This is a genomic window from Rahnella sp. CFA14(1/10) (assembly GCF_004195095.1).
GTDB classification, from domain to species: Bacteria; Pseudomonadota; Gammaproteobacteria; order Enterobacterales; family Enterobacteriaceae; genus Rahnella; species Rahnella perminowiae.
On sequence record NZ_SEWS01000002.1, the window covers coordinates 634,386 to 687,854 of the forward strand.

52 protein-coding genes and 2 pseudogenes (1 of these 54 cut by a window edge) are annotated in these 53,469 nt (G+C 50.2%); 30 read left to right on the forward strand and 24 right to left on the reverse strand.

Annotated features, from left to right (window positions below):
- The 3 genes in view from EVX52_RS06445 to EVX52_RS06455 are tightly spaced (at most 12 nt apart) and all read left to right on the forward strand, a layout consistent with a single transcriptional unit that may run on beyond the window.
- On the forward strand, positions 1-293 hold the final stretch of the coding sequence (locus EVX52_RS06445; RefSeq protein ID WP_129990877.1) for an amino acid ABC transporter permease. The gene continues 403 nt to the left of window position 1, outside the view; 293 of the gene's 696 nt are visible here — the last part of the coding sequence; the start codon falls outside the window, past its left edge; it ends in the stop codon at positions 291-293.
- Between the two features lie 4 nt (positions 294-297).
- Positions 298-1,047, forward strand: coding sequence for an amino acid ABC transporter permease (locus EVX52_RS06450; protein ID WP_129951002.1), 750 nt, complete (start codon positions 298-300; stop codon positions 1,045-1,047).
- A gap of 12 nt (positions 1,048-1,059) precedes the next feature.
- Positions 1,060-1,797: an amino acid ABC transporter ATP-binding protein gene (locus EVX52_RS06455; protein ID WP_013576021.1), complete on the forward strand. Its 738-nt coding sequence runs from the start codon at positions 1,060-1,062 to the stop codon at positions 1,795-1,797.
- 238 nt (positions 1,798-2,035) lie between these two features.
- Here EVX52_RS06455 and EVX52_RS06460 read toward each other — a convergent pair whose 3' ends face one another.
- Positions 2,036-2,791, reverse strand: coding sequence for an SDR family oxidoreductase (locus EVX52_RS06460; protein WP_129990878.1), 756 nt, complete (start codon positions 2,789-2,791; stop codon positions 2,036-2,038).
- Between the two features lie 116 nt (positions 2,792-2,907).
- Here EVX52_RS06460 and EVX52_RS06465 point away from each other — a divergent pair, with 116 nt between their 5' ends.
- Positions 2,908-3,504 (forward strand): TetR/AcrR family transcriptional regulator, encoded by a 597-nt coding sequence (locus tag EVX52_RS06465; protein ID WP_129951000.1) that lies wholly within the window; start codon positions 2,908-2,910, stop codon positions 3,502-3,504.
- A 181-nt stretch (positions 3,505-3,685) separates the two neighbouring features.
- Entirely contained in the window at positions 3,686-3,979 is a 294-nt protein-coding gene (locus EVX52_RS06470) for a hypothetical protein (RefSeq protein WP_129990879.1), read from the forward strand.
- Here the strand turns inward: EVX52_RS06470 and EVX52_RS06475 are convergent.
- The 4 genes from EVX52_RS06475 to EVX52_RS06490 are packed head-to-tail and all read right to left on the reverse strand — an operon-like array spanning position 3,954 to position 9,947.
- Entirely contained in the window at positions 3,954-5,915 is a 1,962-nt protein-coding gene (locus EVX52_RS06475; protein WP_129950999.1) for a biotin carboxylase N-terminal domain-containing protein, read from the reverse strand. The genes EVX52_RS06470 and EVX52_RS06475 overlap by 26 nt on opposite strands.
- A 3-nt stretch (positions 5,916-5,918) precedes the next feature.
- Positions 5,919-7,523 carry a carboxyl transferase domain-containing protein gene (locus EVX52_RS06480; protein WP_129950998.1) on the reverse strand — a complete coding sequence of 535 codons (1,605 nt, stop codon included), beginning with the start codon at positions 7,521-7,523 and terminating at the stop codon, positions 5,919-5,921.
- Between the two features lie 17 nt (positions 7,524-7,540).
- Entirely contained in the window at positions 7,541-8,686 is a 1,146-nt protein-coding gene (locus tag EVX52_RS06485) for an MFS transporter (protein ID WP_129990916.1), read from the reverse strand.
- A gap of 49 nt (positions 8,687-8,735) precedes the next feature.
- Positions 8,736-9,947 (reverse strand): aminotransferase class I/II-fold pyridoxal phosphate-dependent enzyme, encoded by a 1,212-nt coding sequence (locus EVX52_RS06490; protein WP_129950997.1) that lies wholly within the window; start codon positions 9,945-9,947, stop codon positions 8,736-8,738.
- A 272-nt stretch (positions 9,948-10,219) separates the two neighbouring features.
- Here EVX52_RS06490 and EVX52_RS06495 point away from each other — a divergent pair, with 272 nt between their 5' ends.
- From EVX52_RS06495 to EVX52_RS06520, 6 genes are all read left to right on the forward strand, one after another.
- Positions 10,220-12,406: a 3-hydroxyacyl-CoA dehydrogenase NAD-binding domain-containing protein gene (locus EVX52_RS06495; RefSeq protein WP_129990880.1), complete on the forward strand. Its 2,187-nt coding sequence runs from the start codon at positions 10,220-10,222 to the stop codon at positions 12,404-12,406.
- A gap of 10 nt (positions 12,407-12,416) precedes the next feature.
- Positions 12,417-13,580, forward strand: a complete 1,164-nt coding sequence (gene fadA, locus EVX52_RS06500; RefSeq protein WP_129990881.1) for an acetyl-CoA C-acyltransferase FadA — start codon at positions 12,417-12,419, stop codon at positions 13,578-13,580.
- Between the two features lie 151 nt (positions 13,581-13,731).
- Positions 13,732-15,255 carry an ABC transporter substrate-binding protein gene (locus EVX52_RS06505; RefSeq protein ID WP_129950994.1) on the forward strand — a complete coding sequence of 508 codons (1,524 nt, stop codon included), beginning with the start codon at positions 13,732-13,734 and terminating at the stop codon, positions 15,253-15,255.
- A 1-nt stretch (position 15,256) separates the two neighbouring features.
- Positions 15,257-16,186 carry an ABC transporter permease gene (locus EVX52_RS06510; RefSeq protein WP_129950993.1) on the forward strand — a complete coding sequence of 310 codons (930 nt, stop codon included), beginning with the start codon at positions 15,257-15,259 and terminating at the stop codon, positions 16,184-16,186.
- Between the two features lies 1 nt (position 16,187).
- Positions 16,188-17,051 (forward strand): ABC transporter permease, encoded by an 864-nt coding sequence (locus EVX52_RS06515; RefSeq protein ID WP_129990882.1) that lies wholly within the window; start codon positions 16,188-16,190, stop codon positions 17,049-17,051.
- Positions 17,052-17,056: 5 nt separating this feature from the next.
- Entirely contained in the window at positions 17,057-18,694 is a 1,638-nt protein-coding gene (locus tag EVX52_RS06520) for an ABC transporter ATP-binding protein (RefSeq protein ID WP_129950991.1), read from the forward strand.
- A gap of 179 nt (positions 18,695-18,873) precedes the next feature.
- Here the strand turns inward: EVX52_RS06520 and EVX52_RS06525 are convergent, their stop codons facing one another.
- Entirely contained in the window at positions 18,874-19,881 is a 1,008-nt protein-coding gene (locus tag EVX52_RS06525) for a hypothetical protein (protein WP_129990883.1), read from the reverse strand.
- A 239-nt stretch (positions 19,882-20,120) separates the two neighbouring features.
- A complete protein-coding gene (locus tag EVX52_RS06530) occupies positions 20,121-20,996 on the reverse strand; it encodes a LysR family transcriptional regulator (protein ID WP_205952625.1) in 876 nt (291 codons plus the stop codon).
- A gap of 130 nt (positions 20,997-21,126) precedes the next feature.
- On the opposite strand from EVX52_RS06530, the gene gstA reads away from it, so the two are divergent.
- Positions 21,127-21,738, forward strand: a complete 612-nt coding sequence (gstA, locus tag EVX52_RS06535) for a glutathione transferase GstA (RefSeq protein ID WP_129950989.1) — start codon at positions 21,127-21,129, stop codon at positions 21,736-21,738.
- Between the two features lie 7 nt (positions 21,739-21,745).
- Here the strand turns inward: gstA and EVX52_RS25270 are convergent, their stop codons facing one another.
- On the reverse strand, positions 21,746-21,895 hold the full coding sequence (locus tag EVX52_RS25270; protein ID WP_165385162.1) for a hypothetical protein: 150 nt from the start codon (positions 21,893-21,895) through the stop codon (positions 21,746-21,748).
- A 123-nt stretch (positions 21,896-22,018) separates the two neighbouring features.
- Positions 22,019-22,792 (reverse strand): helix-turn-helix domain-containing protein, encoded by a 774-nt coding sequence (locus tag EVX52_RS06540; protein WP_129990884.1) that lies wholly within the window; start codon positions 22,790-22,792, stop codon positions 22,019-22,021.
- 117 nt (positions 22,793-22,909) lie between these two features.
- Here EVX52_RS06540 and EVX52_RS06545 point away from each other — a divergent pair, with 117 nt between their 5' ends.
- Together EVX52_RS06545 and EVX52_RS06550 are read left to right on the forward strand one after the other, a co-directional pair.
- Positions 22,910-23,635 (forward strand): type 1 glutamine amidotransferase, encoded by a 726-nt coding sequence (locus tag EVX52_RS06545; protein ID WP_129990885.1) that lies wholly within the window; start codon positions 22,910-22,912, stop codon positions 23,633-23,635.
- Between the two features lie 415 nt (positions 23,636-24,050).
- Positions 24,051-24,593, forward strand: coding sequence for a DUF3916 domain-containing protein (locus EVX52_RS06550; RefSeq protein ID WP_112198288.1), 543 nt, complete (start codon positions 24,051-24,053; stop codon positions 24,591-24,593).
- A gap of 435 nt (positions 24,594-25,028) precedes the next feature.
- Here the strand turns inward: EVX52_RS06550 and EVX52_RS06555 are convergent, their stop codons facing one another.
- A complete protein-coding gene (locus tag EVX52_RS06555; RefSeq protein WP_129990886.1) occupies positions 25,029-25,379 on the reverse strand; it encodes a hypothetical protein in 351 nt (116 codons plus the stop codon).
- 755 nt (positions 25,380-26,134) lie between these two features.
- On the opposite strand from EVX52_RS06555, the gene EVX52_RS06560 reads away from it, so the two are divergent.
- The 3 genes from EVX52_RS06560 (at position 26,135) to EVX52_RS06570 (ending at position 30,507) form a co-directional block, all read left to right on the forward strand.
- Positions 26,135-27,409, forward strand: coding sequence for an HlyD family secretion protein (locus EVX52_RS06560; RefSeq protein WP_129952601.1), 1,275 nt, complete (start codon positions 26,135-26,137; stop codon positions 27,407-27,409).
- Complete coding sequence (locus EVX52_RS06565) at positions 27,402-29,501, forward strand: peptidase domain-containing ABC transporter (protein ID WP_129990887.1); 2,100 nt, start codon at positions 27,402-27,404, stop codon at positions 29,499-29,501. Before EVX52_RS06560 ends, EVX52_RS06565 begins: the two co-directional genes overlap by 8 nt.
- A gap of 337 nt (positions 29,502-29,838) precedes the next feature.
- Positions 29,839-30,507 (forward strand): ATP-dependent Clp protease proteolytic subunit, encoded by a 669-nt coding sequence (locus tag EVX52_RS06570; protein WP_129952600.1) that lies wholly within the window; start codon positions 29,839-29,841, stop codon positions 30,505-30,507.
- 75 nt (positions 30,508-30,582) lie between these two features.
- Here the strand turns inward: EVX52_RS06570 and EVX52_RS06575 are convergent.
- Positions 30,583-31,751: pseudogene (locus EVX52_RS06575) on the reverse strand (IS3 family transposase).
- Positions 31,752-31,890: 139 nt separating this feature from the next.
- Positions 31,891-32,292, reverse strand: coding sequence for a helix-turn-helix domain-containing protein (locus EVX52_RS06580; RefSeq protein WP_129952599.1), 402 nt, complete (start codon positions 32,290-32,292; stop codon positions 31,891-31,893).
- Between the two features lie 85 nt (positions 32,293-32,377).
- On the opposite strand from EVX52_RS06580, the gene EVX52_RS06585 reads away from it, so the two are divergent.
- Complete coding sequence (locus tag EVX52_RS06585; RefSeq protein WP_129952598.1) at positions 32,378-33,313, forward strand: aromatic alcohol reductase; 936 nt, start codon at positions 32,378-32,380, stop codon at positions 33,311-33,313.
- A 319-nt stretch (positions 33,314-33,632) separates the two neighbouring features.
- Here the strand turns inward: EVX52_RS06585 and EVX52_RS06590 are convergent, their stop codons facing one another.
- Both EVX52_RS06590 and EVX52_RS06595 read right to left on the reverse strand, forming a co-directional pair.
- Positions 33,633-34,142: a GrpB family protein gene (locus EVX52_RS06590; protein ID WP_129990888.1), complete on the reverse strand. Its 510-nt coding sequence runs from the start codon at positions 34,140-34,142 to the stop codon at positions 33,633-33,635.
- 150 nt (positions 34,143-34,292) lie between these two features.
- Positions 34,293-34,745, reverse strand: coding sequence for a hypothetical protein (locus EVX52_RS06595; RefSeq protein ID WP_129990889.1), 453 nt, complete (start codon positions 34,743-34,745; stop codon positions 34,293-34,295).
- 332 nt (positions 34,746-35,077) lie between these two features.
- On the opposite strand from EVX52_RS06595, the gene EVX52_RS06600 reads away from it, so the two are divergent.
- Positions 35,078-35,488 carry an ASCH domain-containing protein gene (locus tag EVX52_RS06600; protein ID WP_129990890.1) on the forward strand — a complete coding sequence of 137 codons (411 nt, stop codon included), beginning with the start codon at positions 35,078-35,080 and terminating at the stop codon, positions 35,486-35,488.
- A 506-nt stretch (positions 35,489-35,994) separates the two neighbouring features.
- Here the strand turns inward: EVX52_RS06600 and EVX52_RS06605 are convergent.
- Complete coding sequence (locus EVX52_RS06605; protein WP_129950985.1) at positions 35,995-36,444, reverse strand: helix-turn-helix domain-containing protein; 450 nt, start codon at positions 36,442-36,444, stop codon at positions 35,995-35,997.
- Between the two features lie 185 nt (positions 36,445-36,629).
- Here EVX52_RS06605 and EVX52_RS06610 point away from each other — a divergent pair, with 185 nt between their 5' ends.
- The 3 genes from EVX52_RS06610 (at position 36,630) to EVX52_RS06620 (ending at position 39,097) form a co-directional block, all read left to right on the forward strand.
- The gene (locus tag EVX52_RS06610) at positions 36,630-37,265 is read left to right on the forward strand and encodes an NADPH-dependent F420 reductase (protein WP_129990891.1); all 636 of its coding nucleotides are present in this window, start codon (positions 36,630-36,632) and stop codon (positions 37,263-37,265) included.
- 44 nt (positions 37,266-37,309) lie between these two features.
- Positions 37,310-38,275, forward strand: coding sequence for an SDR family oxidoreductase (locus EVX52_RS06615; protein ID WP_129990892.1), 966 nt, complete (start codon positions 37,310-37,312; stop codon positions 38,273-38,275).
- A gap of 201 nt (positions 38,276-38,476) precedes the next feature.
- Positions 38,477-39,097, forward strand: a complete 621-nt coding sequence (locus tag EVX52_RS06620; RefSeq protein WP_129990893.1) for an NADPH-dependent F420 reductase — start codon at positions 38,477-38,479, stop codon at positions 39,095-39,097.
- Positions 39,098-39,355: 258 nt separating this feature from the next.
- Here the strand turns inward: EVX52_RS06620 and EVX52_RS06625 are convergent, their stop codons facing one another.
- The 3 genes and pseudogenes from EVX52_RS06625 to EVX52_RS06635 form a co-directional block, all read right to left on the reverse strand.
- Positions 39,356-40,024, reverse strand: coding sequence for an epimerase (locus EVX52_RS06625; protein ID WP_129990894.1), 669 nt, complete (start codon positions 40,022-40,024; stop codon positions 39,356-39,358).
- 105 nt (positions 40,025-40,129) lie between these two features.
- Positions 40,130-41,514: pseudogene (locus EVX52_RS06630) on the reverse strand (aldehyde dehydrogenase family protein).
- 68 nt (positions 41,515-41,582) lie between these two features.
- Positions 41,583-42,146 carry a TetR/AcrR family transcriptional regulator gene (locus EVX52_RS06635; RefSeq protein WP_129955559.1) on the reverse strand — a complete coding sequence of 188 codons (564 nt, stop codon included), beginning with the start codon at positions 42,144-42,146 and terminating at the stop codon, positions 41,583-41,585.
- A gap of 304 nt (positions 42,147-42,450) precedes the next feature.
- Between EVX52_RS06635 and EVX52_RS06640 the strand changes: the two genes are divergently transcribed.
- Positions 42,451-43,473 (forward strand): IS110 family transposase, encoded by a 1,023-nt coding sequence (locus EVX52_RS06640; protein WP_129955546.1) that lies wholly within the window; start codon positions 42,451-42,453, stop codon positions 43,471-43,473.
- Between the two features lie 698 nt (positions 43,474-44,171).
- On the opposite strand, the gene EVX52_RS06645 is transcribed toward EVX52_RS06640, so the two are convergent.
- Entirely contained in the window at positions 44,172-44,447 is a 276-nt protein-coding gene (locus tag EVX52_RS06645) for a hypothetical protein (protein WP_129990895.1), read from the reverse strand.
- A 68-nt stretch (positions 44,448-44,515) separates the two neighbouring features.
- Here EVX52_RS06645 and EVX52_RS25675 point away from each other — a divergent pair, with 68 nt between their 5' ends.
- The 5 genes from EVX52_RS25675 (at position 44,516) to EVX52_RS06665 (ending at position 48,022) form a co-directional block, all read left to right on the forward strand.
- Positions 44,516-44,647 carry a hypothetical protein gene (locus EVX52_RS25675; RefSeq protein WP_255466693.1) on the forward strand — a complete coding sequence of 44 codons (132 nt, stop codon included), beginning with the start codon at positions 44,516-44,518 and terminating at the stop codon, positions 44,645-44,647.
- Between the two features lie 699 nt (positions 44,648-45,346).
- Complete coding sequence (locus tag EVX52_RS06650) at positions 45,347-45,799, forward strand: GNAT family N-acetyltransferase (protein ID WP_112152623.1); 453 nt, start codon at positions 45,347-45,349, stop codon at positions 45,797-45,799.
- A 273-nt stretch (positions 45,800-46,072) separates the two neighbouring features.
- A complete protein-coding gene (locus tag EVX52_RS06655) occupies positions 46,073-46,336 on the forward strand; it encodes a hypothetical protein (RefSeq protein WP_129990896.1) in 264 nt (87 codons plus the stop codon).
- A gap of 2 nt (positions 46,337-46,338) precedes the next feature.
- A complete protein-coding gene (locus EVX52_RS06660) occupies positions 46,339-46,959 on the forward strand; it encodes a bifunctional 2-polyprenyl-6-hydroxyphenol methylase/3-demethylubiquinol 3-O-methyltransferase UbiG (RefSeq protein ID WP_129990897.1) in 621 nt (206 codons plus the stop codon).
- 529 nt (positions 46,960-47,488) lie between these two features.
- Complete coding sequence (locus EVX52_RS06665; RefSeq protein WP_129990898.1) at positions 47,489-48,022, forward strand: cysteine hydrolase family protein; 534 nt, start codon at positions 47,489-47,491, stop codon at positions 48,020-48,022.
- A 124-nt stretch (positions 48,023-48,146) separates the two neighbouring features.
- Here EVX52_RS06665 and EVX52_RS06670 read toward each other — a convergent pair whose 3' ends face one another.
- The gene (locus EVX52_RS06670) at positions 48,147-48,527 is read right to left on the reverse strand and encodes a helix-turn-helix transcriptional regulator (RefSeq protein ID WP_129990899.1); all 381 of its coding nucleotides are present in this window, start codon (positions 48,525-48,527) and stop codon (positions 48,147-48,149) included.
- A gap of 129 nt (positions 48,528-48,656) precedes the next feature.
- On the opposite strand from EVX52_RS06670, the gene EVX52_RS06675 reads away from it, so the two are divergent.
- Positions 48,657-50,090, forward strand: coding sequence for an MFS transporter (locus EVX52_RS06675; RefSeq protein WP_129990900.1), 1,434 nt, complete (start codon positions 48,657-48,659; stop codon positions 50,088-50,090).
- 485 nt (positions 50,091-50,575) lie between these two features.
- Here the strand turns inward: EVX52_RS06675 and EVX52_RS06680 are convergent, their stop codons facing one another.
- Together EVX52_RS06680 and EVX52_RS06685 are read right to left on the reverse strand one after the other, a co-directional pair.
- Entirely contained in the window at positions 50,576-51,325 is a 750-nt protein-coding gene (locus tag EVX52_RS06680; protein WP_129990901.1) for an alpha/beta fold hydrolase, read from the reverse strand.
- Positions 51,326-51,385: 60 nt separating this feature from the next.
- Complete coding sequence (locus EVX52_RS06685) at positions 51,386-51,946, reverse strand: alpha/beta hydrolase (protein WP_129990902.1); 561 nt, start codon at positions 51,944-51,946, stop codon at positions 51,386-51,388.
- Between the two features lie 124 nt (positions 51,947-52,070).
- Between EVX52_RS06685 and EVX52_RS06690 the strand changes: the two genes are divergently transcribed.
- Positions 52,071-52,514, forward strand: a complete 444-nt coding sequence (locus EVX52_RS06690) for an Lrp/AsnC family transcriptional regulator (RefSeq protein WP_129990903.1) — start codon at positions 52,071-52,073, stop codon at positions 52,512-52,514.
- 184 nt (positions 52,515-52,698) lie between these two features.
- Here the strand turns inward: EVX52_RS06690 and EVX52_RS06695 are convergent, their stop codons facing one another.
- Positions 52,699-53,076: an ASCH domain-containing protein gene (locus EVX52_RS06695; RefSeq protein ID WP_039275448.1), complete on the reverse strand. Its 378-nt coding sequence runs from the start codon at positions 53,074-53,076 to the stop codon at positions 52,699-52,701.
- Between the two features lie 118 nt (positions 53,077-53,194).
- Positions 53,195-53,469 (reverse strand): hypothetical protein (locus EVX52_RS25365; protein ID WP_205952626.1); only part of this gene is annotated, 275 nt, incomplete at its 5' end.

The window sequence follows — 53,469 nt, forward strand, 5'->3', positions numbered from 1 at the left end:
CGCTGGGCATGAGTTACACCCGATCGCTGCGTTCGGTTATTTTACCGCAGGGCATCCGCAACGCGCTGCCCTCGCTGCTCAACCACACCGTTTTACTGTTCAAAAACACCAGTCTGGCTATGGTCATTGGCGTAGCTGAACTGACTTACGTGACCCGTGATATTGAAAACCAGACGTTCCGGACTTTCGAATCGTATCTGGTGGCCTCTGCCGGTTATCTGTTCTTCTCTCTGCTGCTGATGAGTGCTGGCGCATTGCTGGCCCGCCGGTTCCAGCGGGCCTACGCGAGGTAATCACATGCTCGAGATGTTCACGATTTTGCACGACAACGGGATGCTGTTCCTGATGGGGCAATACCCGCAGGGGCCACTGGGCGGGATACTTTGTACATTACTGATTTCCCTGCTGGCCGTTTTGTTTGCACTGCCGGTGGGTATTCTGCTCGGGCTGGCGCGTTTATCGCCTTTCCGCTGGCTGAGCTGGCCCGCTGCCTGCTGGGTCTACGGCTTACGCGGCATTCCGCTGCTGATGGTGGTGTTCTGGACGTATTTCTGCGTTCCACTGTTAATCGGTCACAACATCAGCGGCTTCAGCACTATGCTGTGTACGCTGGTGATTTATGAAAGTGCGTATATCGCCGAGATCGTGCGCGGCGGCATTCAGGCGCTGCCGGGCGGCCAGTACGAAGCGGCGCGCGCTTTAGGGATGAGTTATTTCAAAACGCTGCGTCTGATTATTCTGCCGCAGGCGTTATACAACACGCTGCCAAGTCTGGTCAGCCAGTTGGTTTCTATCATTAAAGACAGCACGCTGGGTTACGTCATTAACGTGCCGGAGCTGACCTTTGCCGCTAATCAGGTGAATAACCAACTGCTGACCAAACCTTTTCAAGTCTTCGCGATTGTCGCGATTGGCTATTACATCATCTGTTTCAGCCTGACGTGGCTGGCCAATAAGCTTGAAGCCCGTATCACGCGCAAACGACAGAACCGGATGCCGGAAGCGGAGAAAATGACGAAGGCTCCACTGCTGAAGACTCAACCATAATAAGGAACGACGATGCGACCGATGATCTTATTTAATCAGGTTAATAAATGGTATGGCGAATATCAGGCGCTGACCGACCTGAGTGCTGAAATTAGAAGTGGTGAAGTCGTAGTGGTTTGCGGACCGTCCGGCTCGGGCAAATCAACGCTGATCCGCACCGTGAACCGGCTGGAACCTATTGAAGAGGGCCAGATCCTGTTCGATGGCATGGATATTCATGGCACCAGCACCCGACTGAACCAGTTGCGCACGCGTATCGGTTTTGTCTTTCAGAACTTTAATCTTTTCCCGCACGTTTCGGTGCTGGACAACATCATGATGTCGCCGGTAAAGGTGCTCGGCGTGAAACGTCAGGAAGCACGCAAGCACGCGGGTGAACTGCTGGAACGTGTCGGATTATCACACAAAGCCAATGCCTATCCGGCACAGCTTTCCGGCGGGCAGCAGCAACGTGTTGCCATCGCCCGGGCATTAGCCATGAAACCGCCAGTGATGCTGTTTGATGAACCGACGTCGGCGCTTGATCCGGAAATGGTCGGTGAAGTCCTGAATGTGATGCGCAGTCTTGCACGTGAAGGTATGACCATGATGTGCGTCACACACGAAATGAATTTTGCCCGCGACGTGGCGGACACAATCTGGTTTATGGATCAGGGGAAAATTCTGGAAAAATCCAAACCGGAAAACTTCTTCAATCATCCGCAACACCCACGTGCCAGGAAGTTTTTAAGTGACTTATTGCACCATTAATTATTTAGAGAAGCCCGCTTAAGGAAACTTAAGCGGGCTTTTTGTTTTTCATAAAACTGAACGAACCTTTGTATCATTTAAATTCAACGAGCTAGCGTGAAAAGTCTTCCCGATGCATTTTCAGTTTTCCCTCCGCATCGGGAGAATTTGGTCGTCAGATTTGGGGTCATTTCAGTTCGATTATGGAGTGACTAATCTGCTGCGTCGGGGTTGCCCATACTCTTTGCCACGAACGCTCTTAGTCTGCAGCCTTCCATTCAGAAAGCATTTTAAGGGCGCTGTCGTAGTGACCCGTAGCCCCGGCTGTACGTAAAAATTGTGCGCGCTCAACGATGATTTCATCAGGCGCCGGGTCTGCATGCAAAAGGTCGAGCGTCTCAGTCAGGAAGTCTTCCAGCGGCATGGCATGCTCGTCACTTTCCTGACCAAACAATGTGGTTTGCACGCCTGGTGGCGCTAACTCAATTACGCGTACGGAAGTGTCGGCGAGCTGAACACGCAAGCTTTCAGTGAATGAATGAATCGCAGCTTTTGTGGCGCTATAGGTCATGGCAATAGGGAACGGAACAAACGCCAGTGCGGAACTGACATTAATGATGACACTGTCATTCTTTTTAACCAGCTGCGGTAAGAACGCATAAGTCATACGAATGGTCCCCAGAAGGTTGATCTCAACAGTCTGTTGCGCAATCTTCACTGCATTCTGATCCAAAACATTTTCGCTCAACATAATACCGGCGTTGTTGATGACAACATTCAGGTCGGGGTAGCGTGCTGCTGCGAGTTCGCTTGCCCGGGTAATGGAACCGGCATCGGCAATATCGAGTTCAATGGCCTCGATGCCGGGGTAATCGTTTGTGATTTGATCAAGTAAAGCCTTGCGACGGCCAGCTACAATGACCTTATTGCCTGCTTCATGAAAACGTACCGCAAGGCCCAGCCCTATCCCCGACGTGGAACCCGTGATGAGGATCGTATTACCTGAAGTTTTCATATGTTTCTCCGGATTGATGAAAAAGGTAGAATGCCAAACGGACAGTTGTCCGACAGGAAAAAATTAACGGACAATTGTCCGTTAAGCAAGTTTTAATATTGTGGACAGGAGGACTGGTGACACAGCAACAAAAAACGGGTCGCCCGGCACGGGCTGACGCGCAGCAAAACCGCGAGCGTATTCTGTCGGTTGCACTTCAGGAACTGACCGTTTCCGCAGACGTGCCCCTAAGCACGATCGCGAAGAAGGCAGGCGTCGGGCAGGCCACTTTTTATCGTAACTTCCCGACACGGGAGGTATTAGTGATGGAGGTTTATCGCTATGAGATGTTGCAGGTCACAAAGTTTGCAGAACATTTGCTCCGGACCTGCGCACCCGAACAGGCGTTGCGTGACTGGATGAATCGCCTTGCCGAATACGCAATGACCAAAGCAGGCCTGGCCAATGCCATTCGCGAGGTATCGCTCTCGCGGGACTGTCCGGAAAAGGCAGGCTATGCCCCTGTCATTGCTGCCGCTCAGTTGTTACTTGATGCCAATAAGAAAGCGGGAACTATCCACCCGGGGGTTACCACTGACGACTTTTTCCTGGCAATTGCAGGGATATGGCAGCTCGATTTTAATGATGAGTGGCAGCCCCGGCTAACCTGGCTCATCGACATGGTGATGGCGGGACTGCGCGCGGGGGCACCGCTACGCTCTGTTTCTCAGTAGACGACAACCACAGCGTACATGCAGGAGAGTGGCGAAACAGCCGAAGTCTCCCGGGGGTCTGAACAATAATTGCCTCGCCTTTTCATTATTTTTTAAGCCTGGCATTGATTGATATTTGCAATACGTGGATCGGGTTAAAAACATCAGACGCAAAGGCGTTCTTATTTGCCGGGATTACGACATGCTCCATCCAGACAACGTCTTAATTGGTGGCGCATCTCTGGAAGAAGACCGCCGTCGTATTCCGGTGGGTTCGGTCCCTGGCTGGTTATATGTGATGAGGTTCCGGATCCGCAAAAGTTTGCGGTTCGATAATGACGTGACCACCAAAGGTGTCTTAACGACACCAAAATCCGCCGTCTCAAGCCTTCTGAAAAACCTTTCCAGGTTTACGATTCTGTTCCCCGGCATCCGTAACCCCTATAAACCAATGTGTGAAAATGCGGTTATTAACCCGGCCTCTCCTCAAGGGTAAAAAGTTGCTGCCCGCTACTGACGATCTCACCCGTTGCGCACAGCACCTCAGCAATCACACCCCCGGTGACTGCCACCACCCGGTTTTCCATTTTCATCGCCTCGACGATGGCAAGCGTATCGCCTTCCTTAACGAATGCGCCCGGTTCTACCGCGATAAATACGATGGTTCCCGGCATGGGGGCTGTTACGCCATTGCCAGTCGAACGGTTATTCTCTTCCAGATGCAGCTGGCTATCGACCCGGTATCGCTTGCCCGCCAGTATCACTTCCACGATCCCTTTTCTCTCTCTTCCCTGCCAGCTCACATCACCACACTGCCCGCCCCAGCCATGATTCACCGGCGCGATAGTGATGGTAAATGTCTCCGGACCAATAGCCGTCAGTACCCGGGTATTACCGAGCGTCAGCAGATTGACAGCAATTTCATTCCCCTGATAGCGGATATATATTTTTCCTGCGGGTGCCGCCGGGTCTAATGCCTGCCGGTCACTGTTTCCCTGTAGCCCGTACCAGGGGGAAGAGGTACGCCCTGCACTTTCCTGCTTTGCCAGCAGTGCAGCTGCGCTGGCAACGGCAGCCAGTGGCCCGACTGAGACGTCACGCTCCGTAAGAAGTTGGTCAATTAACCCGGTATGCAGGTTACCGGCCATCACCCGGGGATGGTTTAATAATTCCAGAAGAAAGCCACTGTTGGTCGTCACCCCAAACACCCACGTCTGAGTCAGTGCCTGCACCATTTTAAGCCGGGACTGCTCGCGATCTGCGGCATGGACAATAAGTTTAGCAATCAGCGGATCGTAAAACGCAGGTACCTCGCCATGGTGGTCGAAAGCACTGTCGGTCCGGGCTGTCTCCGGCCATGTTACTGTGGCCGGTCCTGGCGAGGGAGTAAAGTCATCGTCCGGATCCTCAGCATATATACGGCTCTCAAAAGCATGCCCCTTACTGACTATCTGCGACTGAGACAAGGGCAGTTGTTCGCCCGCCGCAATTTTGATCTGCCACTCAACAAGATCCAGTCCTGTGATCATTTCCGTCACCGGATGCTCTACCTGCAGGCGGGTGTTGACCTCAAGGAAATAAAACCGGTTGTCAGGCGCAACGATAAACTCAAATGTTCCCGCATTAAAATAGCCTATTTGCCGTGCCCCGTTGACGGCCGCGTTTAACATTGCTTCGCGAACCTCCGCAGAAATGGACGTCGCCGGGGCTTCTTCGATAATTTTCTGATGCCGCCGTTGCAGTGAACATTCTCTTTCATACAGGTGCACCACCTGCCCGTGCTTATCACCCATGATCTGCACTTCGATATGACGCGGCGAATGGATATAGCGTTCGATCATCAGACGGCCATCGTTAAAGTTAGCCCTGGCGATACGCACGGCCGCGGCAACGGCCGCCTGCATTTCAGCAGCCTGCTCCACCACCTGCATTCCTTTACCCCCGCCACCCGCGACAGGCTTGAGGATCACCGGATATCCTATTTCTTCAGCCAGCGCATTCAGCACACTGAAGGATTCAGAAGCTTCCTGCGATCCGGGGAGTACTGGCACTCCCGCTTTTTCCATCTGTTGCCGGGCCAGAATTTTATTGCCCATATCGCGGATGATATTCGCCGACGGTCCGATAAACGTCAGCCCAGCCAGGGAAACCGCCTCGGCAAACTCCGGGTTTTCAGATAAAAATCCGTAGCCGGGATGAACCGCATCACAGCCCGAATGACGTGCGGCACTCACAAGCGCATCAATGTTCAGATAGCTGTCGGCGGCAAGCGGGCCACCAATATTGACGGTCCGTATTGCACCTGACAGATGATCGGCTTCGGTATCGGCATCAGAATAAACCGCTACGTACTCAATACCCATTTCTCTGGCGGTGCGGGCAATACGTCGGGCAATCTCGCCACGGTTAGCAATAAGAATTCGATTCAACATGGTTCACATCCTGAAAACGCCAAAATGGGTCGTCTGCTGGGGTGCCTGGTGGGCAAGCGCAAGTCCCAACGCCAGCCAGTCGCGGGTATGTTCGGGAAGAATAACGGCATCCACCCACAAACGTGCAGCGACATACAATGCCTGTCCCTGCCGGTCATAAGCATCGCGGACCGGTTGTTTGACCCGTTCAGCCTCTTCAGCGGTGAAAGGTTGGCCTTTTTTTTCTAAATGCTCCTCACGCATCAGTGCCATCACCGTTGCCGCCTGCTCACTGCCGACGACAGACATTTTCGCGTTCGGCCACATTGCCATGAGCTGCGGGCCAAGCGCGCGACCACACATCGCCAGATTGCCCGCCCCAAAGCTGCCGCCAATCAGGACAGAGAATTTAGGCACACGGGCGCAGGCGACCGCATTCATCATTTTGGCTCCGTGTTTGGCAATGCCCCCGGCTTCATACTCCGGCCCCACCATGAAGCCGTTGATGTTATGCAGGAACAACAAGGGGATATTGCGCTGTACACACAGCTCGATAAAGTTCGCCGCCTTCTGCGCGCTTTCTGAATACAGCACCCCGTCATTAATCAACACCCCGACCGGAAAACCGCCGATATGGCCCGTTCCGCAAATGAGCGTGCGCCCATAGCGGGCTTTGTATTCCGTCAGCTCGCTGCCGTCCAGCAGGCGGGCAAGAATCTCCCGAACGGGGATAGGTTCACGCGGATTTGCGCTGATAATGCCAGGGATCTGGCGCGGATCGAACAGCGGCTCAACCGCCGCCATCGGCGGTGACGCAAGCTTACCGGCATCGCTGCGGGCAATAATGTCACGGACAATGTGCAACGCATGACGGTCATGTTCTGCATAGTGGTCGGCCACACCGCTATCCAGCGTATGGACATCGGCACCGCCAAGGGTCTGGGCATCAACAATTACCCCCGTTGCAGCACGCACCAGCTGCGGGCCGCCGAGGAAAATAGTGCCGTTGTCTTTGACAATCACCGTTTCGTCGCACATTGCGGGTATATATGCTCCTCCTGCGGTACAGGAACCCAACACCGCCGCGATCTGGGGTAAACCCGCCGCGGACATTTCAGCAATATTGCGAAAAATGCGCCCGATATGATGTTCATCAGGAAAAATCTCTTCCTGAAGCGGCAAATAAACGCCCCCCGAGTCCATCAGATAGACGCTGGGAAGTGCCATTTCACGGGCAATCTGCTGCATGCGCAGATGCTTCTTCAATGTCAGCGGATAATATGCGCCGCCTTTTACCGAAGCATCATTGGCGTAAATCGCCACTGCGCGATTTTTAACAATACCGATACCGGTCACGATCCCGGCCGACGGCACCGAATGTTCATATACCTGATGAGCAGCCAACTGCCCAATTTCAACAAAGGCGCTGCCTACGTCAATCAGCAGGGCGATACGTTCACGGGCTGAAAGTTTGCCACGCGCCGCCTGTTTCTGACGAGCCGCCTCCCCTCCTCCCTGGAGCGCCGCTTGCCGCGCTTCATCTATTGGCTGCTGCATCCGGGCAAATGCCTGCTGGTTTTCACGAAACGTCGGATTATCGGTGTAATGACGTGCTGCAATTGTCGCCATGGTGCCTCTCTTAGAAATTAAGCGTGGACTTTGAACCGGGCGATCAGAAAACTCGCCAGTCCGGTCAGCAAGATGGCCAGCGTCCATGTGCCGTGATGCTCCAGCAGCACGGCAAATGAGGAGGCAATTCCCGCCATCCCCTGCTGCAGAAACCCGCACAGCGCCATCGCGTAAGCACCGAAATCCTTACCATCGTTCACCGCCGCCGACATGCTGCTTGGGAACATCACCGCCTGGCCGAAAATAATCAGACAATACAGCACGATAAAAATAACCAGTCCCGATGTGTGGCTAAGTAGCCCAGTCCACCACAGAACAAGCAGCGCCAGCGCGGAGATCGCGACCATCAACGAGCCACGACGCATTAAGGTGACCACTCCCGTAGCGTGCACGATGCGATTTACCGTCAATGCGCCGGCCAGATAGGAGATGCCGATAAGCAGGCCAAAGAGACCAAAGCTGGTCACCTCCAGACCAAAACTCTGCTGCATGACAAACGGACTGACTTCCTGCAATGTCACGGTCGTGGCAAAGCCCAGCCCTCCCACGCACGCTGGCCAGAAAAAACCTGGGCGCCGCAGAATGGTTAAGTAGGCGTGCGCCATACCCTTGCTGATCCTGGCAGGTTCGGCATACGCCATCGGCACCGTCAGTGAGAAAAGCAGCGCAACAAAGCCGGTGGCGGCCAGCACCAGAAAGGCAACCTGCCAGTGCAGGTAATAGCTGATAAGTCCGCCGATAAACTGTCCGCCGCCCAGCGCGGTAATAAACGCTACCGACAATACGGAAAGTCGTTTTGCCAGTTCCGCACCACTCCAGTTATCTTTAACCAGAATGCGCCCGATAATCGCGGCTCCCCCCGCGCCGATCCCCTGCAAGGCACGTAAAACCAGAAGCAGGTTAGCGTCCCTGCACCACGCCAGCAGCAGGCTGGTGCCGATAAATAACACCAGCGATAATGTCAGTGAGATGCGCCGTCCATAGCGGTCTGCCGCCGCTCCCCAGAAAATAACGGGCACCGCCGCGCCGACGACGAAAATCGAGATCGACAACTCTGTCGCGCTCTGGGTCATCCCAAGCTCCCGCATCACGACCGGAAGTGAAGGAAGGTAGATGGTGGTCGCCATCTGCGTCATGAACACGACCAGACAGGCCAGCGACATGATCCTCAACGAAAGCGTGTCCACGGCCGGAACACGGTAACTTTCAGATTCATTCATAGTTCGCTCGCAACTGGTTGACGTGTCCGGCAAACTCCGCAATCTCACTGCGGCTGATGTTTGAACGTAGCATAATGCGCAAACCTGCTTTACCGCGCGCAATGACCGGGAAGAAAATCGGAGAGGTATAAAAACCACGTTCAAATAGCGTTTTGGCGATTGAGATGGTCGCTTCCTCGGAACCTATCTGAATAAAACGTATTGGCAGCCCGTCATTGTGATTGTCATTTGCAATCAGCGAATCAAAATATTCGATATTTTGCTGCAGTTGATTCTGTAATTGCGTCAGCTCTTGAGTGTGATGAAGGGCGACCGACGCCAGGATCCCACCGAGCCCGGCAGTATTGATACGTTGTGACCAGAGGAATGGACCGGCAAAGCGAGAAATGAGCGTACGCTGTTCGTTATAAGGTCGCCGGCCAATAAACACCGCCCCTCCCGAAGCACCAAACCCCTTATTGAGAGAAGTAATAATGACCGTCCGGTCATTAATTTCTCCGAGCGTATCCAGTACAAGTCCCCTGCCAAGTTTACCCACAGTAGACAGGCCATGAGCCTCATCAAATAACAGGAACAGGCCATATTTTTCCTGTAAATGCAGAAGTTCTTTTACCGGAGCCTGGCCACCGGTGCTGTAAACCCCATCTGCCACATAGGCCACGCGCGGATATTTTTTGCAGATCGCTTCCAGTTGTTCCAGATCATTATGAGCAATGGTAATGACTTCGGTTTCATCAGCGCATACCGGTTTCATGATGTTAAGACAGAAATGAGCATTTTTATCGAAGACCAGCACCGGCGGTTGATTCTCCGTCAGCGCCCCGGATGCAACCAGCGGCAAAATACCCTGAGCAGCAGCGGCACAGGAGGCGACAGTAATCACGTCAGCACCAATAAGATCGGCCAGCGCCTGCTCAGCTTGCCCCAGTAGCTCAAACTGGATGCGTATGCGCGAGGTGGAGGTATTGAGCGAACCATTACTTTGCAAGGCGGCAATGGCCTGCCGGAGAATTTCAGGGTGTGAATCAAGCCCCAGATAAGAATATGAGGACATATTCACAAAGCGGTGATCACTGTTGACTTGCTGATGATGACCATTGCCAAGATTGGTGATTGCCAGGTTCGATAAACCTGAGTCCTGTGTTACCTGCCAGAAGCTGTTACTGATCTGAACGGCTTTCTTAATATTACTCCAGGTATTCATGCAGTTTGTCCCGTTTTAGTTAAGTTGGAATAAACTTGCATCAGAATGTAAAGAAAGTTAAATGCCAATTCTTAATATAATAACCCGGAAAAACATAATAAAATTTTTAATTAACACTCTACATTTTTGTATATTAAACATCAAAATCGGCATTTAAACCCTTCATCTATTTTGTGCTAATCATTATTAAGCCGAATAAAGGCTCAGCAAATACTGTGACGATTAAATCCTTGTCGCTGGCTTTCTTTCACCCGAATAAATGAGGTGTAAAAATGCTTTTTCATGGCCGTGAAATGACCGTTAACTGGCTGGATAATGGGTTAGCAGAGCTGGTTCTGAATAGCACCGCAGCCAAAGTTAATACCATGAATTCCGTTTTCTTTGAGGAACTCTATGCAGCATTAACTATAGCTCGCAATCATAATGAAATTAAGGGGCTATTAATTCGCTCGGCTAAAAATAACTTTAATCTCGGTGCCGATTTGTATGAATTACATAGTTTGCAATATCGGCAGGATAATAGCCTCGACGTCTGGATCAACAACGCTAATAAATCGTTAGACTTACTTAATTATTTGCCCTTCCCTACGCTTGCGGCGATTGACGGCGCGGCACTGGGCGGGGGCTGTGAACTGGCGCTGGCCTGCGATTTTCGCATCGCCACACCGGCTTCAAGTCTGGGCCTGCCGGAAGTGAGCTTGGGTCTCATTCCGGGCTTTGGCGGCACAGTGCGACTTCCCCGTCTGGTGGGGGTCGATCATGCCCTGGAGCTTATCACCACCGGCCAGTCTTCTGATGCCGACCGCGCCCTGAAACTGGGCCTGATCGATGCCAGGATCGCTCAGTCGCAACTCCTGAGTGCGGCGACACATATGCTGACCGGTGCTTCGCAGGGTGAATTGGACTGGCGGGTCGCACGGCGTGAAAAACAGGCCCCGCTGCGCCTGAGCACAACAGAGTCTGTTATGACATTCTTCCATGCGTCTGCAGGGGTAAAAAATTCGGTACAGAAGTATAAGGCGGCCGCGGTTGCTGCTATCAGTACTGTCGAGTTTTCAGCCTCCCATGCCCACCGCGAAGCCTCAGACGCCGAACGCCAGCAGTTTCTCAGGCTGGCGCGCACGGACGAAGCAAAGTCCTCTATCGGGGCGTTCCTCAGCAAAAGACAGGTCATCAGACGGGCAGAAACGCTGGCGGCATATGGTCAGCCTGTTGAACAGGTCGCGGTACTGGGCTCCGGGATTATGGGTAAGGGAATCGCTTATCTTTCTGCTTTGCATGGCGTACCCGCGTTGATACACGCTAACAGACCGCAATCCCAGCTCGCTGCGCTGGATGCTCCTAAAAAATGGCTTAACCAGCTTCTGGCGAAAAATCAGATTGACGGAAATCACATGGCCCGCGTGCTGTCAGACATACGCGTAACAGCAGGCTATAAAGGGCTTGATCTGGCCGGGATAGTGATTGAATCCGTGGTAGAGGATAAAGCGGTAAAAGCCCTCGTGCTGGCCACGGCAGAGCAAAACATTGCCCGGGACACCGTGCTGGTCACCAATACCTCAACGTTTGGGGTTGGTGAACTGGCACGCGGACTGACACGACCGACGCAATTTTGCGGCCTGCATTTCTTTAATCCGGCGCAGCGCATGCCGCTGGTGGAAATTATTCGCAGTGAAAACACCTCGGATGCCACGCTGGCAACCGTGGTGGCCTATGCCAGGAGGCTGGGAAAGACCCCCGTGATCGTCAAAGACAGGCCGGGATTCTTTATCAACCGGGTGCTCTTCGCTTACCTGAGCGGTTTGCTGATGCTGGTGCGTGATGGCATCAGCTTCCGCCATATTGACCGGGTAATGGAAGATGCCTTTGGCTGGCCAATGGGCCCGGCATGGTTGCTGGATGTTATCGGGATCGATACCGCACACGCCATTTTTAAACAGCTTTCTGCCGCCTGGCCCGAGCGTTTTAACGCCGATACCACGGCAATTATTGATTTTCTTCACGCACATCAGCGTCTGGGAGAAAAAACAGGACAGGGATTTTATCGCTATCAGCAGGAGAAGAAGGGCCGCAGCCAGCGTGTGGCAGATAAAGATTTTGAGACGAAGCTGGCCGCACTGCAGTCTCCCCCTTTGCCGCTGAGCGAAGATGACATTATCGATCGCATGATGATCCCGATGGTGAATGAAGTTATCCGCTGCCTTGAAGAAGGCGTGATCGGCTCCGCTGCTGAAGCAGATACCGCATTGATTCAGGGACTGGGGTTCCCGGTTTATCGCGGCGGTGCATGCCGTTATGTCGATACCCGGGGTACGGCAAACTTTAACCGCGCGGCCCGGCACTTTAGCGCGCTGGGTGGCCTCTATCAGTTACCTGCATTGCTGCTTTCCCCTGCTCACCAGAGTGCACCGTTTTATCCTCATCCCACCGCCGATGCTCAACGCAGCGTACTGGCATAAGGAATATTCAATGGAAAATGTCGTTATTGTAGATGCGATCAGAACGCCGATGGGCCGCGCCCGTGAAGGTGCATTTCGCCATGTCCGCGCAGAAGCCCTTTCAGCACATGTGATGCGCGAGCTGCTGGCCAGACAACCCGGCCTGTCGTCAACAAACATTGACGATATTTACTGGGGATGCGTACAGCAAACGCTGGAGCAAGGATTTAATATCGCCCGTAATGCGGCACTGCTGGCGGAAATACCTCACACGGTGCCTGCGACGACGGTGAACAGGCTTTGCGGTTCATCCATGCAGGCGTTACATGATGCCGCGCGGGCCATTATGGTTGGTGACGCCACTCTTTGTATCGCCGGGGGGGTTGAACATATGGGCCATGTTCCGATGACCCATGGCATTGATTTTCATCCCGCCCTGAGTAAAACCGTTGCCCGTGCGGCAGGCAACATGGGGCTCACGGCGGAGCTACTGGCAAAAATGCATAATATCAGTCGGGAAATGCAGGATGAATTTGCGCTGCGTTCCCATCAGCGGGCCGCACATGCAAGTCTTAAGGGGCTTTTTGATGCAGAGATCGTGCCTACCCACGGTCATGATGCTCATGGCGCACTGGTTCGCCATCAAAAAGATGAGGTCATCCGCCCGGAAACCAACCTGGACAGTCTCAATAATCTGCGACCCGTTTTTGATCCTCATACGGGAACGGTCACTGCAGGGACGTCGTCGTCACTGGCAGACGGCGCATCAGCAGTCTTACTGGCCAGCGAGTCGTATGCACGTGCCCATGGCCTGCCTGTACGCGCCCGTATACGTGCCATGGCAGTGGTGGGCAGTCAGCCTTCAACCATGGGTTACGGCCCCGTTCCGGCCAGCGAATTAGCACTGAAACGCGCCCGGCTATCCATCGAAGATATCGACCTGTTTGAGCTTAATGAAGCCTTCGCCGCGCAGGTGTTGTCCTGCATTAAAGGGCTGGGTCTGCTTGACCAGATGGACGACAAGATTAATCAACATGGCGGCGCCATCGCACTCGGCCATCCTTTGGGATGCACCGGGACCCGCATTACCACCACATTAATCAACCTGCTGGAACAGCGTGACAGGCAATTTGGCCTCGCCACGATGTGTATCGGGCTGGGCCAGGGGATCGCCACCGTTTTTGAGCGCGCCTGAATCAGGGTATGCGGGAAGCGCAGATCCGTATGCATCCTTCCATATTCTCAAATTAGATATAAATAGCATTTTTTATTACTTTTATGAGCATCTTCAACTTTGTAGGGTGAGGTCATACCCTCAGAGCCTGAATACCCCGGAGCAAGGAATAATGAAAAAAAAAGCGGCAGTAGGATTATTATTAGCGGCACTGGTCGCAACGGCCCACGCAGCAGAATCGCCTGTATCGGGCGGGACATTAAATGTCGCCTTAGGTAGCGACACCCCTATCATCGATCCTTCCATTACCGGTTACTCAGTCACGGCCTTGATTACCCGTAATGTCGTGGACTCGCTGGTAGGGCAAGCCGGGGATAACCGTTTTACCCCGTGGCTTGCCTTGCGCTGGGAGATTAACGACAATCACACGCAATATACCTTCCACCTGCGCAAGGACGTGACCTTCAGCGACAAAACCCGGCTGGACGCGCAGGCGGTTAAATATAATTTGGATCGCATCCTGGATCCCAAAACTACCTCAAGCTATGCGAAATCGCTGCTTGGCCCGATCGACAGCATCACCACACCGGATGATTTTACCGTGGTGATCCACTATAAGACGCCGTTTGCGCCACTGTTGCAGGGTCTGAGTCTGCCTTATCTCGGTATACAATCACCGACCTATCTGAAGAACACCCCAAATACCAGCAACACCGTCGTGGGATCGGGGCCTTTTATCCTTAAATCCTTCGTCAAGGGCAACGGCAGCCAGCTGACACGCCGTGATGATTATCAATGGGGGCCGGGCTATGCGCACCATCAGGGTCCTGCATGGCTCTCCGCCATTAACTTTAAATATCTGCCGGAATCCTCTGTCCGATTGGGCGCGTTAACCAGCGGGCAGGTGCAGGCCATTGATGCCGTTCCTCCCGCCAATGTCCGTGCACTTCAGCGTAATCCACAAGTCAGTATTCTGACCAAAGAAAATCCGGGCATTCCACGGGTGTTGTACCTCAATACGTCTAAAGGTCCGTTCAGCGACGTTAACGTCCGGCAGGCGTTTCTGCATGCGGTCGATCCCGCTTCTGCGGTAAAAGTCGCTTTCTTTGGTACGCTGAAACCTGCGGATAGCGTGCTGGGGCCACAAACACTTTATTACGACGCTAACGCCCGCGTTTCCGCAGCCCAGCCTGCAAAACAACTCAGCCCGGGGCAGCCGTTGACCGTGCATTTTCTCTATGACCCGGCATCGACCGAAAGCGCGGATGTCACCCTGTTCCAGGCCATCCAGTTCCAGGTGAAGAAGGCCGGTTTTAACCTTCAGTTTGATCCGGTTGACAGTGGTATCTTCAGCGCGCGTACCGCCAGCAACGACTACGATATCGTCTCGAATTTCTACGTACGCGCCGAACCGGATATTCTGCGTACCGTTTTCCACTCAGCCTACATCCCACCTAAAGGTGCCAACTACAGTCACGTTAATGCACTGGACGATAAACTAACGCTGGCAATTGGTGCTCCTGATGCACAACGGAAACAGATATACAGTGATATCCAGCGCCAGGTGATTGATCAGGCCTATGTCGTTCCGCTGTACATACCGGCGTATCAGTTGGGGATCAGCAAAAAAGTCCAGGGTATCAGTTGGGCTACCAACGCTAAACCTAACTTTTATGATGCCTGGCTGAGCAACTGATATGGCAAAAATTGTCCTGCACCGCCTGCTCTCCATTATTGCCGTCCTGTGGGGAGCGGCCACGCTGACGTTTATAGCTATCAAACTGATACCTGGCGATCCGATACTTATCATGAGCGGCGGCGAGAACGTCGTTGATGATGCCTGGCGCGCAACGATGACGGCGAAACTTGGGCTGGACCAGCCTCTCTGGGCGCAGTATTTGCATTATTGCGGCCAGGCGCTGCTGGGCCATTTCGGTGAGAGTTTCCAGTTCCGGGCACCGGTAACCACAGTCATTACTGCCGCGCTGATACAGACCCAGACACTGGCAGGTTGCGCGCTTCTGCTGGCGGTATTACTGGCTACGCTCAACGCTCTGGCGACCTCCGGGCGCTGGTGGCCACTGCGCGCACTGTTCTCCGGTTTGGAACTTTGTCTGCTGAGTACACCGGTCTACTGGATTGGTATTATTCTGCTGAGCATTTTCAGTTTCCGCCTGAACTGGTTTCCGGTAACGGGTAACGACGGCTGGGTTTCGCTGGTGCTTCCGATTATCGCACTGAGCCTGCCACTGACAGCCATCCTCAGTCAGGTGCTGCGTGACGGTCTGGAAGAGGCCCTGCAACAGCCGTTTGCCATGACGGTTCGTACCCGTGGCGCGGGCGAGACGCTGCTACGCCTGCGCCACGGACTGCGTCATGCATCGCTTGCCGCTTCTACACTGACCGGTACCATGCTGGCGAATCTGCTCAGCGGATCCATCCTGACCGAAACTGTTTTCGGCCGCGCCGGGTTGGGTAAAATCACGCTTCAGGCCATTGCCAGCCGCGATATGCCGCTTATCCTTGGTCTGGTAATGCTTTCAGCATTGTTATTTATCGTCATAAACTTGCTGATGGACGTGATTTATCTGTTCATCGATCCTCGTCTTCGTAACAGGTCATTCTGATATGAGTAGCGATCCGGCCCTTATCCTTAACCGTCAGCGTGACAGATCGCGCCCGGCGCACCCGTTACTCACGTTAAAAAGCCTGCTCCCGGCAATAGCCATTGTATTGCTGGTGCTGATTGCCATTGCACCGTACTGGTTTACCCACAGCTTGCCGGATGATATGGACATGGAGGCCATATTGCAGCCGCCTTCGCTACACCATTGGTTCGGTACCGACGCGCTGGGACGTGACGTTTACACCCGCGTGATATACGGATCAGCGTTGTCGCTGAGTATTGGTGTTGGCGCCACCCTGATTGCGGGCTGTGGCGGGATTCTGCTTGGTGTAATCGCCTCATTGGGGCCCCGTCCGATACGGTTTATGGTGGTGCGCCTGCTGGATATCCTGCTGGCCTTCCCGGAACTATTGCTGGCATTGCTGGTGATCGCCGTACTGGGGCGCGGCCCGTCCAATACGCTGCTGGCAGTGGGTTTATCGGGTATCGCGGGGTATGCGCGGCTGCTACGGTCACAGATCCTCCAGGTGCGACTATCGGGTTATGTGCAACAAGCCATCGCCCTCGGCGAAACGCCTTTCACCATCATCATGCGGCATATTATTCCCAACTCGCTGCGCCCGTTGCTGATTGTGTTAACCATCGGCATTGGTCAGGCTGTCCTGAGCGCGTCTGCGTTGAGCTTTCTGGGCCTGGGGGTGGTGCCGCCTACCGCAGAATGGGGGGCGTTGCTGGCTGACGGCCGCGACTTTCTCGACATTGCGCCATGGATAAGCCTGCTGCCCGCGAGCGTGGTGGCGCTGTCGGTGATTGCGCTCACACTGGCCGGCCGCCGCTTGCAAACAATTGCATCAAAAGGAGCGTAACCATTATGGAGAACAACCGTCCTGTTAACCCGCTGCTGGAGGTATCGCATCTCACGGTAAGTTTCGCGGATGTCGAGGTGGTCAAGGGACTGTCATTTAACCTGTATGCGGGTGAGATCCTGGCGCTGGTCGGGGAATCCGGTTCGGGTAAGTCGGTCACCGCGCGCGCACTGGTTGGGCTGGCAGGTGAAAAAGCCAGCGTTGACGCACAACGACTGCGACTGACAACAGCGGATGGCAAAGCACAGGATCTGCTTGCCTCAGGAGATCCTCAGTGGAAAGCCCTGCGTGGTAAAGAGATTGGTTTTGTCTTACAGGATGCACTGACATCTCTCGATCCTTTACGCACCATCGGGCAGGAGGTGGCAGAGGCGCTACAGTTGCATCGGCGTGTGCCACGACGGGATATTGATCGCCAGGTCGCCGGGCTGCTCACCTCCGCAGGCATTCCTGACCCCCATCATCGTATGCAGCAGTACAGCCATCAGCTTTCCGGCGGCCTGAGGCAGCGCGCCCTGATAGCCTCCGCACTGGCAGCGGGGCCACAGATGCTGATTGCAGATGAACCCACCACTGCCCTGGATGTGACGGTACAACAACATATCCTCCTTTTGTTTCGCCAACTGGCGGATCGCGGGCACGCGGTATTGTTGATTACCCACGATCTGTCCGTCGTGTCACAAATCGCCGATCGCGTACTGGTGATGCAACAGGGTATCGGTGTTGAACAGGGCGAAGCAGCCCGGGTTTTAGCGGCACCACAGCATCCCTATACACGGAAACTATTAAGTGCTATTCCCGGCGTTCATACCCGTCACCGCTGGCTTTCAACATCGGGCAACGTGCCCGATCCCAGGATGAAGGCGGCTTCTGAACAGGTGGTGCTTCGTGCCGATCGCCTGTCACTGGCTTATCCCCGTGGTGATGGTTCAACACACCAGGTTCTGAAGCAGGTCTCTCTGTCGCTGCGCCGGGGAGAGACATTGGGACTGGTCGGCGAATCAGGATGCGGGAAAACGACACTTGGCAAGATTTTACTCGCGTTGCAGTCCCCCCACTCCGGTGAGGTCAGGCTTAACAATCAGGCCTGGAGCAGCATGTCTGAAAAACAACGTCGCCCGTTGCGGGGGCGAATTCAGACTATCACACAGGACCCGCTTGGCTCGTTCAACCCCCAGTACACAATTGGGCAAATCATCCGTCAGCCATTAAAGCTCATCCCAGGTCTGAACCGGGAAGAGATAGAGAATAAAATACTGCTGCTGATGAAGCAGGTAGGGCTGTCTCCTGAATTACTGACACGTCGCCCGCAGACACTCTCAGGTGGGCAGCGGCAACGTGTGGCAATAGCCCAGGCGCTGGCCTCTGATCCTGATATCATGATTTGCGATGAGCCAGTTTCAGCACTGGATGTCACGACCCAGGCGCAGGTTTTGGACCTGTTGAAAACCCTGCAACACCAGTTGGGCCTGGCCATTCTGCTAATCTCACATGACCCAGGCGTAGTGCTCCATATGAGTCATCGCGTCATCGTTATGAAGGATGGAGAGATTATCGAAACCGGGGAGGCAGAGGCATTGATCACGCAGCCCAAGCAGGATTACACCCGGCAATTATTTACCGCAATAAGTGAAACAAAATGAGTCCCGTTCGCTACGGGAATATCTACGGCGTCGGGTTAGCAGTGGGATAAGTGATAAAACGTGTATGAAAATATAGCGGGAAACTTACTGGAATAGCGGATAAAGTCGTCAATACGATAACGGCCTTGCTCATGCAGAGCATAATTTACATATATTGCATCATATTATTAGTGACAGTGTCACGTACGTTTTCCTAAGTCGGCCAATGCGTACCTCCCTCGTTCAGATACTGATAGCGATGTATCTGATGCCAGTATTTTTGCCAGTCTGAATGCTTCATCTCCAATATGATCTAATTCCTTGATTAGCATTTCTCCTGCGATACGCCGAACGATAGGTGAACGGTCAATGGTTGCCATTTTTAAATTCTCAAGAAAAGGCCTTTTGGTATCTATTATTCGCTCCTTTAAAACAGGAACGCTGCGTCTTATGCCGTATGCTTTGTCAATCCACTGCCATGTCATTCCCTCAGCCCAAACGAATTTGCTTTCAAACAGACAACGATATGCTTTTGCTCGCAGGGTGGGTTGAACCGATGATTCTGCAATCTCTGTCAGAAAGGCGTCTAATGCATTTATACGACCGGCTTGCATAAATACAGTGGCAACAGGTCCCGATGTGGAATAAATAAGCCGTTTTTTAAGAGACTCGGTTACTTTCTCCATTAAAATAACTTTCATCAGAATATCTTTTTCTCTATCACCCATTCTCCCCCATGAATTCCAGTAGGGGAGCGTTATAAACAAGACATCAACGATAATCTCCGGGTCTGAACATTCAGCGATTAATGGTAATACATCACGTGCAGCCTCTCTTACCTGAGGAACCCAGTCATTAAGTTTCCGGACGACCAAAGCAAATAAAAAACTATTTGGTGCTCCGCCTGATAATGTCCTTAATGCTTTTTCCCGCCTGAAACCATCAGCATTACAAACATCCAGCCATTTGAGAGAACCAACCCGATAATTCTTAAATCTTGCGTATTGTGGATGAGATGTTTGAAGTGACGATGAAATTGTCCAACGAATCAAACATTCCCAGTAATCAAGGTTTTTTAATGGCAGTTTCGAGCTTGCAGCAATAAACGTTGATATATCCGGTCTGATAACCTGATACAAAACATCAAAGGTAAGTGATTTATTAACAGATGTAACAACTTCCTGTTGAAGGCTATCCTGCTGTTGCATGCGCTAATTTCCCCTGAAAATTTTATAGCTGCCAGATCTTTTTAAAGTAGCAATAGCATAAAGTCAACTCGCGTTTGCACGCTTACTATTTGTCAGCACATATATATCAATCCTTGAATATATTATCAGGACGTTAATTCATGGCTGTCGGCAAGCAGCTCGTGTATTTCCCTGGACGACTATGGTCCGGAAAGGATCACACTGACCCAGTACTCTTTGTTGATAGGATAGATAGCTAATCATCCTCCTTTACGCAGCCCTTGCAGTAATGCCTGCGTCGCACCGGAAGATTTTCCAGATGGCGAACATACGAGACAAAATTCACGGTGTATAGAAGGTGTCACCGGTACCACGCACAAGCCCCGCAATTCATCTGGCAGGGCAGATTCAGGCACCAGCGCCACCCCCATGCCTTCACGCACCAGCATGCAGGCGCTGACCCAATCCCGTACTTTTACGCGTACATCGGAGAGGTGCAAGCCTGCCTGCTCCATCAGGCTTTTTCCATTAACGACACATCCGCCTGTCGCGAGAATAAAGGGTTGGTCGGCCAGTTCCTCTAGCGTTATGCCATGCGCCCTTTCATTGCGCCCCTGCAAATGATGGGATGGCATTACCGCTACCCACGCATCCTGACCCAAAACCACGTCTGCTCTTCCCGGTACAGGGTTCATCACCACACCCAGTTCAACAGTGTCTGCTGCAATCCATTCCTCCACTTCCTCATCCGTACCTTCCAGTACCACCACTTCTGTGCCCGGATGCAGGCGTTTAAAGTCGCGCAGCAGTCCAGGAAGAAATGTGGAAGTCACTGAGGGAAAACTGGCGAGGCGAATCCTTCCGCCATGTAGACCGCTGCTTTCATCAGCCAGCACGCGGATCGCATTCAGGCTCGCAAGCATTCTCCTTGCCTGTTCAATAACCTGCTCACCCAGTGCGGTGACGCCGATGTGCCGACGCTCCCGCGTGAACACCGGGAACCCAAGTGAAGCCTCTAACTGGGCGATAGCCTGACTGGCGCCGGACTGAGTCATTCCTACCTCTTCAGCGGCGCGTGAGATATTACTGGCATCCGCAACGGCTACCAGTAAGCGCCAGTGCACAAGATTCATCATGCGTATTAGTAGCTCATCTAATAGTTAATTTGTTAATCATTAATTTTACAGCAGGAAACACATTACGCACAGTGTGTTCAGGAACGCACAGCACATTGTTAAACAGCTTTTCAATTTTATCGGAGAGATAATGAAACTTTATTACGCCCCGGATACCTGTTCGCTTTCACCACACATCGTACTGCGTGAACTCGGGCTTGAATTTGAACTGGTTAAAGTGGACAACAGAAGCAAACTCACCGCTGACGGACGTGACTTCCGTACCATTAACCCTAAAGGTTATGTCGCCGCACTGGAACTGGACAATGGCCAGATACTGACCGAAGGTCCGGCAATTGTGCAGTACCTCGCTGACCTGAAGCCGGAAAGAGGGCTGGCACCGCGAGCGGACAGTTGGGCGCGAGTGCGCCTGCAGGAGTGGCTAAACTTTATCACCACTGAAATACACGCGGGATCCGCACCGCTTTTCAACTCAACACTGCCTGAAGACGTCAGGTCGATTTTTCGTGAAAAACTCTTCCGGCGGTTCGATTTTCTGCAGGATACGCTCAATGAAAATGCCTATCTGACGGGCCCGTCGTTCAGCGTTGCTGATGCTTACCTTTTCACCGTGCTGGGTTGGTGTAAATTCTTTTCCATCGAACTGAATCGCTGGCCTGTATTAACGGCCTATAGGGAAAATATTTATGCGCGTCCTGCCGTGCAGGCGGCCTTACTGGCAGAAGCCTCTCAGCTGGCGTAGAAATTGGTCACATCGGCAAAAGATAACCTTCCGGCAACCCGGTATCGGCTCTTTCCGTGACAATCCGGTAACCGGCAGTGGGTACCGGTTTGATATTTTTATTCTTTTTGTTTTCCTGTTTTTGCAGCATGCAGAATATGTATGCTGCATCAGTCAACTGGCAGTGCCGTTATCAGCGTCGAAGTCCAGAACGTGGCCAGAAAAAGGGCTGCAAGCACCGACGCGGTGGCATGGATCTGACGCTTCATCATTTGTGCTCTGCCAGGGATTTTTCATGAAATTACGGCAAAAAATTACGGGGTGTGGAATCCAAAATGGCACGAAAAGCCGCTGTAAATGCGGCCGGACATGAGAATCCAAGCTGGTAAGCGACCTGCTTAATGGGCATGCCATTGGCGAGAAGATCTAACGAAGCACAAATCCTGGCTCTTTGCTTCCAGGTTCTGAAACTGAATCCTGTATCCCTGATAAACAGTCTCGAGAAGGTACGTTCAGACATTGTGGCGATATGAGCCAGCTCACTAAGCGACGCTTCCCAGCGATAGCTGACCATTATCTCTCTGGCTGCACAGAATAAGCGTTCATCACGGGGCATAGGAAGTTGCGCAGTTAAGGGGGTTGCCTCGCTGAGGATCTCCAGAAGCAACAGGGCCATTTTCCGTTGACCCGCTTCGCTATAGTCCTCACTGAATAACCCGGCTATCAATTCTTTCACCAGCGCGGTAGCGGTAATGACGTGCACGTGCTTGCTCTTCGTAAAGTTCGTGCATTCAGCGATAAGGTTGCTGCTGAAATAGATGGCGCGCAGGTCTGTCTGCGATAGCAGGTTATAACTGTGGATCTGAAGAGGCGGTATCCATAACGCGCGCTGAGGAGGTATTACCCAGCGGTTTCCCTCCGTTTCAACCAGCATAACTCCCCTGGTGGCAAAGAGCAGTTGTCCTTCAATATGATAATGAGGAGGATCAGCTTCCCCGCGTTGATAGCATATGGCGGTGCCTGACCAGCCTGTGGCGTCATCGTGTCTTGGCGCTTTATCTATACTACCTGGCATTTCAGATTCAGCCCCTGCAAGTATGATAATCAGGTTGAAACATCCAGTCTGGAACAATATTGGCTGGGTGAGACGTAAAAAAGAAGATTATCATAAGTTTGACAGGAGCATATGCCAATGCGAGTACACTTCATCGTACATGAAAGTTTTGAAGCACCGGGGGCCTATGAAACATGGGCAAGAGTACGGGGTCATGACGTCACTTTTTCCCGTGTTTATGCAGGTGAAAAGCTCCCATATGATGCTCATGGCATCGATTTATTGATTGTCATGGGTGGACCACAGGATCCGGCCGTGACCCTTGAAGAGTGCGCCCATTTTGACTCAAAAGCTGAGCAGGCTTTAATTGCTTCGGCCATAAAGTCTGGTAAAGCCGTCATTGGTATTTGCTTAGGTTCTCAGCTGATTGGTGAAGCGCTTGATGCCCCGTTTGCCCCCAGTCCAGAAAAAGAGATAGGTAAGTTCCCGATTTTCCTGACTGAGGCGGGCAGTAAAAATGAGATGTTTACCCATTTTGGCGCAACGCTGGAAGTAGGTCACTGGCATAACGATATGCCGGGCCTGACGGCTCATGCTGAAATTATCGCCTACAGTGAAGGGTGTCCGCGCCAAATCGTGGCTTATTCCGATTTAGTTTACGGATTCCAGTGCCATATGGAGCTTACCCCGGACGTGGTTGAACGGCTGATTTCCCATTCCGCGAAAGACCTGAGCCGGGCCGCAGACTATCGCTTCGTCAATACCGTGGAAGAGCTGCGTACACATGATTACACTGAAATGAATAAGGTTTTGTTCACTTTTCTCGACAAACTTGATGCGCGATACAAATCGGCAAAAGCATGAAATAAAGTTCGGAGCTTTCCTTTTGCGGGCTATTTTACTCACGAAAGATTTTGCAGCGGCCGTTCCTGGCACAGGCTGTGTGAAAACCCTGACCAAAAACTGAAGTGCGCACGTCTACGCAAAATCTGGAATTGATCGACTGGTTAGTAGAGCCGAATTTTACGTATGAGCGCGGTTTTCAGCTCTGTTTTTGGCAGTTTCAGCGGCCAAAAAAGTTTTCACACAGCCTGGGCACGAAGCAGACCAGTGTGAGGTTCGTTAGGTCCGCTGCGAGCGAGGAGCGGGCATAAATTCTCGTAAGCCGATTGCAGTACGTTAAATTGCAGACGTAACGATAAGCTGAACAACTTAGGATAGAATGCTCTTGTGTAGGAGCACAACGTGAACGTTTGAGCAGCTAATAGGTAAATTATTCATGAGTAGGCGACTTAACAGAGATCATCGAACCAAAGTCAGAAATATTCCCCGACGCATAAAAGCTCTTAATCGTTGGGCTGGTACTTTTCATAGCCCTGAACGTAGCATTTTTTCAGAAGATGAGCATTACTGGAATTTCAAAATTCCAGTAGAAATTAATCTCATTCAGGGAAAATACAGCACGATTAAAACCAAAGCAGCTTGTGCACAAGCTTTAATTAACGCATGTTCAAACCTTATAACGGCCACTGTTGGTATGAATTACAGTCCGCGGATTACCGCTGTTGTATGTCTTCCGGATATGTTTACAAGTGAGGTCTGTCTTTATCGCTCCGAAGAATATTATCAAGGCTTCATAACTGAAGATCGTTCTGAGAATGGTGCTTCTTCTTTGATCAAAGATCGTAGCCTTGCTGCTGAGTGGGGACTCGTTCTACCAGCTAACATACAGGAAATAGGTATCACACTCGAATATTATGGAAGCGAGGACCGGGATGAATGGTTCACGGGAGAACGCTGGTATTATGGTCAGGTGACTTAAGAGAGTTGCTTTCATTTGATTGGAAATAAAACTCCTATAAAAGGAGATTCTACTTTTGTCTAACGTGCATTCCTGGCACGTAGCGGATGAGCTAACGAAGCTGGAGGACCGCTATGAGCGAGGAGCGGACATTGCCGCATAATAGTCTGTACAAGGGGTTTGGGCTTCGGGCAGTTTGGAGAACGGATATTCTTGTACTTTGAGCGTATTTTTTAACCAATAGAAGAGCGTAAGGAATTGATCTGGCATCAATGGCTATCGCTTTTAAGTTCTTAGGCTGGTTGAGTCCTTTTATGTACGACGCGCTGACATGTGGCCAACGTTTTCGGACTTTGAACGTCGTGGATGATTTTAACAGCCAGGTTTTGTCTATCGAAAATGACCAGAACTACCCTAAAGTCGTTATTACTTCAGGGTAGTTTTTATGTAAACTATTTACCAATGGCACTGACCATTGACACTGTTGGCATTAGAGTTGCCGCCAAACGCTCCACCATTATTATTCGAGCCTCTGTCCCTGCAGCCAATATAACCTCCAATGGCTCCTGATACACCGCCATAAACAGCACCTTCTCCGGCCCCTGATATTGCACCAGCTGCTACACCAACGGGACCGCCAGCCAATCCTGCTACTCCACCTCTTATTCCATTCGCGACTGCTCCGCCTGCGGCACCAGCGATCCCACCTTTTACTGCTGCTCCACCGCAATGTCCACCTTCATAATTGGAATTAGCATTTCCTCCGGAAACAATGCTAATTTCCTTTTGTGTAAGCTCTCTTAACATTTTATTTATCCTTAATTGGTATTATTTTAGAAGTGATAAAATTAGATATAATTACAGCTACAGCTACAGTCAAAAAAATCACTAATATTGGATGCGAAATATAAAAAACAGTTCCAGAAAGGCAATATATTACCAATGATGTTATTGAAGCACACAAAATAAGCCTCAATAAGCTATTCTTAATAAGAAGAATCATCTACCAGCCTCATCATCATTAAGTAAAAATCCCAACAGTATGTTGGTGATTATTTCTCAGCTACTCGTTTACTTCTCCGTGAAAGCTCCCAAATAGTTATACGCTCAAAAGTAAGCTCTTTGTCAGTTTTGTTTTATTTTGTTACATTTAATCTCATTTTCTTAATATTTAATTGATAAGCGTTATTTTTCTCGTTTCTCTTTGCCCTTCATGCTACGAGAACAGTAGGTTTTTTAAGATACTGTAATTTATAACTAAAATCTCTTTATTCACCCGATATTTTTTGAAACTGTTAATCTTTTTTTTGAAGTATGTTTGTTGAGTAAAGTTATCTAACAAAACAGGAGTACAATCCTTCACTGGAAACAGCCTGCATCAACCTAAGCTCGATGGTTGGCCTTCTTATATTGTCACGTGTGATAAGTCATTAATCTTTCGATGAAAATAGAGGGTTAGAAGATCAAAAGGACTGATGAACAAACGCTTGCCGGAGCAATATAATGTCATGGCATAATAAACGTGACGCATCACATACCAACTCGCTAAGGAAGGGCAAACCGTGTTTCGCCAGGAAGCGATTGATAGTCAGAAAATGAAATGGCGTGGTAGAGCGCTACTCCTCCCCGGAATTCCCTTTTGGGTCACAGCATCCTTATGTCTTTTATTTATTACAGTCTTCCTGACCTGTGTCATCACCGTAAACTATACCCGCAGAGTCAACGTCACCGGAGAGATTAGTACCTATCCGCGCGTGGCAAACGTCTATTCCGGAGTTCAGGGAGTGATTGTTAAAGAATTTGTTACTGAAGGGCAGGTAATCAAAACGGGCACGCCTATTTACCAGATTGATGTGAGTAAAAGTACGCGCCGCGGCGTGGTCAGCGACAACCAACGCCGTGATATCGATAACCAGCTTGAGCGCATTACACAAATCATCAGCCGACTGGACAGCAGCAAAAAAGACACAGTCGAGATGCTGGAGAAACAAAAGGCACAATATACCGTTGCTTTCCAGCGCTCCACCGACATACTGCGGCGCGCCGAGGAAGGACTCCGTATTATGAAAGAGAATATGCAGAACTATCGGCAATATCAGACCAAGGGGCTTATCAATAAGGATCAACTCACCAATCAGGTGGCGTTGTATTACCAGCAGCAAAACAATCTATTGGGTCTCACCGGCCAAAACGAGCAAAACTCTCTGCAGATCACCGCTTTGGAAAGTCAAATCCACACACAGGCCTCAGAATTTGATAACCAGATTTATCAAATGGAACTACAACGCTACGAACTGCAAAAAGAGCTGCTGAATATCGATGCCGGCGGAACCATCATCGTCCGTGCCCTGGTTGACGGTCGCGTCGACTCCCTTAGCGTCACGGTAGGGCAAATGGTTAACGTCGGCGACAGTTTGCTGCAGGTTATCCCACCCTGCATTGATCATTACTCTCTGGTACTTTGGGTACCTAATGATGCTATTCCCTATATATCCCCAGGGGACCGAGTCAACATTCGCTATGAGGCCTTCCCTTCTCAGAAATTTGGGCAGTTCGCCGGCACGGTGTCAGTGATTTCCAAAGCACCGGCGTCACCGCAGGAAATGCTGACCTATCAGGGCGCCCCCAAACCCGCGCTGACCTCTGCAGTCCCTTACTACAAGGTGATTGTCAGACCAAAAAAGCAGACCATTATGTATAACGGTAAACGCCTGAACCTTGAAAACGGTATGAAAGCGGAGAGCACACTATTTTTGGAAAAAAGAAAGATATATCAATGGATGCTATCACCGTTCTACGACATGAAACACAGCGCGTCGGGACCGGTCAATGAGTAGGCTCTCTGTCAAAAAACTGCTCGGCCAGCTCGACATCCGGCTGCGACAACGCGTCCCGCTAGTTCATCAAACTGAATCCTCTGAATGTGGTCTCGCTTGTCTGGCGATGATCTGCGGCCATTATGGCAAGAACGTCGATCTGATTGCGCTACGCCAGCAGTTCAACCTCTCGGCGCGTGGCACCACGTTGTCCGGATTAACCGGTATCGCCGAACAACTCGGTTTGTCCTCACGCCCCCTGTCACTGGATATTGAAGATCTCAGTGCGCTAAAAGTGCCGTGCATACTGCACTGGGAGTTTAACCATTTTGTCGTTCTGGTGAGCGTCAGGCGTAATCACGTGGTCATACATGACCCGGCCAGAGGCCGAAGGACCATCAACATGGCGGAGGTGTCGCACAGTTTCACCGGCGTGGCACTCGAAGCCTGGCCAGGCGCTGCATTCAAAGCAGACACTGTGCAAAACCGGCTCAGTCTTAGCACGCTGATGGGAAGCGTACACGGCCTCAAAGGGACGCTAGGCAAGATTTTTTGTCTGTCAGTGGTGATTGAAACCATTAACCTTGTGATGCCGGTTGGTACACAACTGGTGATGGATCATGCGATCCCTGCCGGCGATCGCGGACTGCTGACCTTAATCTGCGCGGGGTTGTTGTTCTTTATTCTGCTGCGGGCGGCAGTCAGCATGGTGCGTTCCTGGTCCTCATTGGTCATGGCGACACTCATCAACGTCCAGTGGCAATCCGGGTTGTTCAATCATTTGTTGCGACTGCCCCTGGGGTATTTTGAACGCCGTAAACTGGGGGATATCCAGTCGCGCTTCAGCTCGCTGGATACATTGCGCAGCACCTTCACGGCCAGTATTGTCGGTGCCATTATGGACATTATCATGGTGGTCGGCGTGTTCGTGATGATGATTTTGTACGGGGGCTGGTTAACCTGGATAGTTATGACCTTCACAGCCCTATATGTACTCCTCAGGCTACTGACCTACGGTTATTACAGGCAACTGTCAGAGGAGTCTTTAGTAAGAAATGCCCGCGCCGGTTCCTATTTTATGGAAACCCTGTACGGGATCGCCACAGTCAAAATGCAGGGGATAGCAGAAAGACGCAGTGCCCACTGGCTCAACCTCGAAATCGATACCATCAATACCGGGATCCGGGTGACTAAGATGGACATGCTATTTGGCGGCATCAACACCCTTGTCTCAGCCTGTGACCAGGTGGTAATCCTGTGGTTGGGTACCAGCCTGGTAATCGATAACCAGATGACTATTGGTATGTTCGTTGCGTTCGGCGCTTTTCGCGGACAGTTCTCCGACAGAATTGGTTCATTGACCAACTTCCTGCTGCAACTGCGCATGATGAGTCTGCACAATGAGCGCATTGCCGATATCGCCCTGCATCCGCAGGAAAACCGTAAGCCGGACCTCCCTTATGAGGCGCGTTTACAGCCGGTGTCGCTGTCAACCTATGCGTTGAGTTACCGTTATGACAGCCAGTCTCCGCCCATTTTCAACGGGTTGGACATCACTATCGCGCCAGGAGAAAGTGTGGCTATTGTTGGACCGTCCGGCTCAGGAAAGACCACATTGATGAAGGTATTGTGTGGGTTGTTTTATCCTGATAATGGCAGGATTGAGGTGAACGGTATTGATATTCAGCAACTGGGTATCAATAACTACCACAAAATGATCGCCTGCGTGATGCAGGATGACAAGCTGTTCTCCGGCTCCATCAGGGAGAATATTTGCGGTTTTGCAGACGAAGTGGATGAAACCTGGATGCAGGAATGTGCCCAGGCCAGCTACCTGCATGAGGTCATCAAGCAAATGCCCATGGGATATGAGACCCTAATTGGTGAATTAGGGGAAGGGTTATCAGGTGGTCAAAAACAACGACTGTTCCTTGCTCGGGCGATTTACAAGAAACCTGCAGTCTTGTTCTTAGATGAGGCTACCAGCGCCCTGGACAAAGAAAGTGAGACTATGGTGAATCTCGCGATCAAAACTTTAGACATCACAAAGGTAATCATTGCTCATCGAGAGACGACGATAGCTTCGGCAGACCGGGTAATTTATCTGGAATGAGGATTTCAGCGTTGCGCTCACACGCAAAATAGCGTTAAAAATCTTCGTTTCATGTAGTATCTTTGCTTTTAACTTTTCAAAAACACACACGCGTACGCAGGAACCGGCAATGGAAGTGGGCAGTCATTACCTAAACATTTTTCCCTTTGCCTTTTATGATCATCAGTCCTGCTATGCGTTGAGTATTTTGTTTATCTTTGCCGTGTGCAGCAAACTGATCGCGTTTTTAACAAATAGCCCAGTGAAGAGTTTTATAAAGATAGTTAGGTATAATTTATTGGTTTTCATCCTAGCGGTTATCCGTTGTGAATACCCATTTAACTAAGAAACTTAAAAAATGAGAAAAATATTAATAGCATTTATTGCAGCTATTGCCTCTACAGGTGTGAATGCAAATGTCGTTTCTATCCGGGGTGATACGGTAACAAACGGTGAGGTTAACGAAGTCGGGGTTTACTTTAACGGCTTAGTAAATAATCAAACAGTGACCTGGTTGATATCCTCGCTTGCGGATGTCCAATCAAACTATCGCAACGTAAAGAACATTGACCTTTACCTTAACAGCGACGGTGGAGATATGGATGCAGGATACGTAGCATACGAGGCTCTTCGAAAAACTCCTCAAAAGCTGAGTATTATTAACGCTTCTATGACAGGGTCAGCAGCCACGATGATTTACTGCGCATCGAGTGACCGCTACACCATGCCCATGGCGAGATTCATGTTGCATCCCGCTGCATCGGGTTATGAAAAAGTAGACTATATGAAACCTGATCAGGCACAAAGGATCTTGGAGGAAGATGACAGTTACAACGCATTGTTGCGAAAGGTCTACACATCTTGCACAAAGCTTACTCCTGCTGAATTGGAGAAAATAACAGCTTCCGAGTCCGGACGCGTTATTTATAGCGCAGAGCAGGCAGAGAAAAATGGTTTAGCCAATAAAGGAGTAAAGGATAGCCACAGTTACCCGTTGACATATTTCATTACGGACTTTCAGAGTTAATTATTCACTACCTGAGCCGTGTCTTTATAACGGTTTATAGCTAATTCTAGCTAATGGGAAACTGTATTGAAGTGGTCAACAAAAACTGGCCACCGCGTTAGAGTTTTTCCAGTATCGATTTTCTGATTCGTTTGGTGGCAACCCACCGTTATATTCGTGCGGCCTGAGTGCGCTGTAATATTCAACGATATAGTCCGTTATGGCGTGAGTCGCATCGCTGAAGCTTACGTAACCTGTCACTGGCACCCGTTCGTTTTTCAGACTCCGGAAGAAGCGTTCCATTGGGCTATTATCCCAACAGTTTCCACGCCGGCTCATACTCTGTCTGATCCGGTAGCGCCACAGTAACTACCGGAACTGCCTGCTCGTATAATGACTGCCCTGACCGCTGTGGAACATCACTCCTGCGGGCTTACCCCGAGTTTCTCATGCCATTTCCAGTGCTTTCATGGTGAGTCTACTGTCCGGCGAGAACGACATTGCCCAGCCCACTGGCTTTCTTGCAAACAGATCGAGAACAACAGCGAGGTATGCCCAGCGTTTGCCTGTCCAGATATAGGTCACATCACCGCACCACACCAGGTTTGGCTCTGTTACGGCGAACTGTAGCTCAAGGTGATTCGGGATAGCAACGTGTTCATGACCACCACGCTTATACCGGTGAGTCGCCTGCTGGCAACTGACCAGCCCCAGTTCTTTCATGAGCCTGCCAGCAAGCCAGCGCCCCATCGGGTAGTCTCTCTGCGTTGCCATTGTGGCGATGCTTCTTGCTCCGGCCGAACCGTGGCTGATGCCATGCAGCTCAAGTACCTGACTTCGTAACACAGCCCGTCTGCCGTCTGGTTTTTCAGGACGGTTTTTCCAGTATTTATAGCTGCTGCGATGAACCCCAAACACATGGCAGAGAGTGGCCACAGGATAACGCGCTCTGAGTTTCCCGATTATCGAGAACTGTTAAGGGAGTCTGACATCAAGAGCGCGGTATCCTTTTTCAAAATTTCGTTTTACATTTCAATACGTTGTATCTTTTTCTTCAGCTCGCGTATTTCGATTTTTTCCGGTGTTATCGGAGAGGATTTTGGTGTTTTGCCCTGACGCTCTTCACGCAGTTGCTTGACCCATTTTGTCATCGTGGAAAGACCGACATCCATAGCCTTAGCGGCATCAGAGACGGTGTCGTTTTGACCGACAACCAACTGAGCGGATTCGCGTTTGAATTCAGGACTAAAATTTCTTCTTTTCATTGGAGCACCTGTGTTTAGCGATTAGCAGCCATAACCGCATTTTTTCAGGAAGACAATATGGTGAACAGCCTGCTTTGATTAGAGTTTCAACATTCATAAAGTCCTCTAGCCTCTTTCTGCCAGTCTGTCACCTCAACATTCAATCACCGTCGTACTGTGCTCTTGCTACCCGGAAATAGCTGGCGGATGTGATAATCCAGGACCATAAAGGTAACATCCGCAGAAGCATTTCTTTTCCCATATCTGTAATCGCATAAACCACCCGGGGCAATTTTTCCTCGTAATCATAGCGGGATATAAGCCCGTCCCGCTCCAGATGGCGCAGTGTTCGCGTCAGCATTCTTTGAGTGACATCCGTAAGGTAGCGGCGTACCTCTCCATAGCGAAGAGGTCCGTTGGTACCGAGAATATGCAGCACGCCCAGCGACCAGCGATTACCTGCATGCGCCAGGATCTCACGTTTTAGGCCCTCATCATCGTTGCTTAATTCCTCACAGAATTCCTTTGAAAATTGCAACAGCGCTTCCCGTTCAGATTTCATATCACCTCCAGTATCATGTGTGTGCCTAATTGAACCAGGCCATGTCAGGTGTCAGGATGACGTTTTAATACAACAGGAAGCAAGAATGAATTCCGAAAAAAAACCGATACATACTGTTCTTGTACTCGGAGCAGGAGAGCTTGGTATTCAGGTATTGAGAGCGATGAGTAATAAAGCGCATGAACATACCCATGTAAAAATTAGCGTGTTACTCAGAAGTGAAGCCGCTCATGCCGTTTCTGGTTCACGCAGGGCACGGCTGGATGAACTGATGAAGCTTGGAATCGCTGTGGTCGAGGGCGACCTGCAGGAAAACAGTATTGATGAGCTGAGTGAGCTATTTGGTTCTTTCGACGCCGTCATCAACTGCAGTGGTTTTGTCGGCGGGCCGGGAACGCAGATAAAGATTACGCAGGCGGTATTGAAAGCGGCTGTAGTCCGCTATTTCCCATGGCAGTTTGGCGTTGATTATGACGTTGTCGGTAAAGGCAGCGGACAACAAGTCTGGGATGAACAGTTTGAAGTTCGCCACCTTCTACGCCAGCAGAACGCGACAGGGTGGGTCATTGTATCTACAGGTATTTTTACCAGCTATCTGTTCGAGCCCGGCTTTGGTGTGATTGACGCACAAAGTAAAACTGTCTGTGCTCTGGGAGACTGGCAACATGCGGTAACGCTGACCACACCTGAAGACATCGGCCAGTTGACTGCAGACATTTTCTTCCATCAGCCCACTTTCCGAAACGAGATTGTCTATATTGCAGGTGATACCCTGACTTATAGTGAACTTGCTGATTTAATGCGTGCCTACTGGGGCACTGAAGTAAACAGAACATTACTGGACGGGAAAAAGCTTCAGGATGATGTCCAGCACAATCCTCAAGATGTCGGGGCAAATTACCGACTTGCTTTCGCGCGGCCTGACGGAGTGGCCTGGAATAAGAGCAATACTTACAATCAACGTAAGGGAATTGCAACTACAACGGCCAGTCAATGGCTTGCAAAACAGCATGGCATGTAGCACTTCGGTACTGTTAAAAGCACAACCTTAAGCGGTGCATACCAAAATCAGATGCCGACGTTGTTAATATATTGCTCTTTGTTTTCAGCGCAAAAAACATCTGGCAGTTTTGCTGACAAGGCGATTTGCCCACATATCCCAAAAAGGCCAGAACTTAAAGTGTTAGCCCTAACATACTTAGGGCGTGCCTTTGCCTTGGTTCAACGTTTCAATGTCTGCTTTTGGCACAGAGCGGCCTGTCCAGTTGCCTGTCAAGTCCGCTATGAGCGAAGAGCGGACATACCACCACATCATGCATTTGTGCTGAAAGTAACTTTTGTTATTTGTAGTCTCTAAGTGCCAGCCGGAGATGATGAGCGATAAAGTCGGCTTTAAGAGTACTATAGAGAGGAATATTATCCTCACTTGCCAGTACTGCAGCATGCTTTATCTCAGCATACTCATCAGCTTCTTTCTTGTTTTTTCTCAAATAATCGCGGAACGCCAGATGTTTTACTATTTGAGGATTGCCTACGCCAAAAGCATGAACGTGATGACTACGGTGCTCTTCTCCTTTAGTGAAATATCTTCGATTTGAAATTCCATTTTCACCACGAACGCAGTATCCGGCACGCTCCATTGCAAAGTTTAATTTATCCAGCTCATCCAGATCATATACCTCCAGCAATATATCTATGATTGGTTTTGCTGATAGCCCCGGTATAGACGTACTGCCAATATGATGAACCTGTGAAATTACCTTCCCCAGCGTGTTCTGTAATAAGCCCCTTTCAGCCTCATATCGGGTATGCCATTGCTCTTCATACTCCACAACAATGATCCTACGCATTTTTTACTCCGGTTAACTTCTTTGAGGTTTTACTAAACCATCATTTATGTTGATAGCATGATTTGATGTCCGCTTCTGGCCGATTTCTGCTTGTCACGACCGACAGCTATGGCCGACTGTCGCCGGTCAAGCCAGCGGCCTTGTCGCTATTTAGGAGCCATTTGGTGTGGAGTGCAAGAATTTACCGCCTTTAGCTTCAACTACCGAGCGAACGGCCTCGGCGTCTGATTTCGAGCCGATAAATGCAAGTTGTAATTTAGGAAGCATAGTTGATGTGTTACTTAAAGCTGCAATGGCTGAGTTAGCTGCAAAAGAACTATTAGTTCCTGAGATGGCGACACGAACATCAGCTTTGCTTGCAGGGGCAATTATTTGGTAGATGCTTGAAACAATTGGAGAGTCTAAACCCGCACTTCCGATAAGGGCGGATGCCATAGCTCCGGAGATACCGTTATTCGCTGCGGGAACCCAAACTAAATTGAATTTTTGCTGATCAAATAAAATCGCCGCAGATCGTGCGGCTTGCTGCGGCGATTGGCTCCCAGTTGCAGCACATCCTGCTAATGTAAATAATACAATTATGAATGCCAAAATATGTTTCATGGTTGCTCCTAATTATTTATTAGGCGACATCACTGTCGCAGATTTGCTGAATGCATGTCGTATAACTTTCCATAGCGACACATTACCTCATGATCAGCCTAAAGGGTGATTTTGTAAGCGCGACAGTGATGGGTGGATTATCACTGATGCATTGATGGACTGTCCACTGTCTGCTTCTGGCACACAGCAGACAAACACGTAAAGCTGAAGGTCTGCTGAGAGCGAACAGCGGACAAAATAGTAATATGAGAGTATCACTTTAAATATTTCGTGCAATTCATGATCAAAATATGTATGAAATTTCTTTTTATTAAGATTAAGAAGGGTTTTAAATGTCTTCGGTTGATGAAATAAAGGTGAAGTATCCAAGCGCGGATGCTTGGAAAATTGGTGATAGCCCAGAACTTGCCAACGAGCTTGCATACCTTATTAAAAAAGGGGTTAAAACGGCCTCATGCTGTTCTTTTGCATCTTACCTACAAGAAAAATATGCACCTAGGATTGGGAGTTATAACATCATCCTTGATAGCCAAGATGTACCGGTATGCGTTATTAGGTTGGTTTCGATGCGACTGGTGCGTTTTTGTGATGTTACCGCCGACTTTGCCCGAAAGGAAGGTGAAGGTGATTTGAGCCTTGAGTATTGGCAGAAAGAACATCAGCGGTTTTTCACTCGTGAAGGTTATTTTTCTGATGATATGGAGCTGATCGCTGAAGAATTTGAGGTTGTTGAGATTTTGTGAATCGGACAAAGTGTCTACATCTCAAATGAGAAAAATATCGTAGCGTCTTACCTACTGCAACTTATATAAAGTTCCGCTCCTGGCACAAAGCTGCCTGTCAAATCTCTTTGTACATAGTTCCACTTAGGGCAGATTCTTCGATGTTCGCTCTAGTTACGCCTCCCTTGCGGTGGACACCACAGTAACGATCATCACATGCAGAAGATCGCTGAAACCAGATTTATGTAACCCACCACTTTTAGTGGTCACCCTGGTGGTCTTGACAGGAAGAGAGTTCAGGTTTGTCTTTCTTATCAAAAAAGTTACAGGCAAAGGCAAACCCAGCCAGAGAAACAAAATTAAAGAAGCCCGTCCAGGGAAACCTGAGCGGGCTTTTTGCTTTTCCGTTTGGGAAAAGTGACATATTTTTCAGCTTGGCTTTTCGGCTTGAAAGCCCGATGGCAGGCACCCGGCATCGTTTTCACGTTGTTCTTTCTGCGCGTGACAGGGCACGCTTGCCGTCTTACTCATTGCTTGCCAGCGGGAAACATGCATCCGCCATGGCGAACCAGCGCCTTCACCTCTTCGCTCACTTCCACGGGGTTTCGACTTAATCGATCAACCCACTCCCTGCGGTGCAATACGTACGACTTCGAATCGTGCTTCGCGCTCCAGAGGACGATGTTAAGCATGACAGGAATCAGGTCGAGGCCTTTCTCGGTCAGAGTGTATAAATCCTTGCGCCCGTCGTCGGGGCTGGGTGCTCTCGCAAGAACCCCCTGCTGTTCAAGAAAGGCAAGGCGGGACGCCAGGACATTGGTCGCGATGCCCTCTTCTGATTTCATAAACTCGCCATAGGTCTTCTTACCGGTAAAAACGATGTCGCGAATGATCAAGAGCGACCACCGGTCGCCAAAGATCTCCACGCCATAGTTGACCGCGCAATGGGACCGAATTTCTTTATTCGTCGTTTTCATGGCGGGATCTTACATCGCTTGTCTATCGCAAGCAAACCCTCCTCTTTTTTTCACTTGTTTTTTACAAGTTATTTTACTTGTTTATTGCAAGTGACAAGGCTAGCATGACCTGTATGTTAAGTCCGGTTGTGGGATCGCACCTGCAATCCATGAATGATTAACCCCTATCCGTAAGGAAATTGCACATGAGCACTATCAGCATCATCGGCTCCGGCGGCATGGCGGCGGCGATCGGCGGTCTTGCCGCCAGGGCCGGACACCTCGTCGAGGTAATGAGTCGCGACGTTGACAAGGCTCGGGCGCTGGCCGGGCAGATCGGAGCCGGTGCAACGACGGGAACCTTCGGCGCCACCCCGGCCGGGAACATCGTCATCCTGGCGGTTCCCTACTCCGCCATTCTCGGCGTGCTGAAGCAGTACGGCGAAAAGCTGGCGGGCAAGCTTCTTATCGACATCACCAATCCCATCAAAACCGACTTCTCAAGCTTCCTGACGCCTGAAGACAGTTTCGGCGCGCGGGAGATCGCCAGGGCCGCCCCTGCCGATGCGGATATCGTCAAGGCATTCAACACCCAGTTTTCCCACGTGCTGGCCGTGGGTTCAGTCAAAGGTCACCGGCTGGACGTGTTCATCGCCGGGGACAACGCGCAGGCGAAGGCACATGTCTCGGCGTTCATCGAGAGCCTCGGGCTGCGCCCGATGGATACCGGGCCGCTGTTCATGGCGCGGACGCTGGAGCACGCCTGCATGCTGTGTCTGGGCCTCATGACCCACTCCGTCAGGCACACCAACTTCTCGATCGGCGTCAGCCTTCCCGGTTGAGCGCACGACACCCCCACTCATATCGCACCTAAAAGGAAAATATCATGCACGTTTTAGTCACTGGCGGGACCGGCCATATCGGCTCGTACATCATTCCCGAACTTATCGCCGCCGGCCACGAGGTCACCGGCCTGGCCAGGTCGGATAAATCCGCCGCGGCGGTGTCCGCGCTCGGCGCCAGGGTGCGTCGCGGGGATATTTCCGATCTGGATGGGCTCAGGGCGGCGGCTGCGGAGTCCGATGGCGTCATCCACGTCGCGCACAGGCAAGACCTGCTTCCCGTCGGCGGGATTGACGCCGTAGCAGCAGCAGAGCTCCAGGTCATGCACGCGTACGGCGAGGCATTGGCCGGAACCGGAAAACCGCTGGTCGTTTCGGGGAGCATTGGCTCGCCCACGAACCTGGGCTGGACGGCGCCCGGGGCCAGCTTCCTCGACCGACCGGCGACCGAAGAGGACCCGGCCCTTCCCGGCGGCGATGCGTACAAGGGCTCCCTGCGGGTCCGTAATGTCGTGGAACTCGCGGTAATCGGCCTTGCGGAGCGCGGCGTGCGATCTTCGATCGTGCGGATCCCCACCATCGCGCACAGCACAACCGACAATGCCGGGTTCCTCCCGCTGCTGATTGGGCTCGCTAAGGAGAAGGGTATCATCGGCTACCCAGGAGACGGCGCAAACCTGTGGCCGGCCGTGCATGCCCGCGACCTCGCCTCACTGTTCCGCCTGGCGCTGGAGAAGGGTCCGGCCGGCAAGACCTGGCATGGGCTCGAGAGCGAGGGCATCCCGTTCCGCGAGATCGCCGAGGCCATTGGCAGCCGCCTGGGCCTGCCTGCGGTGAGCATTCCCGCCGACGAACTCATGCTGCCGGGATACTTTGGGTTCCTCGCGAATCTGGTCACGCTGAACCTCCCGGCATCCAGCCTCATCACCCGCCAGACCCTCGGCTGGGAACCCGCCCAGCCCGGGCTGCTCGCCGGTTTGGACAACGGTCATTACTTCCCTGCCAGTTGAGTTGAGCTGTGACAGGGATTCGGCTCGCAACGAGCCTGGCAGACGGCGGTGTCGCGATGCCCTGCCCCGTTCGGGCAAAGACTTTGCCGACCCGGCAATGGCATCAGGGATGACGCGGGAGGCCCGACGCACACGACATATCAACCGGGGAGGCCCGTTTAGCGATGACGGGCAATCCCCCAACTCACGAGGAATCAGCATATGAGCACTATCAGCATCATAGGAGCAGGAGGCATGGCCACGGCCATCGCCAGGCGTACCGCCAAGGCTGGACATACCCTTGAGGTGATCGGACGCGACACTGCCAGGGCCCAGACGCTGGCCGACCAGCTGGCAGCCGGCGCGACCATAGGGACCTACGGCGCTGCGCCGGCGGGCGACATCGTCATTCTCGCCGTGCCGTACAGCAGCGTTGCGGCGGTGGTGGCCGACTTTGGCGAAGCGCTCGGCAACAAGGCAATCATCGACATCACTAACCCGGTTGCCCCCGACCTCTCGGGCCTCGTCACTCCCCACGGCAGTTCCGGTGCGCAGGAGACCGCCAGGCTCCTCCCCGCCAACGCGCATGTCGTGAAGGCGTTCAACACCATCTTCGGCCACGTACTGGCCAGGGGTGGGCACCTCGACGCGTTCATCGCAGCCGACGATGCGCAGGCGAAGGCACGCGTCTCGACCTTCATCGAAAGTCTCGGGTTGCGTCCGTTCGATGTCGGCGGCCTGCAAATGGCCAAGACGCTAGAGTCGCTCGGCCTGATGATGATCGGTCTGGCCAAGAATGGCGCCGGCAGCTGGGACATCGCCATGAAAGTCGATATCGGCTGAATCAGACACCACATGTTCACCGGCTGGACTGGCGCGGGCCTCACGATAACGCGAGGCCAATAGCGGCCATTTTGGTGCTCTTGACAGGAGGGGAGTTTTTCTTAGTTATTAGCCAATTAATGGAAATGGCGTTCCCGGTCAAAGGAGCTCTATTAGATAAGCCCGCTTAGGGAAACTTAAGTGGGCTTTTTGGTTTTTTGACCGGCGGTTATGAGCAAGAAGCGGACATTTTTAAGTAAGAACAAACAGTGACTGTTATTATTTTTTGGCAAGCAGGCAGATATCTTCTTTTCCGAGGACGGACTTACCGTAACCATAGCGTACGGCATTCAGCATGGCTTTTCCCATTTCTTCAGTGGTAATAATGCTGTTGGGAAAGAGGCGTTTTAAGGCAGGAAAGAATGGTGACAGTATGGTGTAAAAAATTCTGTAGACCGTAGTTTTAGAGCGAATATCGTCAAGAGGCCATATTACTGCAGGACGAAACATCTGTGCCGAAGTGAAGCCAAGCCTGAGCAGGCTATTTTCTGTTTTACCCTTAACTCTTGCCCACATGCTTTTTCCCGCTTCAGAGCTGTCTGTCCCTGCACCCGAGACATAGATAAAGGTTATATCCGGATCTAACCGTACCAGGTCTGAGGCAACATCAAGTGTCAGTTTAAAAGTAATACGACTGTATTCTTCCTCTGACAGACCTGATGCGCTCACGCCCAGACAAAAAAAGCAGGCATCCCATTTTCCCGCTGCATTCAAGCCAGCCAGCGGTGAAATCAAGTCATCTGTAACAACCTGATTAAGGCGGGTATGGCATTCAGGCAATGGCGAACGAACGATAACGGTTACAGTTTCGACATCTTTTGCTTTCATGCACTCGCGCAATACGCCCTGGCCGACCATCCCGGATGCGCCATAGATTAAAACTCTCATTATCCAACCTCTGGTGTCTGCCTGGTATGAATCCCCCCACACTCTCTGCTGGTCTGTGAAGGGACCGGGCGCTATTGAAATAAACAGCGGAATTATCAATTAGCTTCAGGCTATCGTCTTATATTCCAGGTAACTCTGAATGCCATACGCACCGTTCTCCCTTCCGATACCTGACTGCTTCATGCCGCCGAAAGGAGCGAAAGAGGTATAAGCAAATGCATTAACCGAAACCGTTCCGGCCTGAATCTGCTCAGCGACTTTTCTCGCATTCGCTAAATCCTCTCCGCTGACGTAGCCCGCCAGGCCATAGGATGAATCATTGGCGATATCGATCGCTTCCTGCTCATTTTTATAGGAAATGACGCACAATACAGGCCCGAAAATTTCTTCACGTGCGATGGTCATATTATTTGTTACGTTGATAAAGACGGTGGGTTTAACAAAGTTACCGTCTTCAAGCCCTTCAGGGTTCCCGGGGCCGCCAGTCAGTATTTCGCCGCCTTCCTCAATGCCTGTTTTAATATACTCCTGTACGCGCTGGTACTGCGTCCGGGAGACCATTGGACCAATAACCGTATCTGAATCCTGAGGCAGACCGACTTTCAGTTGCCCGACGGCCTGTTTCAGCGCGGTCGTAATTTCATCGTAACGGCTTTCCGGCACCAGAATTCGGGTGCCTGCAATGCACGCCTGGCCACTGTTCAGGAAACCTGACTGAAGGATGAATGGCAGCGCTTTGTTCAGGTCAGCATCCTCAAGAACTATATGGGCTGACTTGCCCCCCAGCTCCAGAGTAACTCTCTTCAGGGTGTCGGCGCTGCGAGCGGCAATACTTTTACCCACGGCAGTTGACCCGGTAAAGGAAATTTTGGCTACGTCCGGGTTAATGGTCAGCTCCACGCCAACCACGTCGCCGCGGCCATTAACAACATTGATGACTCCTGCCGGCAATCCGGCGGCGTCAACGCATTCCATCAGGATTTGGGTCTGTACTGCGCTCATTTCGCTGGGTTTGGTTACCACGGTGTAATGTGTGCAGCTACGCCGACGGGATGCAGTGATACTTCGGCCTGACCCACCATTTTTTTAAAGGGGACGTCTTTAAGGCTTTCTTTAACGCTCAGAATAGCGCCACAGGCTGCCTGGACAAGATCCCTGGCTATCTGATGTGGGCCGCCATATTCCTCAACAAGAGCCTGAACGTGTTCATCTGCCCGCGACGCTACTGCATCATGAAACCGCTGTAAATATTCTGCACGCTGAAGGGGGGTGGTAAGGGAGTAAGTTTTAAAAGCTTCTTTTGCAGCAGAAATCGCATGTCGGGTGTCTTCTTCATTGCCCATCAGCACGGTTCCTGTAAGCATATTTGCCGCAGGATTTACAAGGTTAAACTTCTCCTGTCCGACAGAGTCTGTGAATCTACCGCCGATATAGTGTTGCGTAATATGTCTCATGACTTTCTCTCGCTTAATAAATTGGGCCTGTGACATGTCACAGGGTTTATTAGTACTGATTTAAACTGACTAGTCAGTCATTTAATTGGTTTTTGAGATAGCGATTACAAGCCCAGACCCCGCCAGAACATAGTGAAACCATCAGAAATATATGTTTCTGACTTTTCAGGCTCTTTCATGGAAAACTCAACTGCTGCCTCAGCTAGTGAGGCCATCACAGCCGTCACGAACGCCACGTTCTGACTGATGTCTGATTTTTCAATTTCAATCAGCATATGATTAACAGCATCAAACAAGGCTGATGACTGCTGACGCGTGTTTTCAGTAATAATGCGGGAAGCATTAAGTTGCTGAAGAGTATGATGCTTCTCGGGACTGGCGCATGCCCAGCGGATATAAGATTGCCAGACGTGAAAAGTCTTTTCCCTGATGCTCAACTGGACAGGAAATCCTTCGATAAGTGCTCCAGCCACCTCACTTTTAATGTGAAGATATAGCTCATTAAGTAGCGTCAGCTTGTCCGGAAAATATGTAAAAAGAGAGCCTGTCGAAACACCGGCCTCTTTAGCCATAAGAGATGTTGTCGCTCCCAGACCCTGGATCGCAATAATGTGAAGGGCAGCATCAAGGATAGCAAAGCGTTTTTCCTGTGATAACGGGCGTGCCATACAACATCCTTAGGTGAGTGATTAGTCAATCATAAGCAGGTAAGATAAAATTGCAACCTTTCTTTTTGTTGATTTTATATCCAGCCGTTTTTCATCCTTTGAAGCGATCATTCATTATTAGCTGACTGAGTAATTATATTTTCAAGCGGTCGGGCTTCGATTGTAATGTCCGCTTCTGGCACAAAGCTGCCTGTCATGCCTGCTTTAAAAACTGGCTTAACGAATGGAAGGGACTTCTCCTGGATATGCACCTGATTAACTTTCGTGCAATCATGGAATAAATATTGACCCAGAGGGATTCGTTATGACCATCACTACTGTCGGTATCGATCTTGCTAAAAATGTGTTTGCAGTTCACTGCGTTGACCAAAATGGTAAAGCAGTTCTGGTTAAACCCAAGGTGTCACGTGCAGCCCTTCCTGAACTCATCGCAGGTTTACCTCCCTGTGTAATTGGAATGGAAGCCTGCTCGGGTGCCCACTATTGGGCAAGATTATTCAGGCGGTATGGCCATGATGTCCGGTTGATGGCCCCAAAATTTGTCTCACCCTATCGCATGGCGGGCAGGACCGGGAAAAATGATGCAGCTGATGCAATAGCTATTTGTGAGGCTGTGCAGCGGCCGTATATGCGCTTTGTACCCGTCAAAGACGAAAGTCAGCAGGCAATGCAGTGCTTGCATCGGACAAGGCAGGGATTTATCCAGGAAAGAACGGCAACGTATAACCGTCTTCGGGGTCTGGTATCCGAATTTGGGATTATCGCCCCACAAAGCACTGATGCTCTACGTCATATTGTTTCTGACCAGAGGGAAACTCTGCCAGTACAGGTCAGGCTTTGCATTGATGATCTATTGGCTCATATAACTAATATTGAAGAAAAAATCGCCGAATATGACAGGGTATTATCTCGTGTGGCCAAAACAGACCATCGCAGCCAGCAGTTAATGGAACTGAAAGGTATTGGCCCCACAACAGCGAGTGCACTGGTCGCCAGTATTGGCAACGCACATGATTTTAAAAACGGGCGCCAACTGGCAGCCTGGCTGGGGTTAACGCCATCGCAATACAGCAGTGGTGGAAAATCAAAACTTGGCAGAATAACGAAAGCCGGTGATTCATATCTGAGAACGCTGCTGGTACAGGGAGCTCGTTCTGTGATGATAGGGGCAGAGAATAGAACGGACTCGTTTAGCCGTTGGGTCTGCTCGTTGATTGGCAGGCGGGGATACTGGCGTGCTGTCGTTGCAATCGCTGCCAAGAATGCGAGGTTGTGCTGGGCATCATTACATTACGGCGATGACTTCAAACTGTATTCGGCAACATGAAAAATTTAACTGTGTAGTAACTGAACTGCAACTCGTTGATGGTAAAGGGTTAGACCCCCGTGAGAAGTATCTGCATATCCTACTGGATATTACTATCCGATTAACGAAGGAGGATCTCACGAGCGTCTTTCATCAGGGTCCGAATCAATAGAGATTCAACGTGACCGTTTATAGTAGCGCAGTCTTATCCCTTGCCCTTCATTGATGAACAGACAGAAATTAAAAACCGGCGTTGACTGTTCGGGGAAGCCCTTATAGTAGGATACTTTCAGCTTTCCAGGTGGCTGCCAATCAGGCTATATCATTTTTTAACGGAACTGATTGTGGCTAACTGTTTGTTTCCGGTTGCTTTCACGATGGACGTTTACCGTAGCCCCACAACTTACAGGCCAACCAATTGCATCTTTTTGACGCTCGCATTGAAACAATATTATTTGAGCAACTTCTTCCTCAATAGCATGGTGCGTACTCGGTGTAATTGAGACAGGACTCATCTGGCCCTCCATTTGCCCCGGGAGAACCATCAACCAGAACGAACCCATTAACGTTGTGTTGCGTTGATGACCATCTGGACGATGCGTCCGCATGGGCGAACGATGTTGACGCCAAATAAACGAGAGCTGTAAATATATAGATTAGTTTCAGACGCATAAGCAGCACCTTTTTGGAAAAACACTATTTGCCTGAGATCGCTTACCTTAATTGCTACATGGGACGGCCGCGCCGCCTTTACCAGCCGCACCACCTTTACCTCCTTTACCGCCCTGCCCGTTGTTACCGTCCTTACCTGGCTGCCCATTTTTACCAGAATGCCCGCATTTTACCGTCACTGCCTTAAGGGAACTGGCCTGGTCTGCTGACACAGGGATTGTGGCTGTACTGTTCTGCGTTATAGCATCTTCAGCATGTACTGCACCCGACAAGCAAAACTCAGTACAAAACAAAAATGCTACTAATTTAAGATTCATATTCACAAAGAAGTCTCCTCAACTGCGTGTTATAAAAACTGTCAGATCGTGTGATCTGGCAGCATGGGATTTATATGACCACCATCGCCACCATTATCGCTACCGCTTCCTCCGGTTCCCCCTGCTCCGCCATCGCCTACAAGAATAATCAGATGGTCAACAGAAGATGTATTGAAGTGATGGAGTGGTTCCGCTGCTCTGGATAACCCGTAAAGGAGATAAATAACAACGCTGCAATTCTGCTTACTTTCATAATTAAAACCTCATTGTCAAAAGTTGGGGTTCTATTTCTGGTAAAAGAATGCCTAATAACCTTGCAGAATAAACATAGCAACCGATTTGTGAGGTTTTTATTTAATAATGTAATATTATATTTCCTTGCGAGTTTTTTATTGTTGTTGAGCGGGTAATTTATTTTCAATTTTTATTTTTTTGTTTATGTATTGTTTACGTGGGTAGTTAAATAATCCGTTTTCAATCCATTCTTCCAGTTATTGTAAAAGCTAAATTCAATATGAAGAATGATTGCTTTGTCAAAAAAACTTAATAAACATAAAGGGAAATGATTACGTGTGAATTTAAAACCAGCAGTGATGAGATTCAACGCAAATGATCTCACTCTGCTTTTGTAGGGCTTGCCTGGAAACCGAACAATACCCTGCGTTAAGCCTGTTTTTTAAGCAGGCATGACAGGCAACTTTGAGCGAAATATCTGCTGGCACTGGAAGCGCGAAAGTCGTCCTTACAGAAGCCATAAAAAGCTTGCCGAATGTCTCAGGGCGTGAAGCGGACATAGCATCACCGGGATAGCCAGAAATCAGAGTTGTCCCATCACCGGTTTCGGGATGCTGCTTTTCCAGGCAGGATACTCTATGCTGGTGAGAATTACTTTGTAGGATATGAACATGATAACAGTAGAGAAATCAGATCCATTTTCTTCAGAATCCCATCGATTAATCGAGATGCTGTCAGCTGAACTTGCCGCTATTACGGGTGATAACGGCAAAAGCAATTTCACTGTTGATGCAATGAATGGTGATAAAGCGTTATGGGTATTGGCAAAGAATGCTCATGGCGATGCGATAGGATGCGGTGCTATCCGGCCATTAACGCAAAATATAGCCGAGCTTAAAAGAATGTTTTCAGACCGAAGTGTGCCAGGCGTGGGTAACGCTTTACTCACTTTCCTGGAAATCTCCGCAAAAGAAATGGGATATCTCGAGCTGAGACTGGAAACCCGACATATCAACCATCGGGCCGTAAATTTTTACAAGAAAAATGGGTATGTCCGTATTGAGAATTATGGTCCATACACAGGCAGAGAAGAGGCCGTCTGTTTCGCAAAAACATTGTGCTAATTGCATTAATGGATCCTGATGCCCGCGCCTGGCACCAGAAAAAAGAGTTGTCATACCTGCTACGCGCGAGGGGCAGACCTCGCAATATCCCCTCATTTAGTGACCTGTAAATACCGGCTTTTTATGTCATATCTGCCTGATCTCACCTCCGTTAATCATGTTTAATACCGCGAACTTTGGCAATAGGTCATCCTCAAGAAAATCACAGGTTGCCTCTTTTGCAAACAATGTATACATTGTATACATCAATTACGGATTGACGCTGAGGAAAACATGAGCAGAAAAAATAATGTAGTAACCGTAAGATTAACTGATGAACAACTGAAGGTTTTCACAGACTGGAAGGAAAAATTAGAGGGTGAATTAGGGATCGATGTGCCTTTGGGGGCTGTTATCCGTAGGGCATTAGATGGCGCTATTCAAATGTATAACCAGCGTATGGAGCATGAAGTCCAGGCGGAAGTAAATCCGGACGAACGCACTGCCCGAACACAAGGTGCTAACGCCTATATCAGTGACTACAAGGAAGGGAAATAATCATGACCATCATCGACAGTAAAGCACATCACGCAGGGTTCAGAGAGCATTATGTCGATAACGCTAAGCCAGTGTGGGATATCGGTCGCCCGCAAAAACCTTTCATCGAAAGCGCCTCTGATATACGTGGGCCAATCTTAGATATTGGCTGTGGCACGGGTACGCTTGCCACTTATTTCGCTAAGCGTGGTGAGCAGGTTACCGGGATTGATTTTATCGAAGAGGCGGTCGGGCGTGCTGCCGCGAAGGCGAAAGCAGCGGGTCTTAACATCGACTTTATGGTTAAAGATTTTTTCACTATTGGCAGTTGGGATCGGAAGTTTCGGAGCATTATTGACAGTGGGCTGTTTCATATTTTTTCAGGCGATGAGGTGAGAAAGGCTGCTTACCTGGATATCGTGAGTAAATTACTCAGCGATAATGGCCGACTTTATGTTCTGGCCTGCAAAAAAGAAACCGGGATCGATGCAGGTGTTAACGCTGATGAGATTTTTGAGACCTTCCGTGAACGCTTTATCGTTGAGTCATTGCATGAGTTTGAGGCCGAAACCGTCATTGACGCAGCGGAAAACATCCCCGGCAAGCAGTGGCTAAGTTATTTTGCGGTGATTAAAAAACGCTAATGTTAAAGGGGACTGCGTCCCCCATTTTCAGGATCTGAGGTTCCGGGATAAAAGTGAGAATCAAAGTTCGAATCCTGCTGTTCGGGCATTTCTGAATCATCTGATTGAACATTTTTAAATTCTTTTAACCTGCCTGAGTATATTCAGGTCGTCAGAATGATGAATCTGTCCGCTATAAACGAGGGGCGGAAGCTGGTTTCCCGCGCCTTTGCACGGTAAATATCGGGCAGCAAAGGCAGCGCTTCGTTCAGATTATATATTGAAATCGATATTTATTTGATGTTATAAGAAAAAAGCAGTTTTATGATCCCTTCTGTTTCCTGTTCCTGATATTCAATGAATAAGTCATAAATGAAGGTTAGAAAATGATTAAGTCAGTTCAGCCAACAATGACAGTCACCACCACCGCATCTTGCGGCGGTGTGGGCGTATCTGTGACTGGCTCCTGACAAAACAGATCCTCACTCCCCGCCAAACCGGACGGGGAAGAAAATTTCTCCGTTCATAACATTCTGAATGGAGACACATCGTGATTTCATCTGATAATGCACTTTTAGTTATTGATATGCAGCAGGGGCTTTTCCATGGCCCGGCCTCTCCGCATTGCGCAGAAGCTGTTCTGTCGAATATTTGTTTGCTGATTGCAAAAGCGAGGCAGGTTCAGGTGCCCGTCTTTTTTGCCCGCCACACCGGACCTGATGACTCCCCCTTCTCAGAGCAGAGTCCGTTAACACAGCTGATACCCGAAATGAACGTTAACGCTGAGCGGGATATCGTCTTTATTAAAAAGTACCCCAACTGTTTCCGCGATACCGACCTGCAGCTTCAACTCTGCCAGCGAGGAGTGAAGCAGCTGGTTATCGCCGGGATGAAAACAGAATTTTGTGTGGATACTACCTGTAGAGCCGCGTCGGAACTGGAATTCAGGACCGTGCTGATTTCAGATGCGCATACAACAATGGATAACGATCATTTATCAGCAAATGAAATCATTGAACATCACAATGTTACGCTTGCCGGACCGTTCGTATCGCTTTCGACCGCGGCGGGCTGGAGCTTTTGATGAACTAAGAGCCGTCCGCAGGACGGCTAAAAAGGCTGATTTTCGCTCCTGGCACTCAGGGGACAAACACGTGACGCTGAGGGTCTGCTGCGAGCGAATAGAGGACTTACGCGCTCAATTCCTTTTACTTCTCCTCTGCGCATGCTTTCTGTTCTGTGGATGGCATCGGCAGATTCCTGGTTGTTGATTCCTGTGTCAGTGCGTCGTTTTCCACAGCACCCAACAAAGCATCCAGCAGCCCGGGAAAGCGAGCATTAAGATCTTCCCGGCGCAGCGATAGTAAATTTTCGCGCCCGAAAGGGCGCTGCCAGATAACGCCACTATCCCGTAAGACACGCCAGTGGTGAGTCAGCGTCGATTTAGGAATCCCACTCAGCACGGCGCTACAAGCATGCTCACCGCCGCCCACCAGCACCCGAACCACCGTCAGACGTAATGGATTCCCCAAAGCTGTCAGCACATTTTCAAGACGTATTTGTTCCGCATCAGGGTGTTTAGAAAGCATGGGGTTTCTCAGCAGATTGTAAACATGCCAACACTATACTTTAAATTTTATCGATTGACTAATGTACGAGTACATACATACATTAAATGTACGCATGTACTCGAACATTAGTTTATTTGGAGATTATTTATGGTTACTGCCTTACGAGAATCAGGTGCCCCTCGCTTTCAACACCTCAGCCTTGCGCTGCTTGCCTTCGCCCAACTCATGTACTCCCTTGATATCAATATTGTGTTTGTAGCACTACCGGAAATTGGATCGGGACTGGGGTTTTCGGAGCACACGCTCCAGTGGGTGGTCAGTGCTTATACGGTATGCTGTGGGGGATTTTTATTGTTCGGTGGACGAGCAGCAGATCTTCTGGGGCAACGTCGGGTTTTTATCGGTGCGTTATGGCTCTACGCGCTCTCCTCACTGGCCGGTGGATTAGCGTGGAGTCCTGTCGTCATTGTCATTGCACGAGCCATACAGGGTATAGGCGCAGCATTACTTTTTCCTGCCACGCTTTCGCTTATAAACAGACTGTTCGAGGAAGGGCCGTTGCGCAACCGGGCACTGGCAGTCTGGGGCGGCGCAGGCGCAAGTGGTCTTACGCTGGGATCGCTCGCGGGCGGGATACTTACAGGTGTCTATGGCTGGCCGTCAGTATTTTTCGTCAATGTTTTATTGGCAGCGATTGCAATATGCGCCGCTTTTTTTGTGTTACCGAAGGACAGTTTCCAGGAAGAGCGCCGCAGCTTCGATTTGCCGGGCGCTGTGACAGTCACCACAGGAGCAATTCTGCTGGTTTATGCTCTGGTTCAGGGGCCTGAAGAGGGTTGGTTGTCAGAGCATATTCTCTTATCACTGAGTCTGTCAGTGGTATTTCTGCTGGCGTTTGCCGCCATAGAATTTCGCAGCCCTGACCCATTAATGCCGGTACGATTATTCAGGAATCGAAGTCTGACAACAGGCATGGTGATCACGTTTATTTATATGGGAACCTTCGGTGCTCTGCCTTATTTTCTGACAGTTATGTTTCAGAACATTATGGAATACAGCGCCTTGCAGACCGGCCTGGCGTTTATAGCTCCTTCGCTGGCAATTTTTGTCGGAACGCAATTCGGAGCCCGACTTGCAAATAGTCTGTCGTTACGCAAAGTTTTACTGGCCGGTTTTTTAACTGGAATTGCGGGTACGCTGGCACTGGTTCCATCAGCCTATTCAGGTGCATCTTATTTAAGCGTATTACCGGGACTGGTCATTTCAGGAATAGGCCAGGGAATTGTCTGGACGGCAATGTGGGTAGCTACTGGTTCAGGCGTAAAGCATTACGAGCAAGGGGTTGCTTCAGGTATGGCTTCTACAACGCTGAATGTTGGTAACGCTATTGGTATTGCTCTGTTAGTTGCTTTATCCGGAAGCGGGACCGTAAGTCTGCATCAGGTGAACTCTACAAACAGTCTCCAAAATGCCTTACAAATTGCATTTTATCTGGCTGCAGCGGGACAAATTGCAGGGCTTTTTGTTTCCTGCCTGTTACCTTGCAAAGCTGCAACTGATTTGCCAGCAGAAATAACCTAGCAGAAAATCAGTATCCTTTGCCGATGGCTTCAGATGAAAAGTATTAATGTGGAAGACCTGCTGTATGGCGGGTCTTTTAATTTGCAGCTTGCGCTGGAAGGTGCGCGAAAATTTCAACATGCTGCTGCACTGACCTGCATGTGAACGCTCGTTTCTGGCACCAAGCGGACTAGCCAGTTGATTCGAAGGTCCGCTGTGAGCGATGAGCGGATGCTCATAACATCCTTTCGCTTTCGTGATAGCGGCTGGGGGACATAAAAAATCCTTCCAAAGAAAGGTAATAATTAATGAATGCTCCATTCTATTTTCTTAGGCAATCATTAACCTCATATACATTTTCATTGTTACGCTCCCTACCGTCATGGACGGTGAGTGAAGATATCATCTACATATTACAGCACTCATCGTGTCCGTTCTTTTAGTAGATAATGGGCTTAAAGATATGTTTAAGTGAAAGAATTAGCTTGTTTTGAAGTTAATTGCTATCAACTCAGTATTTCAGCCACTCTTTGGCCGAAGGTTGTGGGATCCTGTAACATCATGAGATGACCCGTTGAAGGCATGACAGTGACACTTTTCGCGTGCTGAGTTGCCCAGTCGGGAACATCCCAGCCACTCGCTGAATGTTCACCCGCCAGTAAATGCACAGGGACAGAAGTAAACACGGTTTTGACCAGAGTTTGATAGCCAGGGTCCCCGGTGACCTCGACAACTGACCGGGCCATGGCAAGCAGCGTTGAAGCTGGCTGATGTTTAAGCCAGATTGTCGCGATTTGTATTTTGTCAGACTGCGGATCGATTCCGGAGCCCTCCAGCCAGGTTTCTGGCGAACATTGCATATCCGCCAACATGGATTCGACTTGCATTAATGTCATTTTCGCGATGGTGGATGTCCAGAACGCATCTTTAAGAGAGAAGTTGCCTTCTACACTGACAATCTCCTTAACGCATTCGGGATATTTATGCGCAAACGTGTAGGCCACAGCACCCCCGACAGAATGACCCACAAGGCTCACGGCGGATCCCTGATATTCGGCCTGGATCACCTCATAAATCCGTTTCACCTGCCCCCAGATGTTTATTTTCTCTACCGGTATATCGCTGCGTGCGCCGTAGCCGTTAAGGTCAGGAGCAATAACGGGCCGATCGCCCAGCGGTCTGTGAAATTTCGGATCATTCAAAGTACCTATTAAGCCGTTGATAAATATGACAGGTGTATTGGACGAATTGTTCATTTAGCTTTCCGTAATAGGTTTGGCGTGAATTTTTTGTGTTTAAGGAGCCTTTAAGTGGATTTATTTATATCCGGAGGCGCTTATGGACATGGCAATAAGCTCTTTTAACCATGCTCGCCCCTGAGGCCAGTCACCGAGTCCGCTGGCTGCGTTGACATGCCCTCGCTCACCGATATTGACCAGACTACTGCCCCAGGCATCGGCACAGCACTGGCTGTAATGGATATCGGCATAAGGGTCATTGGAACTGGCAATCATCATGCTCGGAAATGCGAAACGCTTTTCACTCCGGGGAACACTAAACCCCTTAGCCTCTTCTGGAAACACATCGCGTGTGGGATCGGGTACCGCGACCAGCAACGCGCCTCTCACAACCGTGCGGCTATATTGGGCCCAGTTAGCAACCTGCAGGCAGCCAAGACTATGGGCGACCAAAATGACGTCTGGCCCGGTCTTTCTGACGGTAGTTTCTAAATTTTCGACCCACTCTTCGCAAACCGGATGATCCCAGTCTTGTCCCGAAATGAGGGTCATTGACGCGTCAGTTTGTGTCCATAGCGTTTGCCAGTGTCCGGAGCCCGAGTTGCCAATTCCCGGAAGAAGCAATATTGGAGATGTCATGTCTTGATTCCCAAAGAGGTGTTCACATAATGTAGGCGAATGACACATCGTTCCTGAATGGCAAGTCATCGAAATACAGCCCGATTAACCGATGATTCATCTACATTTTGAGCAAAGGATTAGCATGGAGCTTGACAACAAAGACCGGCAAATTTTGGAAGCACTTCAAATGAACGCACGTCAGAGTCTGGCCTCTCTGGGCAAATGCATTGGCCTTTCGCAGCCAGCGATGAGCGAACGGGTCAAAAAACTCGAAAGTGCAGGCGTCATTGAAGGATACAGCGCACGCGTCAATTTGCGAGAGATTGGACTGGGATTACAGGCGATCCTGCGAGTACGCACAACCCACCAATACATCAAACACTATCTGACGTTATTTAACGATATCCCTGAGGTGATAGAAGCTGACAGGATCACAGGAGAGGACTGCTTCATCGTGCGTTGTGTTTTTTCTCAACCGGCTGATTTGGAAGCCGTCGTCGATGCCCTGGCGGTTCATGGTTCAGTGACCACATCGTTAGTTCTGTCTAATGCAGTGCGTAAACAGGTGCCTGTGCGCCCGAGGTGACCGGTTCACATTTGATCGACATGGCAGGATATTAGCAAGGTCCGATTTAGGCACCAAGCTGCTGCAGGTGAGGCCCATCAGGCTGCTATGAGCGAACAGCGGACTTTATGCTTGGATTAGAAATGGTATTTAGAGGTTTCACACAGGCAAAATCTGATTCGGTTAAACCTTTTCACGCCGAGTTTTACCGAATTATTATCAAGCGCGCAGCGTTAAGAACTGAATCATCGATCTCGTAAAACTTTCGTGCTGCGCGTGTTGGAAAAGGATTCTCAATTTTTTTGATTGTTTTTATCTCCCAAGCTAGCCAACCGGCTTCATAATAAGATGCGCAAGCTTTAGGGATGTCATCTTGCCTAAACTCTCTGATTTCTCCCAAGGTAATGATAGCTAAGGCGGTTCCGACCTCCTCTTGGCCATCGACCGTGAGGAAGTGTTCATTTTCAACCAGTAATATCTCTTCCCCTGTTCGGACGTCAGGCGGCCATCGCCTTATTTCCAGCGTTTTTAGGCCATTTGCGATTTGAGTTCCGGCAGGCCGAACGATTGAAAGTGCTTTCATCGGGTTCCCATCAGCTTAAGATAATCGATTGATTCTAAAACATGACACTCGATAAATCATATCTTCGGTAGAATGGTCGTTTTACTGAATGCTCAACTATTAAGGTAGATAAAGATTATTAAGGTCCGCTCCTGGCACACAGCAGATGTTCAGGCCCATCAAGATTCCTGCTTTGCTGGCGGAAGCAATTTTTTAGCTTCGTTAATGAGCTTTTCAATCTCTTCCAGAGGGATGCATCCTTCGTAACAAGAGAAAGAGAACTCATGTGACCTGCTCCCCGTTGATTAATACACCACGATGTTAGTAATGTCTTCATAAGCCACATGAGGACATCCCCATGAAGAAGCGTTTTTCCGACGAACAGATCATCAGTATCCTCCGCGAGGCTGAAGC

Coding starts and splice junctions, on each gene's coding strand:
- EVX52_RS06450 (WP_129951002.1), top strand. CDS start 298: ATGCTCGAGATGTTCACGATTTTGCACGACAACGGGATGCTGTTCCTG.
- EVX52_RS06455 (WP_013576021.1), top strand. CDS start 1,060: ATGCGACCGATGATCTTATTTAATCAGGTTAATAAATGGTATGGCGAA.
- EVX52_RS06460 (WP_129990878.1), bottom strand. CDS start 2,791: ATGAAAACTTCAGGTAATACGATCCTCATCACGGGTTCCACGTCGGGG.
- EVX52_RS06470 (WP_129990879.1), top strand. CDS start 3,686: ATGCTCCATCCAGACAACGTCTTAATTGGTGGCGCATCTCTGGAAGAA.
- EVX52_RS06475 (WP_129950999.1), bottom strand. CDS start 5,915: ATGTTGAATCGAATTCTTATTGCTAACCGTGGCGAGATTGCCCGACGT.
- EVX52_RS06480 (WP_129950998.1), bottom strand. CDS start 7,523: ATGGCGACAATTGCAGCACGTCATTACACCGATAATCCGACGTTTCGT.
- EVX52_RS06485 (WP_129990916.1), bottom strand. CDS start 8,686: ATGTCGCTGGCCTGTCTGGTCGTGTTCATGACGCAGATGGCGACCACC.
- EVX52_RS06490 (WP_129950997.1), bottom strand. CDS start 9,947: ATGAATACCTGGAGTAATATTAAGAAAGCCGTTCAGATCAGTAACAGC.
- EVX52_RS06495 (WP_129990880.1), top strand. CDS start 10,220: ATGCTTTTTCATGGCCGTGAAATGACCGTTAACTGGCTGGATAATGGG.
- fadA (WP_129990881.1), top strand. CDS start 12,417: ATGGAAAATGTCGTTATTGTAGATGCGATCAGAACGCCGATGGGCCGC.
- EVX52_RS06505 (WP_129950994.1), top strand. CDS start 13,732: ATGAAAAAAAAAGCGGCAGTAGGATTATTATTAGCGGCACTGGTCGCA.
- EVX52_RS06510 (WP_129950993.1), top strand. CDS start 15,257: ATGGCAAAAATTGTCCTGCACCGCCTGCTCTCCATTATTGCCGTCCTG.
- EVX52_RS06515 (WP_129990882.1), top strand. CDS start 16,188: ATGAGTAGCGATCCGGCCCTTATCCTTAACCGTCAGCGTGACAGATCG.
- EVX52_RS06520 (WP_129950991.1), top strand. CDS start 17,057: ATGGAGAACAACCGTCCTGTTAACCCGCTGCTGGAGGTATCGCATCTC.
- EVX52_RS06525 (WP_129990883.1), bottom strand. CDS start 19,881: ATGCAACAGCAGGATAGCCTTCAACAGGAAGTTGTTACATCTGTTAAT.
- EVX52_RS06530 (WP_205952625.1), bottom strand. CDS start 20,996: ATGATGAATCTTGTGCACTGGCGCTTACTGGTAGCCGTTGCGGATGCC.
- gstA (WP_129950989.1), top strand. CDS start 21,127: ATGAAACTTTATTACGCCCCGGATACCTGTTCGCTTTCACCACACATC.
- EVX52_RS06540 (WP_129990884.1), bottom strand. CDS start 22,792: ATGCCAGGTAGTATAGATAAAGCGCCAAGACACGATGACGCCACAGGC.
- EVX52_RS06545 (WP_129990885.1), top strand. CDS start 22,910: ATGCGAGTACACTTCATCGTACATGAAAGTTTTGAAGCACCGGGGGCC.
- EVX52_RS06550 (WP_112198288.1), top strand. CDS start 24,051: ATGAGTAGGCGACTTAACAGAGATCATCGAACCAAAGTCAGAAATATT.
- EVX52_RS06555 (WP_129990886.1), bottom strand. CDS start 25,379: ATGTTAAGAGAGCTTACACAAAAGGAAATTAGCATTGTTTCCGGAGGA.
- EVX52_RS06565 (WP_129990887.1), top strand. CDS start 27,402: ATGAGTAGGCTCTCTGTCAAAAAACTGCTCGGCCAGCTCGACATCCGG.
- EVX52_RS06570 (WP_129952600.1), top strand. CDS start 29,839: ATGAGAAAAATATTAATAGCATTTATTGCAGCTATTGCCTCTACAGGT.
- EVX52_RS06580 (WP_129952599.1), bottom strand. CDS start 32,292: ATGAAATCTGAACGGGAAGCGCTGTTGCAATTTTCAAAGGAATTCTGT.
- EVX52_RS06585 (WP_129952598.1), top strand. CDS start 32,378: ATGAATTCCGAAAAAAAACCGATACATACTGTTCTTGTACTCGGAGCA.
- EVX52_RS06590 (WP_129990888.1), bottom strand. CDS start 34,142: ATGCGTAGGATCATTGTTGTGGAGTATGAAGAGCAATGGCATACCCGA.
- EVX52_RS06595 (WP_129990889.1), bottom strand. CDS start 34,745: ATGAAACATATTTTGGCATTCATAATTGTATTATTTACATTAGCAGGA.
- EVX52_RS06600 (WP_129990890.1), top strand. CDS start 35,078: ATGTCTTCGGTTGATGAAATAAAGGTGAAGTATCCAAGCGCGGATGCT.
- EVX52_RS06605 (WP_129950985.1), bottom strand. CDS start 36,444: ATGAAAACGACGAATAAAGAAATTCGGTCCCATTGCGCGGTCAACTAT.
- EVX52_RS06610 (WP_129990891.1), top strand. CDS start 36,630: ATGAGCACTATCAGCATCATCGGCTCCGGCGGCATGGCGGCGGCGATC.
- EVX52_RS06615 (WP_129990892.1), top strand. CDS start 37,310: ATGCACGTTTTAGTCACTGGCGGGACCGGCCATATCGGCTCGTACATC.
- EVX52_RS06620 (WP_129990893.1), top strand. CDS start 38,477: ATGAGCACTATCAGCATCATAGGAGCAGGAGGCATGGCCACGGCCATC.
- EVX52_RS06625 (WP_129990894.1), bottom strand. CDS start 40,024: ATGAGAGTTTTAATCTATGGCGCATCCGGGATGGTCGGCCAGGGCGTA.
- EVX52_RS06635 (WP_129955559.1), bottom strand. CDS start 42,146: ATGGCACGCCCGTTATCACAGGAAAAACGCTTTGCTATCCTTGATGCT.
- EVX52_RS06640 (WP_129955546.1), top strand. CDS start 42,451: ATGACCATCACTACTGTCGGTATCGATCTTGCTAAAAATGTGTTTGCA.
- EVX52_RS25675 (WP_255466693.1), top strand. CDS start 44,516: ATGACCACCATCGCCACCATTATCGCTACCGCTTCCTCCGGTTCCCCC.
- EVX52_RS06650 (WP_112152623.1), top strand. CDS start 45,347: ATGATAACAGTAGAGAAATCAGATCCATTTTCTTCAGAATCCCATCGA.
- EVX52_RS06655 (WP_129990896.1), top strand. CDS start 46,073: ATGAGCAGAAAAAATAATGTAGTAACCGTAAGATTAACTGATGAACAA.
- EVX52_RS06660 (WP_129990897.1), top strand. CDS start 46,339: ATGACCATCATCGACAGTAAAGCACATCACGCAGGGTTCAGAGAGCAT.
- EVX52_RS06670 (WP_129990899.1), bottom strand. CDS start 48,527: ATGCTTTCTAAACACCCTGATGCGGAACAAATACGTCTTGAAAATGTG.
- EVX52_RS06675 (WP_129990900.1), top strand. CDS start 48,657: ATGGTTACTGCCTTACGAGAATCAGGTGCCCCTCGCTTTCAACACCTC.
- EVX52_RS06680 (WP_129990901.1), bottom strand. CDS start 51,325: ATGAACAATTCGTCCAATACACCTGTCATATTTATCAACGGCTTAATA.
- EVX52_RS06685 (WP_129990902.1), bottom strand. CDS start 51,946: ATGACATCTCCAATATTGCTTCTTCCGGGAATTGGCAACTCGGGCTCC.
- EVX52_RS06690 (WP_129990903.1), top strand. CDS start 52,071: ATGGAGCTTGACAACAAAGACCGGCAAATTTTGGAAGCACTTCAAATG.
- EVX52_RS06695 (WP_039275448.1), bottom strand. CDS start 53,076: ATGAAAGCACTTTCAATCGTTCGGCCTGCCGGAACTCAAATCGCAAAT.